Origin of the sequence: Flavobacterium panacis, from assembly GCF_024649945.1 — a bacterium.
GTDB lineage: Bacteria > Bacteroidota > Bacteroidia > Flavobacteriales > Flavobacteriaceae > Flavobacterium > Flavobacterium panacis.
The window spans coordinates 634,385-692,055 of record NZ_JANKMS010000001.1 but is presented as its reverse complement, the minus strand read 5'-3'; the positions used below and the strand labels follow the sequence as shown (position 1 = coordinate 692,055).

Genomic DNA, 57,671 nt, shown 5'->3' with positions numbered 1-57,671 from the left:
AGTACACATCAACACTTCCGCGTAAGCGATTATTAAAAAATCCGTAGTCTAAACCAAAGTTAAGCGTTGCTGTAGTTTCCCATTTGATATCTGGATTTTCAGGTAATGAAATACTCGCAGTTGGCAATTGTGTGTTAAAATCAACAGAACCAACACTGATTACAGCGCTCTGACTTCCGAAACCTCCGCCTGGCGCACTTCCTGCTTTACCATACGTAACTCTTAAAGCTAAATCGCTTAACCAGTTTGCATCTCTTAAGAAAGATTCTTTATTGATATCCCATTTAGATCCTAAAGACCATAATGGTAATGCTCTGTTTTTTCTAGAAGCGCCTAACAAATTATAATCGTCAAAACGAATACTTCCAGAAAGATGATACCTGTTCATGAAATCGTAAGAACCTAAACCGTAGTATGATAAATAACGGTCACGATATTTACTGATACTGTTATCAGAAGTTCCAATAATATTTGTCCATCCGTAAATGGTAGTATAATAAACCGTTGGGTTCACAGATTGTGATGAATTGGTATCGGTATTATATCCAAAAAATCTCTGACTTGAACCTTCTCTTCGTTCTTCTCTAATTTCTGAACCCGCTAAAAAGTGAAGACTATTATTGTCATTGAAATTTTTGTTAATATTCATTTGAATACGCATACTTTGCGAATCATTGTCAGATAAAGTGTTGTATAAATAAGAACCAACAGGAATTCCGTACACTAATTTTCCAGCTGTACTTACAGAAGTAGCTTCATTAATTAGATTTCTAGAATAATAACTGTCTAATTCGCTTAACGATTTGGTTTTGTTTGTAATTGAAGTATACATTCCTGACGCTTCAAAATTCAACCAATTGGTTACGGTAGCTGTTAAACTTGCATTTAATCTGATGTTTTCTCCTTTTGTGATAACATTAGAATAATTTAATTCGTCTAAGTAATTGTAAGTCCACGGAAGGTATCCTTTTGATTCAAATCCTTTTGCAACTTCTGGTCTGAAAATAATGTAACGATCAATGCCGTTTCCATTTTCATCAGCAATCATATCGTAAGGTCGCAATGCAAAATTAGATACATTAGATAATGCTTCGTTTGCCGTAGTGTTTACTTGAAAAGAAGAAGAAACGTAGTTAACTCCAGTATTTAATTTTAAAAACTTTTTCAGCTGAAAAGAGTTGTTAAGCGTAATATTATAAGAGCTTGATTCATTTCCTCTCATTGCAGCTTCGTCTTTATTATAACCTAAAGACAAATAATAAGTGCTTTTATCGCTTCCGCCGCTTACAGATAAATCGTATTGCGTTGTTGCTGAGTTTCTTAATAAATATTTATTGATTTGACTAAGATTGTCATTTTGAGATAATTGGTTTAATAATTGATCTCTTTGCGTAAGCGAAATTTCACCTCTTTGTTGTCTGAACATGATTTCCTGAGCAGCACTAGGATTTTTAGCGTAGCCAGAATTAATAGTGTTATTAATATTATCTACAACAAATCCGCCTGAAACTAAATCTTTCTCGTAGTCAATATACTGAGCGGTATTCATTACACGCAGTTTGCTAAGATCCATTCTTTCACCAATGGTAGTTGTAGTGCTAAAGCTGATAGTTGGGTCTGCTTTTTTACCTTTTTTTGTTGTAACTACAATTACTCCATTAGCGGCACGAGAACCCCAGATAGAACTTGCAGCAGCATCTTTTAAAACGGTAATACTTTCAACATCATCAGGATTAATATAACTTAAAATTGAAGCGCCTGGAACACCTCTTTTACTAAAAGCAAAGTCATTTATAGGTTGTGGAAAACCATCAATAACCACAAGTGGACTTCCAACACCGCTGTAATTATTTGTTCCGCGAACTGTAATAGAACCAGTACGTGGATCAACGTTTACACCGGCAATTTTTCCTTCCAATCTTGACTGGATATCTACTGTTGGAACTTCTGCTAATTCTTTAGCTCCAATAACGCCTATAGAACCAGTAACTCTTTCTTTTGGAATTTCGGTATAACCATTAGAAGCTACAATTTCAACACTGTGAAGCTCCATAACATCTGGAACCAATGTCGCATCAATAACTTTTTTATTGTTTACGGCAACAGTTACCGTTTTATATCCTAAAGAGCTGAAAACGATTGTATCATTTGGAGCAACTCTCATTCGGTAATCACCTTCTTTACGGGTAATATCCCAAGTTTGTTTTCCTTTTAAAACAACATTTACACCAGCAAGCGGAGCACCTTTTTTATCGGTTACTTTTCCTGTTAGTTCGTATTCTATTTGTTCTGCTTTCTTTTTATTTCTTTTTACAACAACTTGTTTATCAATGATATCATAAGTTAGATTGTTACTTTTTAAAGCATTATTTAAAATTTCTTCTAGGGTTGCGTCTTTGTCCAACGTAATAGTATTGGCAGATTTAAGAACATCATCATTATAGAAGAAGACATAATTAGTCTGCTTTTCTAAAGTAGAAAAAACGTCGGTTAGTGGAGTGTTCTTGAAGCGAACATGTATTTTATTTTGTCCTAAAGAAGGGCTTGCATATAAACTACACATACTTATCCAGATAAATGCAGTAACAGATCTCATAAGCAGCAGATATAGGTAATAGTGGTTTCGTCCAGAAAAATACTTTTCTGAATTATGTTTTTTATTCATAATTTTGTTTTGATTTAAAGATGTAGTCGATTAGCGTCGACTGCTGTTCTACAATGCCGAAAGATGTTAGCGCATCTTTTGGCTTTTTTTTTGGTTAGTCTTTACAAATAAGGTTGATATGTTTATTTTTGGTCTTATATCATAGGCATTTGGTGGTTTTAGAATTGATTTTTTTATTTATTTAATTGTAATAGTTCTTTGGTTTGCGTTAACAGTACAGTTGCTATTGGTGATACTCGATAAAGTAGTCGCCAGCGAATTAAGATTTTCATTTAAAGAAAGAGATCCAGAATAATTAGCCTCTAGATTTAAATTGTCACCTTTGATAAATTCAATTTTATAATATTTTGAAAGCTTGTTTAAAATATCATTCAAAGACTGACTTTTGAAGGTAAAATACCCTTCTCTCCAAGATAATATCGAAGCCACATCTTTTCGTTCTACTTTAATCTGTTTTTTATCTTTATTGATGGTCGCAATCATTCCAGGAGTTAAATCTTCCTGAATTTCCTGATTGTTTAAGAATCCTTTTTTGTTGTATGTAATTCTAACTTTTCCTTGTAATAAAGCGGTTTGAACCGTTTCGTCTTCTGAATAAGAGCTCACATTAAATACAGTTCCAAGAACACGTACATTACATTCTTTCGTTTTTACAAAGAAAGGTTTGGTTTTATCATGTGCGACATCAAAAGCCGCTTCACCAGTCAAATACACTTCGCGAATCGATCCGTCAAATTGAGTTGGATAAATTAATGACGAACCAGAATTCAACCAAACGGTTGTTCCGTCAGTTAAAACAATTTGTGTTCTTTTTCCGTAAGGAACACGAACGGTATTAAAAGCTGAGTTGTTATTAGAATTCGTGTTGATTGCTTTTTGTCCAACCGTAACTTTTTCTCCATCTTTTCCGTAACTGATAACCGTACTATCCTGCACCGAAATAGTCTGTTGATCTTGTAAAACAAGAGAAATGTTTTCTAAATCAACATTTGATTCAGTCGATTTTGTGTTCGCAGCAAATTGTTCTAACGCGGTTTGAGGTTTGCTACTTTCATTAGCTGTACGATTTACAAATACAGATAATGAAACTAATAATGCGGCACTAGCAGCGGCAGAGTAGGCCAGAAATCTTTTCTTCTTTCTGCGCCTAGATTCTTCCTGCTCTAGTTCGATTAGTCCAAGACGAATTTGATTCTTTAAAGAATCTTTTTCATCGTTCGATATTTTATTAAAATTAATTTGCAAGGCGATGTTTTTATGGGGTATATATTTACTAAGAGAATCACTCTTGTAAAACATAGACAAAAAAAATAACCTTTTTTTAAAGTTTTTTTCGAAGTTCTTTCAAACATCTGTAAATCAGTGTTCTGCAAGATTCGATAGAGATGTTTAAAATAGAAGCAATTTCCTCGTAAGGTTTGTCTTCGTTAAATCTGTAGAACAATGCTTTGCGCTGTTTTTCGGTAAGTTCCTGCATCGCAAATGCTAATCTGGAGTTAAGAGCGGCATTGTTTTCTTCTTCAATCAAAGTATCTTCAAAAGAGAGTTCTTTTAAGATAACTGAATCATAATCAGAGGAAATGGAAAATATTTTTCGAGCAGCTTTGTGCTTTTTCAAAACATTTCGCTGTGTGATTTTAAACAGATATGATTTTACATTTACAGTTTCGGCAAGACCGCTTCTGTATTTGTAAATGTCTAAAAAAACATCATGAATAGCATCTTTAGCAATAGAAGTTTCGTTAGTATATTGTAAAGCAAAAGTAAGTAGAACATCAGCGTAGTTGTCATACAGCTGCTCAAAGGCGGAAATATCACCTTTTTTGATCTGCTGCCATAAAAAAATATCTGATGTTGTATTCTCCATTTAGGGAACAAAATTGCTATTGTTTTTTGAACAAATCTATAACTTTTATCAGTTGATTAAATAATATTTCGAATTTTTCGCATCATTTTGGTGATTTTGGTCAAAATAATGGCGATAATTTTGTTAAAATGAGTTTTGGTGAATTATAGAAATATCGTTATCGAAGAAAAAGAGTTCATAATAACAATTACTCTTTTTCTTAACATTCCTGCAAACTAAAATCAGTTCAAACGATGTAGCAATATCTTAAATCCTTGTATTATTAGTCTTCACTATTATTTTGAAGATAGGTAATAAAAGTCAAAGGAGAAACACCCGTAATTTTTTTGAATGTAATAGTAAAGCGGGTATGAGAAGCAAAACCTGCCTGATCGGCCAGATAACTAATTTTATATTTCAAATAAGTCGGATCATTTTTTAAACGGTCCACGATGTAATTGATCTTTAATTCATTAATATATCCCGCAAAATCTTTTGATTTGTGTTTATTAATAACATACGATAAATATCGGTGATTGACATTTAATTCTGTAGCAACCGAATTCAAAGAAAGTGTTTTATCCAGATAAGAAAGGGAGTTTTCAAATTCTGCCAGATTTTGTAGAATGCTATTTTCAGCTGCTTCAGACATGTATTCTTTAGAAACGTCTTTTTTGCTTTCTGTTTTTAGTTCATCAACTGAAACGGATTGATTATTTTCTATAAAGGATTTTATTTTTTTATAATCCTGTTTTCTTTTAAAGAGATAAATAGCCACTGTAGTTAAAATTACAAATAGACTAATGAAAATAAAAATCAGTTTGTTTTTTTGGTTTTGAGATTCCGTATCCAAATGACTTTTATGAAGTGATTTTATTAAATCATCTGCAATGACTTTATTATTATTGTTTTCGGCTTTGCTTAATTTTAAATTCTTTTCGTTGTAAACAATGTATTTTTTGGTATCGGTCAATTTGTAAAATTCCATCAACGAACTATAGACCTCTTGTTTTAAGGCCGCGTAATCTGATTTTTCTGCAATATCTTCCGCTTTTTTATAATGAAAAAGCGCTTTTTTAAAATCTTTCTTTGCCACATAAACGTCTGCCATTCCATTATAAATAAACCCTCTCATCGGACTGTCATAAGAGAAAGAATCCTTAAGTTCTTTTTCTGCTTTGTCATAATGAAACAAAGCCGAATCTGTTTTCTTTAGTTCGAGATAATTTTTAGCAATAAGCTCGTCGTTAATAGCAATCTGGTAATTTTTATCGCTCACAGAAGCCGCTTTTTCAAATAAATGAATTCCTTTTTTAAGATGCGAAATTGCTGTAGAATAGTTAGCATCATGCAATTCATAACAAGCCAATTCCTGGGATAAATTTCCCTGAAAACGATACATTTCGCTTTCATCTTTTATTTTTTTGCTAATGGCAACCGCTTTATTCAGATAGGTTTTTCCGATATGATAGATTTCATTTTCACGATAAAGCGATGCCATAAATCCGTAGATCTTGGCTTGAGTTGCATAATTTGCCTCCAGTAAAGCGATTTTTTCAGCTTCTTTTAAAGCATTGATCGCTTCATTATGAATTCCGTACTGATATAGAATTTGCGCTTTGAGTATGCGGGTGTTTATTTTATCAGAATTTTTTTTTGCAATTTTATAAAGATAGTCAGTATTGCTTAAAGCCTTTTTAGGATCTGAACTTAATAAAACCTGATAGGTTTCTGTATAAATTTTTTCAAAATTAGATTGTGAATACGAGAGATAATTCGAAAGAAAAAAAGTGAATAGGAGTAGCGTATTTTTTAATTGCATGTGGTATTTGGTTGTAATTTAAACGGAGCAGTACTTTTTTATAATTGTAGGCTCTATTTAATTGAATTTAGCTTATAATAGGAAGGGGTAATTTAACTAATATTTTTCAAAATTTGGCAGGCTCTTCATTTTCTTAACAACATTAAATCTTTATGTGTAATAACTTTTTTTAAAATTGTTAGAAAAAGAATCTTCTTAAAAATCAAATTGCGGTACAGCTACTTATAATAAGAGATTTTTATAAAGAAAATACTGTTTTTGTTAAGTTGTTGTATAATAGCTGTTTGATGTTTTTTCTATCAGAAAAGTATTTTATTTATTGCGTAATAGGTAAAGAAACGTTCTCTTTTTCCCCCTTTCAAATTAGTAGTTTCGCAGTCCAATTTTAGAAGAAATTTTTTCTTTTTTAAAAGGCTATTTTTTGTTGGACTGCCGGTTTCTCATCACAAGCTGCAAAATTTTTCCAAATAATTTTATTCTCGTTAACAATCAATCCTGTCTGGGGCAGGCTCTAGAGGGGTCCGGAGTATATTTGATTTTGAGCATGATATAATTTAAGAGGAACTGAGCACTTGAAACCGGCAGTTTTTTTACCAAATCAAATAAAAGTACTATACCATAATGAAAAGAAAATATACAAAATCGGCATTATTGTTAATAGACATACAAAATGATTACTTCTATAAAGGAAAAATGGAGTTTAAAGGAAGTTATGAAGTTGCTGCCAAAGCAAAGAAAACTTTAGATTCTTTTAGAAAGAAAAGAAAAACCGTTATTCATATACAGCATATTGCATTAAATAAAAATGCTTCTCATTTTGTTTCGGGTACATACGGCGCAGAAATATACGAAGATGTTGCTCCAATTGAAGGCGAAATGATAATCGTAAAAAATACGTCTAATGGTTTTACAGAAACTGGTTTGTTTGAATATTTGAAAAACAATCAGATCGAAAATTTGACTATTGTTGGAATGCTGAATGATATGTCCAATGATCCAACCGTCCGAACGGCTAAAGACTTAGGCTTTAACGTTCAGTTGAAAGATAAAATAGTAGTCGTTTAACTCATCTGAAATAGAGCAAAATTTAATTTTAACACATAACTATGTGCATTGAAATTAGTGAAACGCCTTTTTTAAAAGTTTACAGAGCTATGTTTCTATGTGTTAAATAGTAATTTTTCCTAACGGTTTAATTTAAAATATCTTCTTTTGGATCGCATACATTCGGTTCTTCAGAAGTAAATTCAGTTACCGGATTTTCGATTTTATCATCCCAATCTCCCCAGTCGCCCTGATACGATCTTCGGAATATCAATTCGTTATTATCTCCGTTACAAACGCTTGTTGTGCATATAAAATGCCTTTTGCTTTTATTAAATTGAGAGGTTTCCATGATTGTCGAGTGTTAAGTTAAGTTTCCTCAAAAGTAGACATGTGTACAACAAGTTGCTTATATAATAAATTGTATTTGTTGTCAAATTATCATGTAAAGTGTTTTAAATCAGTAATATGTTTTAAAATGTGTTGAAGTTTTCTGAATTTGAAACCGATTGAGAAATGATCCGAATAAAATGGCTTTCTCTTTTTGCCAAATAAAAAATCAGGATTTAGTTAAAATAAATACAAAATAGTATGTACTTTTGTTGCCAAAATAGACAACAAGCAGTTGAAAAGATTAATTATCATAGCACTTTCGATTTTAATTTTATCGCCATCATTTGGTAGCTTGTTCGTTTATGCTTCATTCAAAATCAATCAGAAAGAAATCGCGAAAACTATTTGTGTGCAACGTAAGCAGGCATTTAATAGCTGTAACGGACGATGCGAACTTCAAAAAAGCATCAAAAAATATTCTGATAACGAAAAGAAAATGCAGGACAGTTTAAAAGATAAATTAGAGTTGGTGTATGTTCAGAACACTGCTGAAATTGTTTTAAACGTAATCCCTGCTGTCGAGTTAAGAGAAAATACTGCTACTTTATTCGAAAAGAAACCTATCGGGGCTTCTAATCTTACTTTTCACCCTCCGCTGGTGTAACTTTTCTTTAAGATCAATTTTATTGTAAAAGATTTTAGATCATTGATTTTAATTTCAATGATGCAAAACTTGGTATAAGTTCATTTGATAGTCAATGAATTTATTTTAGAATTTCAGTTTATTCGATTGAATTCTATTCTCTACAACAGTAATTTTTGATCTTATTTCAAGTAATGGAAAAGACACTTGAAACGTATTTTTCAATTACAACCTCCATTTAAATTTCACGGCATTTAGTCTTTCAAAATCTGATGGCTTTGTGCTGCATTTTAAACAGTTTTCAAACATTCATTACAAATGAAATCTTTTAAATTTTTGGTGATTGCATTAGTGTGTGCAATTACGTCCTGTACAATCGATAAAACAGATTACGAAGCGGAGATTGGTTCTCAAGTGCCAGAATATTATGAATTTAAAGAAGCGGCTTCTTTAACAAGTGGTAACTACAAAATTAGTATTGAAGCCTTAAACGGAACATTTTATAAAGGTTACAACGAACTTCGTTTTAAGATTGTCAATACACAAAACAATCAAAGTCTTACAGCATCAGAAGTTACTTTTTTACCTATTATGAGTTCAACTGAAGGAAGCACAACTTCTTGTCCGCATGAGTATACTGTTAAGTACGATACCGCTAATAAATATTTTGCAGGATATTCGGTATTTACAAGTGAAAGTGCTACAACAAACAGCTGGAAATTCTATGTAAGTTTTACAGCTGACAATCAAAAGTATGAAGTGACTAAAGATATTTTGGTTGAAAAACAAAGCAATAAAAACCTCAATATGACCACTTTTACAGGAAAAGATAACGAACAATATGTTATTGCTTTAATTGCACCACAAAAGCCAAAAGTAGCTGAAAATCCAATAGTTGCGGGAATTTACAAATACAATAAACCAACAACTGCTGCGGGTACTTTCCCAGATCCGACACAGTTTTCCTATTCAGAAGTTACAGGTTATACTTTAAAAATAGATCCACGAATGCCGGAACCTTCAATGGGAAATCATTCGTCTCCAAATAACCAAGATTTAACACAGCAAAACGACGGTTTATATCACGGAGTGGTTAATTATACGATGACAGGAAACTGGACGCTGAACTTAATTATGATGAATCAAAACGGATTAATTTTAAAAGGAACGGTAGTTCCAACAGATTTTACACCTGGAGTAGAAGGTGTTAAGAGCGAATTATATATTGATACTTTATTCTAAAAACATGAAATATATTTTAATGTTACTTTTTTTGGGAGTGTCAGTAACCGCTCAAAACACACACGCACATCACGATAGTATTAAAAATTTAGAAGAAGTAAAGGTAAAAAACGCAGCCAAAAAGAAAATTGAAACCGAAATGAAAATGGCGGTTTCTGTTGATGAATTTTTATCTTCTTCAGATAATATTAGTTTCATTAAACGTGGTGCTTACGCATGGGAACCTTTATTGAACAATATGAGTACAGAACGTTCTACGGTTACCATTGATGGAATGCACGTTTTTGGGGCTTGTACCGATAAAATGGACCCAATTACTTCTTATGTCGAAAGTAATAATCTTTCGACTATTGATATAAAATCAGGACAGGAGGGAAGTCTTCACGGTTCAACCATTGCAGGAAGTATCGATTTAAAAAGAAAAAGCACGCCTTTTGGATTAGCAAAAAAATGGAACGGAGCTTACCAAAGCGGATTTGAGTTTAACAACAAACAGTTTTTCAATCTTGGAAATGTTGCGTATTCGGGTGAAAAATTTGTTGCTGAAGGAAGTATTTCCTATCGAAAAGCCGACAATTATTATGATGGAAACGATAACGAAGTAAAACATTCACAATATAAAAAGTTCAATACTTCATTAGGATTTGCTTATAAAACTACCGATTTATCATCAGTAAGATTGGATGCGATTTTTGATATGGCAAAAGATGTTGGTTATCCAGCGCTTCCAATGGATTTATCACTTTCACGCGCTTTAATTACATCTGCTTCTTATAAACAATTGTTTGAAGAAGGATTGGTTAAAGTTGTGGATTCCAAAATCTATTTCAATGCCATAGAACATTATATGGATGATACCACGCGTCCCGAAAATTTGGTTCATATGGATATGCCAGGCTGGAGTACGACCTATGGTTTGGTTTCTAAAGCCAATTTGAAAAAGAACAGTTATTCGTCTGAAATACAGTTAAATGCTTACGATAATTTATCAATTGCAGAAATGCGAATGTATCCGCAAGATCGAAGCGAAAGAACCATGTTTGCTTACAGCTGGCCTTGGGTAACAACACGTTATGCGGGACTTTCGATAAATAATTCTTGGGATATTTCAGAGAAAAGTCAGGTGAATTTGGGTGGTTCTTTGGGTGTCAATTACAATTATTCTAAATATGTAGAATTCAACTGGATTTTTCATCCAGGCGCATCTCAGGAAAAAACGAGATTTTTGCCAAGTCTTCACGCAGGTTATAATTTAGATATTGATCATTTTAATTTTTCTGTTGGAACAGGTTACGGACACAGAGCACCATCTGTTTCTGAAGGATACGGATATTACATCTACAATAGTTTTGACCGTTATGATTATATCGGAAATCCTGATTTAAAAAATGAAATTTCGTATGAAGGAAATGCCAGCGCAGGTTTTAAAAACGAAAAATTAAGCATTCAAGGGAAAATCAATTATTTCTATATTCAAAACTACATCATTGGTAGAATTTTGAGTATGGGAAGTCCGATGAATTACCAATCGGTTGGTGTAAAAGGATATACTTCATTAGATTATGCAACGCTTTTGAATATGTCAATGAACGCGAGTTATGATATTCTAGAACATTTGCATTGGAAAGGAACCTTGACTTACGCCCGCGGAATGGATAATAATGGAGGAAATCTGCCATTTATTCGTCCGTTGAGTTATCAAACTTCGCTTCATTTTATGGATAAAAACTTCGGAATTCAGACTTCTGTAAATGGCGATTTTGAGCAGATCAATTTTAGTCCAGAATACGGAGAAGATTTAACAGGAGCTTATACAATCTGGAATATTTCAGCCGATTATTCTTTTAAAATCAATAAAGTAAAAACCGTAGTTCAGGTTGGAGCAGAGAATTTATTAAATGAATATTACAGTACTTATGCCGACTGGGGAAATATTCCAAGAATGGGACGTAATATTTTCACCTCTTTAAAATTCAATTTCTAATACAAGATGAATAAAGTTTTTAGTTTCACAATGATAATCTTATTGCTGTTGGTTTCTTTCCAGCAAGCATTGATTATTGTGCACTTTAAACTGAACCAGCAAAGTATTGAAAACGAATTTTGCGTCAATAAAGCAAAGCCAGAATTACAGTGTCACGGAAAATGTCATTTAAAGAAAGAACTCGAAAAATCGGATCAGAAAAGTGATTTAGAACTTACAAGCATTAGTAAAAGTATTGATATTGTTTTGACTTCCGAAATTGAATTTAAATGTGACATTATAAGAATATTAAATTCAAGAAAAGTATTGATTTATAAAGAAATGGGACAAACAGAACCTTGTCTCGAAATTTTTGTACCGCCGCCTATTTTATTTTTTACTAAATGTTGAAAAACATTTTTAACGCATAGAAACATAGATATATTTCGATGCTTAATAAATAGAATATGAAAAGAAACAAGTTTCTAACACATAGCTATGTTTATTAATGCAAGTGAAACGCCTTTAATAAGTCAGTAAAAGCTATGTTTCTATGTGTTAAAAAAATCAAACACAAATAATAAAATAGAAATACAAAAATTTAAAAAAATGCAAAATTTAAAAAAATACCTTTTACTATCATTGGCCTCTTTGGCATTCGTATCTTGTTCAAGCGATGACGACAATCCTGCAGCAAACAATTTGACTTTAGAATTTAATAATACTTTCAAAAGTACCACGATTGTTTTAGGAAACGCAGCTTCAACAAGTGCGACAACAAATACTTCAGCTTCTGGACAAGTACATCATTTTTCTGAATTGAAATATGTAATCAGCAACATTCGTCTTATCAAAGACAATGGCGATGAAGTTCCATACAATGTAAATGATTTGGATAAAGGTGCGACAGTAATCGACCAGTCAAAAACGGCTTCGTTAAGTTATGTTTTAAGTAATGTGCCATCTGCGACTTACAAACAGATCAAATTTGGTTTAGGAATCAAACCAGAGCAAAATACTTTAGATCAGGTTAGATTTCCTAATTTTTATGCTGCTGCGGGAGCAAACGACACGGCGATGATGTGGGAATGGGGAAGTGGTTACCGTTTTACAAAAGTGGAAGGTTTTTATGATACAGATAATAAAACCATGTCAATTCATACTGGAAGTACAGTTGAAGGAACAGCAGGAGCTTACACACAAGGTGTAAATGCGTATCGCGATGTAACTTTAAATCTGACTACAAATGCAGTGGTAGGAAGTAAAGCGCCAAAAATCAAAATCAATGCTGATTTTGATAAATTATTGAGTGGTAAAACCAATACAATTACACTTTCTACCGGAACTGGAATGAACGATAATGCAACTCCAAATGTTCATACAGCGGCTCAAATGGTAAGATTTGTAGACAATTTAGGTGGAAACGGAACAAGCGATATCTCAGGAATGTTTTCTGTTTCTAGCGTAGAAAACTAAAATCATAATACAGAACCGTTTGTGATTTTAGAAGGCAGACGGTTCTGTTTTAAATTCATTTAAAATGAAAAAAATAATTGTTTTCATATCGATTGTACTGTCATTAACGTCTTGCAGCAATGAAGATTCTGATATGATTGCTATTGATAATCCAGAAATAGCCTTAAATATTCCGTCTGATTTTCCAGAATTAAATGCTTTTGTTGGTCAAAACAAACCAACTAAATACGGAATAGAATTAGGGGAAAAACTTTTTTCTGATAAAAGATTTAGCGCAGACAATACGATTTCGTGCTCAAGCTGTCACATTCAGGCAAATGCTTTTACAGATCAGCACGCACAAGCCGTTGGAATTGAAGGCAGAATCGGACTTCGAAATACGCCCTCAATTCAAAATCTGGCTTTCATGAAGTTTTACAATTGGGATGGAAGTAAATTGCAATTAGAAAATCAGCCTTTAGTTCCTATAATCACGCATGAAGAAATGGATTCTTCTATTTTAGAAGTTATAGGCAAAATTAAAGACGATGCGGTTTATAAAGATTTGTTCAAAAAAGCTTTTGGAGATGAAAGTGTTACACCTGATAAAATTTATAAAAGTATTGCACAATTTGAATACACTTTAATTTCTGCCAACAGCAAATACGATAAAGTAAAACGAAAAGAAACCTCTTTTACGGAAAGCGAATTGCAGGGTTTTCAATCCTTTCAGCAGAAATGTGCCAGTTGTCATGCAACAGAATTATTTACGGATCAGAGTTTTAGAAATATTGGTTTTCCATTAAATATAGATACAAATGAAGCGGGTAGAGGAAGAGTAACAGGAATTCCTGCCGATTTTATGAGTTTTAGAGTTCCATCTCTGCGAAATGTTGAATATACGGCACCTTATGGAAGTTTTGGACAGTTCTCGAATTTAAGAGCTGTTTTAGATTATTTTGATAATGGCGTATTAGATGCTGATAATCTTGATCCGATTTTTAAAGGAAATGGAAAGAGAATTCCGTTGACAGAACAAGAAAAAGATAATCTTATCGCTTTTATGAAAACGCTGAGTGATACACAATTTGTTGGAAAATAGTTTGGAAACACCTTATTTATATGGTATTTTTTGTTTCTTTTTTGTGAAATAAAATGTTTATAAGGTGTTGATAAATAATAGGTTGTGACCTGTGTTAAAATATTAGTTTGATTCATTAATTGTTTTACATTTATAATTAGATGACAATTAATTAATTTAAAAAATTTGCATATGGGAAGAGCTATAAAACTACAGGTTCGCAAAGAATTAGATGGCAGACAGCAATTTAACTTAATTAAATTGAAAGGTACGTTAATTACTAAAGGTTATACCGAAATTATACACATCAGCGACAAGGATGAAGAATTTCATATCAACTCTTTCGAAACCGAAGCAAAAAATGAAGTAAAAGAATTTATCTTAGATTTTATCGTCAAAGAAAATCTAAGTAATACGATTAGTGTTCTCGTGTAATAACCTTTTTAAGAAAAGAATATTACACAAAAACATTTGTAAGATATAGCTACAGAAATAGTTATATTCTTATCCAGATATTTGTTCTGATTCTTGAATAGTATCTAATTTCTTGTCCCAAATCTCCCCCAATCTTCTACTTATATTTTACGAAATCTTAATTCGTGATTATTGCTATACAAATGCTTAAATGATTTGTAGTAGGTAAAATAATTTAATAAAGTAAATGGAATCAGATATAGAAGCATTTCTAAATTCAGTGAAACAAATTTGTCCGAATGTGACAGATGATGAACTGACGCAGTATGCTTCAAAACTTACTATTGAAGAGTTGGATAAAAAAGATTTTTTTCTGCAATTCGGAAAAGTGCAAAAATGCATTGGTTTTGTGATAAATGGTTTGGTTCGTTCCTCTTTTGTAGATAAAGATGGAAATGAAATTACCGTCGGTTTTTATTCTGAAGGAGATTACGCGACGCATTATCCCGCTTTTATCACGCAACAACCCAGCAAATATTCCATTCAATGTTTAGAACCTACAACTATGGTTTGTCTTTCTTATGAAAACATGCAATGGATTTACGAACATTTACCCAATCTTGAACGATACGGCCGATTAGTCGCAGAAGAAATTTTAAAACGACAACAAACACGCATTGAAAGCTTCATATTTCAAACCGCCGAAGAACGTTATCTCGATTTTATAAAACACCATTCTGGACTGTTTAACAGAGTTTCTATTTCGCATCTCTGTAGTTTTCTAGGTATTGAAAGACAGTCGCTTACCCGAATTCGACAAAAATTAGCCCATCAATAATATTTTGACACATTTGTGTCAGGAACGCCCTCGCTTTATTTAAAATCTTTGCAGTGTCAAATTAAATGATACTGCTATGAAAACGAATATCTTACTTATACTTGGGCATCCTTCTCAAAATTCTTTTTGTAATGCATTGCTTAATGCTTATAAAAAAGGCGTTGAACGTACAGGAGCAAACTGCAAAACGATTTATATCTCTGAACTTGATTTTGATGTAAATCTTGCTGACGGTTACAAAACAGGAGAAAAATTAGAGCTAGAAGATGATTTAGCTGAAGCTCAAAAACTTATTTTGTGGGCAGACCACATTGTATTGTCTTATCCAAATTGGTGGGGATTTATGCCTGCTATTACTAAAGGATTTATAGACCGAATTCTACTTCCTGATTTTGCTTTCAAACATCATTCAGGAAAAATTTTCCCAGAAAAACTTTTAAAAGGAAAAAGCTTAAGGCTTTTAGTTACAATGGATACGCCAAAATGGTGGTTTTATCTCATCTATCGTGCTTCTCAATATCAAATTCTAAAAGACATCGTTTTTGGCTACGTCGGCTTTGATCCCATCCGATTTTCGACTTTCGGATTTATGAGAAAATCTACTGACAAGCAAAGAACAAAATGGCTTCAAAAAGTCGAACAGCTAGGAACACAATTAAAATAATCTCAATTTATAAAATCACACATCATGAAAAATTTAGCAAAAGAGCAAAATGCTCACATCAATCCAAAAAAAGGATTTAAAATTCACTTATTGGTATTTGTATTAACCACACCAGTACTTTGGTTAGTATGGTTTCTTACAGATCAAACGTATTTATGGCCGCTTTGGCAGAATGCTGCTTGGGCATTAGGAGTAGTGTTTCATTATTTAGGAGTTTTTGTTTTTAAAAACAGAAGAGTAATTCCGAAAGTTTTGGCGATAGTATTGGCTTTTACCTCATTTTCTTCATTTGCTTCTTGTACTAATAATGACGAAAACATAAATCTTAAACCGCAAACTTATGTTTTAGTACACGGTGCTTGGCAGGCTCCTTATGTTTGGGATGAAGTAAAAGCAAGCCTAATTAAAAACGGTCATCAAGTAATTGTGGTTGAACTTCCAGGACACGGAAAAGAGGCTACGCCAGCTCAAAATTTATCATTAAATTTATATCGTGATAAGGTTATTGAAGCCATTTCAAAAGCAGATAAAAAAGTTGTTTTAGTAGGGCATAGCATGGGCGGAATGGTGGTTACAGCCGTTGCCGAAAGCATTCCTTCTAAAATAAGCAGACTAATTTATATTGGTGCTTTTTTACCTTCATCAGGCCAGTCTATTGGTGATCTTGCCAAAACCGACCCAGATTCGCAGTTAGGACCTACCCTTATTGAAGCTGCAGATCATTTGACACTTGACGTCAAATCTGAAGAATTAATCCGTTTGTTTATTAATGATAGCACTGCTGTCGCTAAGCAAAAAGTAAAAGATAATTATCGTGCTGAACCTGCAATTCCTTTTTCTAATGCCGTTACACTAACTTCTCAAAATTTTGGAAGTGTAGAAAAAATATACATCAAAACACTTCAAGACATTGTGATCTCGCCAAGACTGCAAGATCAAATGATTTCAAAAGCTGGAATCAAAACGATTTATGAAATCAACAGCAGTCATTCTCCCTTTTTATCTCAGCCAAAAGCAGTTTCAGACCTATTGATTCAAATTGGAAAACAACTTTAAAATCAAAAGTCATGAGAATAAAAAACAATCCCTCGATTTCTAAAAAGGTTTTAGGAATTTTTTCCCTCTTGTTTATGAACAGTGCTTTGGCAACAGCCCAAAATGAAATTGGTGCTAGAATTACTCGCTATGAGGTCAAAAAAGAATTTCAGGAAAAATTTAAAAATACTGTTGCAGCTTATGTTCAAAAGTCAATTTTAAGTGATAAAAATATCATGTCAGAAGCTTACTTAGAACAAGAAAATCAAGCTGTTATTTGGCTGTTTGAGCGCTGGATCAATCAAAATGAACTAGAAAAGTTTGGTAAGAATTTTAAAGAAATAAATGATTTAGCCAAAACAGCTTTGCTAGTTCCACAGAAGGTAATTGAGGTAAAAGATTTAGAACCACTGACAAAAGAACAATGGCGCAAAACGAGTCGAAAAGGAGAGGAGCAGTTAACGATTATGCTTTTTGTAGATGCGAAAAAAGGTACTGAAGATAATTTTATGAAAGTGTACCACAAAGCCATGCCAGAATTTAGAAGCGAATCGGGTGTAGTGACCTATCAGTTATCACAATTAAAAGAAGATCCTACCCAGTTTGTGACTTTTGAAAAATTCAGAAATAAAGAAGCTTTTCAATATCACTTGAATTTTCCGCCCATTCAGCCGGTAATTGATTTTTTGAATTCAAGTATTAAGAAACAACCTTTTCAAGACGGAATTCATAATCTAATTGAATTTGCTCCGCTTATTCGAGAATAAAAATCTAAAAACAAATATCAATATTTAAATCTAAAAACAATGAAAACTATTAGTAAAATGATCGTTGCAAGTATCGTAAGCGTATTTGCAGGATTAAACGCAGAAGCACAAGTAACCGTAAAAACAAAAGAAATGAAAACAAGTAACGAATTTGAAATTGTAAACAAATTGTCAACTCAATCAGCTGTTGTCAATATGCCTGTAACTAAAATGTTAGATGCGCCAGGAAACGAAGATTTAAGAGCTTTCTTTTTTACACCAGTAAAAAATAAAACTGCTTTGAAAGGAAAAAAGATTGCCGTTATTGTAGCCGACGGATTTCAAGAAATTGAATTGACTGGACCCGTTTGGTATTTTAAAGAATTAGGAGCAGAGGTAGAAATTGTAGCTCCAAAATACAATCCAGCACCAGAAAGATATGGTTTGGTTTATCCTGAAATGTCGAAGACACACGTCATGGCAATTCAATATTTACAACCCGTTGGATGGATTAAATTTGACCGTACAGCAGATCAAATTAAAGTAAGTGATTATGATGCAGTATTTATTCCTGGCGGTGCATGGAATCCAGATAATCTTCGTTATGATAAAGATGTAATTAAATTTGTTCAAGATTTTAATAAAGCAGGAAAATTGATCGCCGCTATTTGTCATGCTCCTGTTGTATTGGCTTCTGCTGATATTTTGAAAGGAAGAAAACTAACAGGTTATTGGAACATTCAAGTCGATTTAAAAAACGCTGGAGGAACTGTGCTTGAACAAAGTGTAGTAACCGATGCTAATATTATTACAAGCCGTCACCCGATTGATGTAGCTGATTTTTCTAGAGCAGTTGAGAATTGGTTAGTTAAAAAGTAATTCCTTGTATTAGAAATAATAGGGTTGTAAAAGTAATTCCTGAATGTCTAAGATATTCGGGGATTACTTGTTTTTAGAATGAGCTGGAAATTTGGAATTCAGTTTTTCTTTTAGGATGAGATTTTCTTTCTTTAAAATTTTAATTTGTTCCAGAAGAGAATTGGTTATAGCAGCATTTATTCTTTTTTGATTTCCTGAAGTAATACTTTCTTTGGTATTATTTTCAAAAACTTCAAATTTGTCTACATTCAATATTAAAGCAATAGCGTCCCATTCTCGAGAAGTAATACTAGTAAGTCCACGCTCTTTTCTACTGTAAGTTGCTTGACTCATTCCGAGCATATTGGCCATAACATCTTGTGTAATTTGAAATTCTAAACGTAATGTATGAAGCTTTGTTTTTTTCAATATAAAAGTTGTTGTAAGTATAGATATAAAAACAGACATTGGAAAACCAATGTCTGTTAAAGCTTATTATACTTTATTTAATCGAACATATTTAATGTAATTTTTTCCTTCTGTTTTCGTAGAAAGCTGTTCAGTGTTTAAATTGATTTCAAGATCATTTGCGTAGTATTTTTGATCTTCAACAGCCGATTCAAATCTTAGTTTGTATCCAGAGTTTATTTTAGAATCTTCGATTTCTAAAGTTGTAGAACTTCTATCGCCTCCTGTAACCGAAGCTCCTGTTTTTGCACTGATGTCTGTTGGTTTTTTAGAATAAAAAGCATACCATTCTTTTAAGCTATTGTACCATTTTTTGTCTTCACCCAATATATAAAGAGTCTTTTCGTATTTTCCTTGCGGATTTATTAAAGAAACGACAATGTAAGCACCTTCACCCATATAATTGGACATTTGAAGCATGCATCTGTATTTGCTGGTTTGGGCCGAAAGGTTAAAAGAAGCAAGGCAGAAAGCTAAGATTAATGTTGTTCTAACAATTAGTTTCATAAGTATTATTTTAAGAAATTAATATCAACATTATTTTTGGTCAAAAAGTCATTTTCTTTTGCCAGAGAATAAGCAGTTTCATTGAACTCAGAAGCAATTTCTTTTTGCGCTCCGATAGAAACTAAATATTTTAAAACTTCATCATTTTTAGAAATCATCGCAGCCCTATGAAGTGCTGTTAAGCCATCTTTGTTTTTTTGATTTACATCTACGTTCAGATCTTTTATTTTTTTCAATAAATTCAGATCATTTTTTGCTACAGCAAGGTGATAAATTGTGTTTCCATCTTTTTGTGAAGCATTAAAGCTGACACCTTTATCCTGCAGTAATTTGATTTTATCTTCAAAATCATCTTTCTGCTGGCCTCCGCCAAAACCTTCTCTTGGAGCTTTGTAAGAATCAATAAGATAATAAGCGAGACTGTTTCCGTCTATATCTTTTATTCCAGCATCTGCTTTGTTTTTTAGTAAAAGAGCAATTACTTCAGCTGAGCTTTTTTCAACAGCCATTGTCAGAGCCGATTTACCTTTATTATTAATGGCATTGATGTTTTTTACTTTTGGAAGAAGAACATTAATCAAGGCAATGTCTTTACCCGAAGCTGCATTCATAAAAGAATTATTGCCTTCTTTGTCCGTTTTGTTTACGTCCAGTCCTTTGGCAATAAAATATTGAGCGACCTCTGCCTGATTTTGTTTTTTGGTGATAATCTGAAGAACTGTTTCTCCTTCTTTTGTGGTAACAGTCGGTTTAATTTTTAGTTCATCTACAAGATATTTGTAGATTTCGATTGTATTAGCACCACGACGTGTGCCTTGAGCCGCAAAAATCAAAGTTTCATCGTTGTATTTAACACCTTGTTTCATCAGTTTTTTAATCGCTTCAACATTTCCACCTCTGGCAGCATAGGTGATCGAAGAATTCCCTTTATCATCAGTATCTTTTACCGAAAGTCCTTTAGAAATCAAGTATTCTGTAACTGAAAAATCTTTGTCATTTGAAATTGCCAGTAGTAAAAGATTTGCTCCGTCTTTGTATTTCTTTTTTAGATCTAATCCGTTTTTGGTTAATACTTCAAACATAGCAACAGAGCAACCACCGTTTGCTGCTGCAAGATAAGCAGGTGAAAGTCCGTGTTCTTCTTCCAGATTAATATCAGAACCTTTTTTCAAGAGCACTTCTACGACTTCAGGATTTCCTTTCATTGCGGCCCAGTGAAGATAAGTTCGACCTTCATGAGTAATTTTACTTACACTATTTCCTGGTTGATCCAAAAGGAGGGTTACAACATCTGCTGAAGCTCCACTTAAAATGGCACTTGTTACCACATCCATATTTCTCTGATTAGATTCAGACGGATTATTTCCTTTTGCAATTTCTGTCTTAACAGCTGCAACATCTGGATTAGATTTCCAGAAAGAAGATTCAAGTAAGGTATTTTTTTGCTGCGCACTTAACATCATAGAAGAGAAAGCAGCGAATAATAAATATGTCTTTTTCATAGCGTATATAATTTTGAAAAGCAGACAATACTTAGGGGAGAGTACGTCCGCTTTTGCTGGGTCTAAATAATTAATAAGCTAAACGAGCTAATGCTGAAACTCCGTCTGCTTCAATAACTAATCCTGCTTTTGCTGTAGCCGCAACCGGATCGATTACATATACAGTTGGTTTTGCACTATCTGTTGTAATAGGGAAATACATTTTTCCGTTGTAAGCAAATGGCCATCCTGTACCTACAATATTTTCTTTTGCAGGGAAACCAGAGGTAATCCATTTAAAGCTTTTTGTTCCCATTTGTACCACTGCATATTGAGTTGCTGCAGAACTAACGCTAATTGTTTCATATTTCTCATTATAGAATTCTAATAAGAAATAATCTCCTGTAATATGCCATACTTTACGGAAACGGTAACCTCCAGAAGCAGCCTCTAGATCCCAATAGTAAGAATCAAAATCTGAAGCTCCGGCAGGAATACGAACTACACCAGCATTTTTAGTTGTAGTGTTTTCGTAAGCTCCTGAAAATACATATACATTATTACTATCGTCTTTATCAATTTGTGAATAATAAGCAGAACGGTAACGACCTGCAGAGTAACTAATCCTGTCATCTTGGAAAGAACGAACCACATTTAAATTCTGATCTAGTTCGAAAACCCAGCATTCATCAGGATTACCAATTACAGCTGTTGTGCTTCCGCCAGTTCCAGATGTAACTCCGTGAGAAAAAATTCCAGCAGTTAAGAAAGTGCCATTTCCTCGATCTACAATACCACTTATTGTAGCACTTTCTTTTACGCCATCATAAGAAGCACCATTCCAACCAGTTGTAGAAAGATATTTTGTAGCAACAGCATTTCCATTTGTCTGATCAATCAAGTAAGCAATAACACCTGTAGTTCCGTCAGTTAGAGTCTGACCGCTTCGCGCTGCTACAATATTGGTTCCGAAAGATCCCCAAGTTCCGTATCCTTTTTCTAATTGAAATTCGTTCCCAGTTTTTTGTAAAACTCCGTCAGAACTTAAACTATAAGACATTCCAATAGAAGGATCTCCCTGACGGTATTGCATAGCTGTTACAGAGCGTTCACCATTGCTTACAAATGCGGTAAAAGCATACGGTTCTTCAATAATTCCTGCTTTTCCAATAATTGATGTTGTTCCCGATTCTAAATCATCTACAGCAAGCAAATAAGTAAAATCTCCCTGTGTAGCTGCAACAAAGTAATTTCCTTTTGTTTCTTCTTTGCTGCCGTTATTGTTATCATTACTACAGCCAATTGCTGTAAATAGAGCTAAAGCTAAAGCCAAGACACCTGTGTACGTCCTTTTTTTCATTTTAAATTATATTAATGGTTATTTATTGATTCTTATTTTCTTCTCTCCATAAAGAAATAGCGAAGTTTTACAGAGAAGTTTCTTCCTGCTTTTTGTAATGCATAATTGTCGTAAAGCAGTTCGTTGGTAATATTTCGGGCTTCAAAAGCAATGTTGTATTTACCTTTTGCAGCAGAAAATGTTACATTTAAATCATGCGAAAGCTGTTGCGGTAAAACCAGTTTATTATTGGATGAACCTAGATTTTCCCAGTTCAGGAAAAACTCTCCAACAAAATTTAAAGAATAGCCCGCAGTAAGGACATTTCCTTTTTTCCACAAATCATGGATGTAATAAGCAGCATCGGCATTTCCGAAAAAATAGGGAACATTTGGTATTCTTATATCATAAGTAAGGCTTTCGCGGAGCCCTGAAGTAGAAGCAACATAGCGTTCTTTATCTCTTAAATCCTGATAGGTTACATTTCCGCCTATTGTGAATTTATTTTTATAGTAGTAACGAAGTTCTGCGTCAATTCCCATATTATGAACAGTACCATGATTGATTGAACCACCAGAACCATTTCGTTGCTCTATAATACGACGAATATAATCCTGAGTGTCGCGGTAGTAAAGATTAATGTCTGCGTAAATGGAATTACTTGAATTAAGTTCTTTGTTAAGGGTAGCGCCTACATTATAATTCATCGAATTTTCGGCTTTTATAGCAGCATTTCCAGTTTCGAGAACTTCGTCTCCAAAAAGTTCATTTTCGGTTGGTAGACGATACGCTTTTTCAACAGATGCTTTCAACTGAATATCTTTTAGGAAATAAGTTGTTGCGAAACCATAACCAGAAGTTGCATAGTTTTTCTCTAACTCTAAATAGGAAGGATGAGCGATATCTCCGTCATTTATCGGACCAATTACTTTTTGCTGATAATTTTTTCCAAATAAATCGAAATTCCATTTTTCATTAAAACGGTATCTGTAGGATAGTCCCAATACGTTTTTCTGGCTAATGCGTCTCATATTATCATACGTTACGCCAAGTTCTGCAGAAGATACCGTAATATCATTTTTTCTTTCGTAGCCTGTAATTACATCATTAATAGAGATAGAATGTTTATTGTTAATTCGGTAGTTTAAATTAGCTGTAGCTGAATAATTATCATTGTAATAATCGGCTAGAGTAGAAGTGGCCGATTCGCCTGCTGAACCTGTAACCCTATAATCGCCAAACCAATTGTATTGTCTGTTTATAGTGTCATTGTTGTGGTTTTTATTTTTGTTGTAATTTGCAGTCAGGCGGAAATTTAAACCTTTGGTAAAAAGATTATTCTTTTCATAAGTAATAGAAGGCATTATAGTATTTGAAGTCCTAAACTTTTTACCATATACGATTTTCATCATATTGGCAGTTTGGATATCGGCATATTCCTGACCAAATGTAACTCCAATTAAAAAGCGGTCTGCCCACCATTTTTTTACAAAACCCGTTTTTAAAATCGCCGTTTCATTATGATATGTGTCATGAAAACGTTTTGCCCATTTATTATGAATACTGTAAGTGCCATTGTTGACATCTAAAATATCTTCAACAAAAACTTTATAACTGTTATCAGAATAATTTTGAAAAGCATTTACCTGAACTGTAAAACCAGATTTATCAGTAAATCCAAAGTTGATATTCGTTTTGTGTGTATTAAAAGAACCATAAGAATAAGATAAATCCATATATGTATTGGCACTTTGGTTGGTAACAATATTGATTGCTCCACCCAGTGCGTCAGCGCCGAATTCTACGGGAACCACTCCTTTGTATACTTCAATTCGGTCTGCAATACCAACAGGAATATTATTAAGCTGAAAAGCCGAACCAAAACCTTGCATCGGAATTCCGTCCATAAATAATTTAATATGTCTTCCTGTAAATCCATTTAAAGAAATAGACATGTCAGAACCAACGCCACCCGTTTCGCGAATTTTTACTCCTGAAGCTTTATCGAGAAGATGTGCTAAATCAAGCGTAGTATTGTACTGTGATTTTGCATCTAAAGCAACAATGTTAAAAGGAGATTCTTTTACTTGTTTAATGGCTGATTTTCCTTTGATGGAAACTTCATTAAGACCAATTGGATGATCTGGGTTTAATGAGATATTTAATTCCTTTGAACTATTTGGCAGAAGTGTGATTTCGATTTTTTTGGTTTGAAATCCAAATGCACTACAGATGACAGTATATTTTCCAGGAAGAGCTTTTAAAACAAACGATCCTTTATGGTTGGTTTCTGAAGTTACAGAAGTTTTATCTAAATAAATTGTGGCTTCAGTGAGTGGTTTTCCATGTGAATGTACTTTGCCATAAAGAGTTGCATTTTTTTCCTGAGAAATAACAGTAACAGAAAATAAAAAGAAGAAAACAGATAAGAGATAATTTTGATTCATGCGCGAGTAGGAAAAATTTAATTAAAACACATTGTTTTTAATTAGAATAATTATAAATAACTTGCGCAAAAATATCTCAGGAACCCTAAAAAGGAATAATGAAATTTGGATTAAAAATAATGGAATTGGTATTATGTTTATAAGCGCAAAACTTAAAGAGGCAAATAAAACGGTTGTAAATATTGATCTTTTGGATCATTTTACAAAAACTCCAGTTGTAACAGATAAAAAACATGAAGTAGTTGATTATAAGTTGCTTGATGGAAAATATTTTGTTTATTATACAGATGGATTCTGCATATTGAGATGTAATTATGATGTAGCACATAAATGCACAGATCAGATTATTATCAAAGAAGATTATATTCATATTTCATTATTGGCTAGTGGAAGTTTTAAAGTTTCACAAAAAGGAGAGGAGGTCTTTAGAAGTATTATGCCAGGTTCTCTTCAGTTTGCTTATTTGCCCGATCATGATATCGAAATGGAGATGTCTGCAATAAATGAAAAACTGAATTATACGAGAATATTTTTGTCGAAAAAGTTCTTTCTAGGACTTTTGGAAAATGAATTTTGGGTCGAAAAAGATTTGTTCTATAATGAAGTAAAAAATAACCGATATGTTAATTTCGGAAAGGTCAAAATTCCAATGAATTTGGGAATTATTGAAATACTAAATGAGATTGCAGAAAATGCTCACGAAGGTTCTTTAGGACACTATTATTTGCTTTCAAAACTCAAAGAATTGTTTCTAATGTCACATATTTTTCAGTCGGAAAAAGTACTTCCTGATCACAAAAAAGCAGATGAATTAAAGAAACTGGAACAAGCTAAGATTTATTTAGAAAAATACTATTCTGAAAACCCAACCATAAAACAGGTTTCAAGAGTGGTGCTTTTAAATGAATTTAAACTCAAAAACGGTTTTAAAGAGATTTACAACTGCACAATTCATGCTTATATGACGCAACTGAGAATGGAGCAGGCACGCAAAATGCTTTTGGAAGAGAATACGGTAAATGATGTTTCATTGACTTTAGGATATAAAAGTGTTTCGCATTTTATAGTATCATTTAGAAAATATTTTGGCGTTACACCAAAGCAGATTTCTTTAAGCAATATGTTTAATGATGGAAAATCGAAAGTGATTTGTTTTTTAGTAAGTTTTTTAGTCAATGATTTAAGTTTAGTTTTATTACCTTAATGTGGATTTTACAGCACTTAGAAAGATAAATATTCAAGTTTAACTGTTTCATTTTTAGTAGCTAGAAGCTTAATCAGATCTTGGATGTCTATTAAAAACGGAAATAAGAAAGAACCTTTAAAAGTAAAAAGTAAATAAGTAAAAAAATTTTGACTTGATTTTTATAGATTTGTAAAGTTGAATTCTCAAAAAAATACTTGAGAAAGAATTAAAACCCAAATCAATGAAATCTGTTACTTCGCTATTTTTGCTTTTAATATTTGTTTGTTCTAGCTCTTATTCTCAATTAAGCTCAGATAAAATATTTGAAAGTTTCAAGCAGGGAGAACGTACCAATTGTTCATCAATTGCTTTTATAAAAGCTTCTTTAAATGTTTACGGATTAGATAATCTTTTTGTTACTGATACGGTAAACGAAAAGGGATTCAAAATAACATTAAAAAATAACGCTTCATTTGATCTTAATAATGAAGAATTGGACAGAGCCCGAATTTCTGCAGGTTTTGTCTATATCAAAGACAATTGCGACACCGAAAAAATTACGAATTATGCTGTTCTTGCTTATGCGGTAATGGCAAAATACAAACAGATTATTGATAGAGAATCTACTTTTGATAAAGCATTAGAAGATTTGGAAGATGGTACTGTTTATACTCCTACAATTTACAAATACTTAGGTTTTTCTATTGGGAAACAGGTTCAGAAATTAAAACGTGAATCGGGAAGCGAATTTTGTGGCGTTGTGGCTTGGTCAAAGGCCCATGCCGTTTTTGTTTGCGAAGAGTTTATGGATTATTATGGCAACAAAAAAAGTATTTGGATCAAATATCCGGGGCGTTTTAGAATAATCAAATAGTAGAATTTTTGGTTTTTAAGGGGTAAGAAAATCCTGTTGAGGTTTTTGTTTTGTAATAGAAAACTCTTAATAAAAAAGAATAATAGCTGTAAATTCTGCTATTATTTTGAATTGTTAAAAAAATCAAAAAAAAAGAAATCAATAAACTTGTAAATTAAGTTAAAATACATATTTTTGTCGTCAAACAACACCCAAATCCAAATTCATAACATGAAAAAGATAATTTTACTATGTTTCCTTTTCTTATTGGCAAGTGAGGCTGTTTCAGCTCAAGCGAAAAATGCGCCAAGAAGTATTATCAGTACAACAGCGTTAATCCGTAAATACCACGATCAAAAAGAATTAGCTGGTATGCAAAAAGGAGAACTTTTAGAATTGTACATTGAACGTATTAAAGTATTAGTAAAAACTCTTCCTTATATCGCTTTGGTTACTAAACCAGGTGTTACTATGGCTGACTTAGGTATTCCAGACGATGGAGACCACAAAAAGATTTTAGATAACCAAGCAGTTGGTACTACAACTTTCTTAGATACTACAGTAGAATTTCAAAGAAAAATGATGCCTTACTCTGATAAAGGAAATCTTATCGCAGCAATCTTATTTTACGAAAACACATTAAAATCTTTACACGAGTTCAACGACTTAAACGAAATGTAAGATTGAATCAAAATAAAAAAAAAACTCCAAAATCATTATTTGATTTTGGAGTTTTTTTATTCTACATAAAAGGTGTTGATAATTGACAATTCATAATTAAAAATCCTCTTTTCTTAGTAAACATCTTCCTCTAGGTTCATTGCCTTCATAAAGTGCAATATCAGAATGTAGAAATTCAGCTGCTGCTGCTGAATCTTTTACTTTAGAAGTACTTCTTTCTATCATTTCTGATTCAAATTTAGAAAGGGCGCTTTCTCTTACGCCATTTTCTTTCCAATGAGTTGGAGATTTACATCCTTTTGCAATTTCGCGAGCCAATGAAAGTGCATCTAATAACGCCTGATTTGCGCCCTGTCCTTTAAACGGACTCATAGGGTGTGCCGCATCTCCTATAATGGTAACAGCTCCAGCATTTTCAAGTAAATCTGCTGTAAGCAGTTCACGATCATAAACAGGATATCCTGAAATTTGAGCTTCCTGAGTCGCCAATAAGATCTGAGGTATTGGGTCGTGCCATTGTGTTCTTCGGCAGGCTTCTTCTTTGAGCGCTTTTGTTCCTAGAGCACTTAATGCTTTTGCTTCTTCTTCGGGCATAGGAAAACTAAGTTGCCACATAATAGAATCTGAAGTGTAAGGCATCATATAAATTCTTTCATTCCCGTTTGCGGTCTGAAAAACTGTCGCGGAATCTAATAATGAACTGTTGCAATTTTCTAATGCAGATAAAGGGCAGATTCCCAATATTACAATACATCCTAAATAACGTAATGGTGTTTTCTCTTCGCTAATTAATAGTTTGCGAACCGAACTGCGAATACCATCTGCTCCAACTAAAATATCTGCTTTTGTTTTCCTTGTTTCGCCATTAACTTCAAAAGTTAATTCAAGAGTTTTATCCTTTTTTTGTTTGAAATTCAATAATTGATGTCCCCAATTGATCGAATCATTTCCGTTAAGTTGCTTTAGTAATGCTAAACGTAGTAGTTGTCTTGCGATATGTACATTGGTGCGCTTTGGTGATGTTGGTACCTCTTTTTCGAGCCATTTTCTAACGCCCCATTCGCCAACTATTTTTCCTTCTGGAGTATGAACAATATGTTTGGTAGAGACAACCCCTTCTTCTAAAGAGGTGATTCCGAATCCTTCAATCGCTTTACTGGCTTGTTGTAAAGTGAGTCCGTAGCCCTGGGAGCGTGCGTCAAAATTGATGTCCCGTTCGTAAAGAGAAAAAGGAATGCCGCGGTGTAAACAAGCTACAGCAAGAGCAACTCCGCCTATACCAGCGCCAATAATAGCTACATGAGGATAGTTTTCGGAATCTGCTTTTGGGAAATTCTCAGAAATTACTAAACCAGATCCGTTGCAATTGGTACAAGTATACAAAGGTGCTTTGGGACGAACCGGTGCTGTTCCTTCTTTGTTTGATTTTTCAAACTGATTCATTGCAGTCTCAAAATCAAGGCGTACTTTTTTGCTCAGTCTTCGGCTTTTTTTACCGCGTCCCTGACATTCGTTACAAATAGTCCACATATTCTATTGTTGTATTTTATAAGAACAGGAAACTATTCTTTGATGCTGCAAAATTAATTAATTATTTTAGAAATTATTGTAGTAGAATTTTTGAGTTATAAGAACTTCTTCGCAAACGATTGATTCCTTACAATCTGTTCAATTTGTCATTTAGATTTGTTTTAAACTGAATTTTGAACTGCATCATCTTTTAGCTTTTAACATAAAAAATGTTTAATATTGCCTTTTTGATTAGCAACCCTTCAATTTAATGTCTGTTTACAACGAATATACTGATGATTTCTTATTAAATCTTCTCAAAGAAGATAATCAGTTGGCGTATACGGAAATTTTTGAACGATATTCTAAACTTTTAATTAATCACGCTTATAAAATTCTTGAAAATCAAGATGAAGCAAATGATGTGGTTCAAGAAGTGTTTTTGTCGATCTGGAACAAACGTTATGAATTGAATATCACAGGATCACTTTCTTCTTATTTATACAAAGCTGTAAAAAACAGAGTGCTTAATCATATCGCCCACGAAAAAGTGGTTTCCAATTATGCTGATTCTATTTCAGGTTTTATTGAAAATGATTATGTTTTTGCCGATTCTAATTTAAGAGAAAAAGAATTAGAAGCGATAATTGCTCAGGAAATTGCTTTGCTTCCAGAAAAAATGCGAGAAGTTTTTCTTTTAAGAAAGGTCGAAGAGCTTTCGTATGATGAAATAGCAATTCAATTAAATATTACAGATAAAACAGCGAAGCAACAAGTGTATAATTCGCTTAAAATTCTTCGAGAAAAGCTAAAATCTTTAATGAATGTTTTTGTTTGGTGAATTATTTCTCTGTTTTTTGTTAATTCTTTTTAAAAATATTTTTTACTATAACTTATTCATTACTAAATAGTAAGCTAACATATTGTTAGGTTTATTAAAGATATAGTAATAATTTTTTAATTTTTTTTTGTCATTGCCTATGACAAAACCTCATTATAACTGTCTTAATTATAAACAAGACCAAATTTCGTGTCGTAATTATGAATAAAACTGAAATCTCAGTATTACTGCAAAAGTATCAGGAAGGAACTTTATCTGCCGAAGATAAAGATAAACTAGATGCTTGGTATTTACATAAAGCTTCTAACAGCAATTTGCAACTCAATGAATACGAGTTGGAGGATAGTTACGAATTTGTAAAATCGAAATTGCCATTACAACAAGAAACAAAAGTGATTAGTCTTTGGCCTCGTATTGCAGTTGCTGCCTCTATTGCAGTAGTGCTAGGTACAGGATTATTCTATTTCACACAATCAAAGCAACAGTCGGTTCAGGTTGTGACAAAACCACAAGAAATTGCACCTGGAGGAAATAGAGGAGTATTGACCCTTTCTAACGGAAAACAAATTGTTCTTTCTGATATTTCTTCAAAAGATACTATTGCAAAAGAAGGAGAAGAAAACGAAGTAACCATCAAGATGAATGCTAATGGAGAGATTACCTATGTAATAAATCCAAATGCGGAAGGTTCTAAAGGTGATAATTCGTTCAACACACTTTCGACACCAACGGGAGGACAATACAATATTATTCTGGCAGACGGAACCAAAGTGTACTTAAATGCAGTTTCGTCTATTAAATATCCAACACAATTTAACGGAGATAAAAGAGTAGTAGAACTTGAAGGGGAAGCTTATTTTGAAGTGGCTAAAAATAAAAACAAACCTTTTATCGTAAAATCCGACAATCAGTCTATAGAAGTTTTAGGAACTCATTTTAACGTGCATGCTTATAACAATGAAGCTGTTGTAAAAACAACTTTATTGGAAGGAAGTGTTGCGGTTGCCTTCAAAAATCAGAAAACAATTTTAAAACCGGGACAGCAATCTGACATATCTGATAATGCTTCCAGAATTAAAGTGAGAGAAGTAGATACAGAAGAAGCAGTTGCCTGGAAAAACGGACGTTTCAAATTTGATAATGCTGATTTGAAAACGGTAATGAAACAATTGGAACGTTGGTACGGAATTACAGTTGAATATCGTGGTGATGTTTCAGATGTGAGATTTAACGGAGGAACGTTTAGAAATAAAAATTTATCTGAAGTATTAAAAGTACTTGAGCTTAGTAATATAAAATTTAAGGTTGAAGGAAAAACAGTTATCGTATATCCCTAGAATTTTAAGTTTAACCGAATATACTGGCCTATAAACTAAAAAACCAGAAGCAGTTGCGATGCTCCTGGTTGTTATCAAAGTTTATAGCTAGTATAAGTTGTCCACCTATTGTTTAACTATAACCAATGTAAATGTATGAAATTAAATTTACAACCAAAAAAACCTTACAAAAATCTTGGAAAAAAGATTCCCAAATCTAATTTTTCTACTTGTTTAAGTCTTTTAAGCGTACTGTTTATGCTGTTTTGCAGTTTTTCGACTCAGGCACAAACGATTACGATCAACTTTAAAGATGCGTCACTTGAAACTGTTTTAAAAGAAGTGGCAAAGCAGGCTAATCATGAAGTTTTTTATAATCAAAAACTGCTTAAAGATTCTAAACCTGTTACTGTTAACGTTAAGAATGCTTCTTTAAAAGAAACGCTAAATCGAATTTTCAGTAATCAAAATTTAAAGTATACGCTTACCAACCAAACTATTGTAGTAGCGGCTTCGGCTTCAGCTTCAAAAGATAAAAAGGAAAGCTTGGGAAACGAACTAATCGATATACAAGGAAAAGTACTAAATAACAAAAATGAGTCTTTTCCAGGTGTTACTGTGACCATTTCAGGAACGAACAGAACGAGTATAACCGATTTTGACGGAAGTTTTTCGTTTACTAAAATTTCTCCAACCGCTGTTCTTGAATGTTCGGGATTAACTATTGAAACAAAATCCTTTGGTATTGCAGGACGTACAGATCTTACACTTGTGGTAGAAGATAAAGTAGCTGCGATGAAAGAAGTTGTGGTAACGGGGTTTCAAACAATCGCAAGAAGTAATTTTACTGGAGCCATTGCTAAAATTGACGAAAAAACGTTAAATGAAAATATCAATCCTAATTTGACAGCTGCCATTGAAGGACGTGTTGCAGGTTTGATGTTTCAAAAAAATCCTAGTGGACTTGGTTCAGATCAACCGATCTTAAGAGGTATTGGTACTTTTTCTTCTGATCAAGTTGGATATAGCCCACTTGTAGTAATTGATGGTTTGCCAACGGAGTTGACTTTGGATGAAATAAATCCGTATGATATTGAAAGTGTAGACGTTTTGAAAGATGCAGCAGCAGCCTCTATCTATGGTTCTAGAGCGGCAAATGGTATTATCGTCCTAACTACCAAAAAAGGAAATGGTAAATTAAAAGTGACGATCAACTCAGATTTCTTTATCTCAGAAAAACCAAATTTGAGAGACATGAACTATGCTTCAACAAGCGAGTTAATCGATTTTGAACAAGCGGTTTACAATAGAGAAAGAGCCAGATTTGCAGATACTGCGACTATGTTTAGCAGTTATGGAGATATTGGAAATAGCAATCCAAAATATTACAGTCCACTTTATCAGTTAAATAGAAATCTGGAAGAGGGAAAAATTGATAATGCTACTTACAACACGACTCTTGCTCAGTGGAGAAAGAACGATTATAATAAAGATTACCGCGATAATGTTTGGCAGAATGAATTTAGACAACGTTATAATGTTGCTTTTTCAGGTAGTACAACAAAGCAAAATACTTATGTTTCTATTAATTACGATCAAGCTAAAAATCGTATAAAATACAATCAGGGAAGTAACTTTAATCTCTATGCAAAAAGCAGTTTTCAAGTAAACAATTGGTTAAATGCTACATTTGGAGTAAACGGAACGTATAGTAATGATGATGTTACAGAATTTGAATTGGGTAATTACGATATTCAAAAACGATACGAGCGCATTACAGACGATAATGGTAATTTAGTACAATCGTCATTTGCGTCTATCAGAGATGGTTTTACTTCGGGTGGTGCTCTTAATCCAGCTATGGTTGAAAAATTGGCAGGTTTAAGTGGTTTTAAATCAACGAATTTTAATGTTTTGGATGCGCTTAGAGAAGGAATTGAAGAACAAAATTCATTGAGTTTAAGAACTTTTGCTAACATTAAAGCAAAATTATATAAAGGTTTAAGTTTTAATTCACAGTTTCAGTACGAGGTTAGAAAAAATGACAGAGAGCAATACTTTGACGTTAATTCATACAAAATGCGTTCTGCTATCAATGCATTAACGGGATACAATCCGACTACAAATGTTTACACTTATGTGGATGCTTTTTCAACTGGAGGACGATACAAACAATCAAGTTCTCAGGCGAGTAATTACTCTTTTAGAAATCAGTTAGATTTTAATCAGGAATTTGCAGAAGGAAAACACTCTGTAAATGCTTTGGTTGGTACCGAAATGCGTGAAACTTTTATTCCTAGAAGTATAGAACAATTACGTTATGGTTACGATCCTGTTACGCTTTCTTCTGCGGTATTAAACAATCTTGCTCTTAGTCAAACGGGAGTTGCCAGTTATATTTTTGGAAGCAACAGAACTTTAGCTGCTTTAGGAAGAACACAGCAGGAAATCTTACACCGTTATTTTTCTATTTTTAGTACAGCGAGTTATACTTATTTATCCAAATATAATGTCACAGGAAGTTACCGTGTAGATAAAGCCGATTTGTTTGGAGTTGATCCGAAATACAAAAACCGTCCATTATGGTCTGTAGGTTTAGGATGGAACGTGAGCAATGAAGATTTCATGAAAGAGATTAAATGGGTAAGCATGTTGAAATTAAGATCGACTTACGGGATTAACGGAAACGTAGATCAAAGTACAACGCCTTTTATCATTGCGACTAGAAGAAATGATAACTTATATCAGTCGTTGCAATATACTAATATTACAGCGCAACCAAATCCAATGTTGAGATGGGAAAAAACGTCAAGTACTAATATTGGTTTAGATTATAGTTTGTTTAGAGCTAAATTAAACGGTAGTATTGATGTGTACCGTAAATACAGCAGTGATTTATTGGCTACTACAGATCTTGATCCTACTGTTGGTGCATTGTCAAGAAGAATTAATGCTGGAGCTTTATTGAATAGAGGTGTTGAATTTACTGTTGGATCTGAATGGTATAATAACGGAAGTTTCCGCATCAATTCTAATGTGGTTTTAGCCTTCAACAAAACAACAGTTGGGAAAGTGACAAGAGCTCAAGCCAGAGCATCTGAATATGTTTCTTCTCCAAGTACTTATTTTGAAGAAGACCAAGTATTTAATAGTTTATATGCTTACAAATACGGCGGAATGGTGAATGGATATCCATATGTTTTGGATGAAAACGGAAATCCGTCTATTACTTTTGATGACAATGGAAATCCAATTTCAACAAGTATCAAGACGATTACAAATCCAGATGCTTTAGTAAATATGGGAAGTTTAATGCCTACTTACACAGGTTCATTATCACAACGTTTTTCATATAAACAATTCGATTTGAATTTCTTATTTGTTTTCTCTGGAGGAAATGTAATGCGTAAAGAAACCATTGACATGAGTTCTGATGCTGTAAATCTTTCTGGTATTACAGATCGATACACAGATACAAACAGAAATGAAAATACTCGTTTGTATGTAGATTTAGACGAAAGCGTTCGAAACTATGCTGGAACGATCAGCAGTCAATGGAGAAATTCAAGTGCAAATGTGGTAGATGGAGATTATATTAAATTAAGAAATGTTTCTTTAGGTTATAATCTGCCAAAAGCTTTTGCAAATAAAATGAAATTAACTTCTGCAAAATTTACTTTCCAAATGAGTAATATTTGGTATTGGAGTGCTGCTGGAAATCGTATTGATCCTGAAGTTTATACACTAAATTCAGGTACTCGTAATTTACCATCGCCAAAAACATATTTATTTGGCTTTAATCTTACACTTTAAAAAAATGAAACAGATATATATAACAGTTCTGTCTTTGATGATGTTAACTATTTCATCATGTGACGATTATACAGAAATCACGCCTAAAGGAGCTTTGGTTATTGAAACTCCTGAACAATTTCTTGAATTAGTATCATTGCCAAATAGAGGTTATCCAATCAATAACTTTCAATATTTGTCAGACGATCAATGGATGAGAGAAGCAAATGTAATTGGAAGAACTCCAAATATTGATATTCTTAATTTTACTTTTGATGAAAGTGTAGACAGAGTTTCATTATTGACAGGTTCAAGTTTTTACAACCAAGCTTATAGTTATATCAACAGATGGAATACTATTATTTCATTAGTGGATAATAGTAAAGGAGATGAAAGTATCAAACAATTGGCAAAAGCCGAAGCTAAAATTTTCAGAGCTTATGATCACTTTTTATTAGTAAATACGTATGCAAAAGGATATGATCCGCAGACTGCATCTACAGATGGCGGAATCTGTATCATGGATAAATTTGATTTAGAAGCACAACCTTCAAAATCTACTGTTGCTCAGGTTTACGATTTTATTCAGAAAGATATCGAAGACGCGTTACCGCATTTAAAAGAAAAACCACTAGATGTTTATCATCCGTCATTAGCATTTGCGTATGCGTTTAAAGCTAAAGTGCATTTATTTAGACGTGAAATTGCTAAAGCGCAAGCAGCAGCAGAAAAATCACTTAGTTATAACAATCAAATATTTGATTTAGTAGCATATAACAAGCAAGGCGGACCAACTTCGGTTGCTGTTCCAGCGGCAAGTAACGTAGAAGTATTGAGCTACATGTACATGACAGGTTACAATGAAATGAACTTTGCGCAGAGTTACATCATCAGTCCAGAATTAAGAACTTTATTTGGTACAAATGATGGACGTTTTAATTTGTTTTTCAATTCTACAAGTACAACCAATTTAGATCAAGGTTCAGGTACAGCTTATTGGGCAACTCAGTACACCAGATTTTTCTATCCAACTGTTGGTATGAAAACCACTGAAGTATATTTAATTCTAGCCGAATGTTATGCGAGAGATAACAAGTTTACTGAAGCAGTTTCGGTTTTAAATACTTTAAGAGCAAAACGCATTCTTTCTGGTACGGTTGATTTAACTGTTCCAGCGACAAGAAAAGAAACAATGGATTTGGTTATTAACGAAAGAAGAAAAGAATTGCTTTTAGGATTTAACCGTTTCTTCGATTTGAAGAGATTAAACACGGAAACAGAATATGCTAAAACAATTACGAGAGTATTTCCATTAGTAAACAAAACTGTTCCTCAAAAAACATATACGTTACAGCCTAATTCTAGATTGTACATTATACCATTTCCTTTATCGGTTTTACAAAAGAACCCGAAATTGACATTAAACACAGACGAAAAAGTCCCATTTTAATTTAGATGAAAAAGTTAATTATTTTACTAATCATGCTGTCTGCCGGACAGCATGGTTTTGCTCAAACTCCAGAAAAAAAAGCTGACAGTACTGCCGCAACACCAAAAGGAGGCATGCTGGCTTACAACAAAGTCATTACAGATAAGGCCAAAAACAAATCAGGTCTTTTTACGATTAGTCAGGTGGATACGAAATATTATTTTCAAATTCCAGATAGCTTGTTTAATCGCTATATGTTGGTGGTAACAAGATATCTTTCAACACCAGAAGGTTTTAAAAGTTTTGGTGGAGAAAAAGCCAACGAACAGACTATTTATTTTGAAAAAGGAGCCAATAACATGGTCTTTTTAAGATCATTACAATACAGACAAGATGTTCGTTCTGCCGATTCAATGTTAGCGAAAGCATTAGCAGGAAGTAACGAAAATCCGATTGTAGCGGCACTTCTCATAAAAACTACTAATCCTGATACTAAAGATGTCGTAGTGGACGTAACGGATCTTTTCAAAAAAGAAAATGCAATGTTTTCTATTCAAGGAAAAGAAAAGACAGAGAAAAAGTTAACTTCTATTGCAGATGATAAATCTTTTATTGAAAGTGTAGATACCTATCCAATCAATATTGAAGTAAAAACGACAAAAACGTACACGAGTTCTACAGAAAGCAGCGGAAGTATTACGTTAAGATTAAACACTTCAATTGTATTGCTTCCAAAAACGCCAATGCGTAAACGTTTCTTTGATGAAAGAGTAGGTTATTTTGCTAATAAATATGTTTTGTTTGATGATGATGAACAGCGTGCTCAAACCAAATATATTGTACAGCGTTATCGCTTAGAACCTAAAGATAAAGACGTTAAAAAGTATTTGCGAGGCGAATTGGTTGAGCCGAAAAAACAAATTGTGTATTATATCGATCCTGCAACGCCAAAAAAATGGAGACCTTATTTAATTGCAGGTATCAACGACTGGCAGAAAGCTTTTGAAGCCGCTGGATTTAAAAATGCAATTGTAGGTAAAGAATGGCCAGAAGATGATAAAACGATGAGTCTTGAAGATGCAAGATATTCTGTAGTTAGATATTATGCTTCAGAAACTCCAAACGCTTACGGACCAAGAGTGAGTGATCCAAGAAGTGGAGAAATTATCGAAAGTCACGTAGGCTGGTACCACAATGTGATGAAATTAGTACAAAGATGGTACATGATTCAAGCAGGACCACTAGACGCAAGAGCTCGAAAAATGCATTTGGATGATGAATTAATGGGACAATTGATTCGTTTTGTTTCTTCTCACGAAATTGGACATACGATTGGTTTACGTCATAATATGGGGGCGAGTAGTGCTACTCCGGTAGAAAAACTTCGTGACAAGAAATGGGTAGAAGCAAATGGTCACACCGTTTCGATTATGGATTATGCTCGTTTTAATTATGTAGCGCAACCAGAAGACAATATTAGTCCGAAAGGAATTTATCCAAGAATCGGAATGTACGATAAATGGGCAATTCAATGGGGGTATGGATATTATCCAAATGCTAAAGATGAATTTGATGAAGAAAAATTATTAGCAAAATTAACGACTGATAGTTTAGCTGCGAATCCAAAATTATGGTTTGGAGGAGAAGGAAAAGAAGAAGATCCGAGAAGTCAGACGGAAGATCTTGGAGACGATTCAGTTTTAGCAAGTGATTACGGAATCAAAAACCTGAAACGTGTTGTTCCTAATCTAATTCAATGGACATACCAGCCAAATGATAAATACGATAATTTGGAAGATATGCACAAAGCAGTGGTAAGACAATACAGTACGTATTTGTATCATGTGCTTAAAAATATTGGAAACAATTATGTGACAAAAAGAACGGTTGATGAAAAAGGTATTGTTTACAAACCAGTTCCAAAAGCAAAAGTAAAAGCAGCAATTGATTATTTAGGAAGACAATTATTTGTTGCGCCACTTTGGATGTATCCAGCTGAAATCGATCAGCTGATTCCGATGAAAAGAGAAGAACAAATTTCAGATCAGCAGAATCAGGTTTTAAACATGCTTTTAAGCCCTGGAATGCTTTACAACATCAGTTTGAAATCGATGCAATTTGAAGGAGCTTATACAGTTCCTGAATTCTTAAACGATTTACAACAGACGGTTTGGGTGAAATTCAGCGGAGACGAACAACAAGATTATTACAGAAGAAGTTTGCAACGTGGTTACATCGAAAAAATGGGAATGCTTTTATTGCCAAAAGAAGTAGAACCAGGAAAAGCGTTAAACACAGCACAAAGAAGTGATATCAGATTGTATGGAAGACAACATCTTTTAAAATTAAAATCAGACATCACAAAGCTGATGGGTACAGCAACCGGAATCAACAAAGATCATTTCGAAAGTATTTTACTTGACATTGATAAAATTATAAACAAATTAGATAAACCTACATCATGAAAAAAGTATTAGTTATAGCATTCGTTTTCTTAAGCGGTTTAGCACAAGCACAGTTAACATCAAAAGAAGAAGTTGTTCCAGAATTAGTAGCAAAACGCGAAGCTGAAAAGAAAGAAATTACAAAAAATTACCTGGCTTTGAAAAACAGCTTTTTAACTTCAGACAGTCTTGCGGTGGTTAAAAATGCAGAGGCTTTGAAAAATTCATTAAAAAACTTCAAGTTTAAAAAATTAAGTCTTGAAAATATGAATGCAGCCACAACATCAAGAAGAGAACTTATTGAATTGGCAACACAGCTTACAGCGGTTAAAAACATCAATAAACAACGTAAAATTTTTGAAACACTTTCTGTAAAATATTGGGATCAGGCTGCAAAATTTAAAGCAGCAGATGAGACATTATACCTTCAGGTTTGCCCAATGACAGGCGCTGTGTGGACAAGTGATAGTAAAGAAATTAAAAATCCTTATTATCCAAAAAATATGCTGACTTGCGGTGAAGTAAAAGCAAGTTTGTAGTTTTTTTTAATTTGAATTAGTTTGATAAATACGGTATTCTGAAAGGGGCCGTATTTGTCGTTTCTACTATATTTTTTTCTGTAACAATTAAAAACAGTCAAAAAGAGGAAAAATGCCAAGCCGAAAGGTTTGGCATTTTTTTTTGTCAATATTCGAAATTCTTCTAAAAATTTAAAGTGTACTATTTCTTTTAAAATCGTCCTTTAAATTGCTTTTTCTACCTGCAAATTACTTTGGATTAGTAAAATTCTTATTAAGGATAAAATTTATTTGAATTTATAAATATTTGATTTTTAATTATTTAAAAATAAGTTATCGTTTTCGTTAACATTTTTTTTGCAAAAAAATGGCTGTAATACTTTCATATTTAAAATTTTAATATACTTTTGTTCTATCAAATTAGTAGAGTTTAAAATTTCCAATAATGAAGACAAGTAAAAACATCCCAGTTTCAAACAAACAGAAATCATTTAGCTGTTTGCATCTCATGTGCAGCTTCTGTTAAAAGTCTTCAATTCCCAATTTACACCAAATATTTATTAGAGAGAAACCTTAGTAATAGGGCAGATCTTTTATAGGCCAATCGAAATAATACTAATCAAATAAAAAAGAAGAAAAATGAAAAAACGAATGCGTTGCAGATAGAAACTATACCATTTCTAATTTGCTTCAGAAATGGTCAAGCTTAAAGAATTTATACATCTCAAAAAGGAAAACAGCTGGAGATTATCTCCTTTTGATTTAATCCTTATTTATTAAACTAAAATGAAATAATGAAAAAAATATTAAACAGATATATTGGTTTATGCATTTTATTGGTTTCTATAGGTGCTACAGCGCAGGAAACTAAACCATTGATCCAGTCTAAACTTGAAGGAACAATTATCGATGCGGTTACAAAAGATCCTGTTATTGGTGCTTCGGTAGTAATTAAAGGGACTACGCACGGTGTTCAGACCGATTTTGATGGTAAGTTTTTCTTCCAGACTGGACAAAAATTTCCTTATACCGTAATCGTAAGTTATTTAGGTTATAAAAAAGCAGAAGTTGTAGTCGATAAAAATGCAGTGGTTATTGAACTTACAGAAGAGCAAAATCAATTGTCAGAAGTTGTAGTTACAGCGCTTGGTATTTCAAAAGAAAAGAAGTCTTTAGGATATACAACTCAAGCACTTAAAAACAAAGATATTGCCGAGACAAAAGAAACCAACTTTTTAAACAGTCTTAGCGGAAAATTAGCAGGTGTTCGTATTACAAACTCCCAAGGAGATATGGGATCTTCTCGTATCATCATTCGTGGAGAAACTTCGATTGCAGGAAACAACCAGCCATTATTTGTGGTTGATGGAGTTCCTGTAGATAACTCACAGTTAGGAAGCTTTGGTGGCGCAACTCGTGATTTTAAAAATGCAATTGCCGATTTGAATCCAAATGATATCGAGACTTTGACAGTATTGAAAGGGCCAAACGCGGCCGCTCTTTACGGTTCACGTGCAGCACATGGTGTTGTTTTGATTACGACTAAATCTGGGAAAAGCCAAAAAGGATTAGGAATTACAGTAAATTCAGGTATTACAATTTCTCAGGTGGCTACATTACCAAGTTTTCAAAACTCTTATGGACAAGGTTCAAACGGAAGATTTAGCTTTGTTGATGGAAAAGGAGGCGGTATTAATGATGGTGTAGATGAAAGCTGGGGACCAAGATTGGATGGACGTCTTATTCCGCAATTTTTCTCAAATGGCCAGGCAGTACCTTTTGTTGCGCATCCAAACAATGTGAAAGATTTCTTTAATACTGGTGTGACTTATGATAACAGTATTTCTGTTGCTAGATCAGATGAAAAATCAGATTTCCGTTTAGGAATAAACAATCAAAAGCAATTAGGAACAGTACCCAATAGTGAAGTAAATAAAACCAACTTTACAATTAATACCAACTATCAAATTTCAAAAAGCATAAGAGTAGGAGTTACAGGTAACTATATTACGACGAATGCTCCAGCTTTACCAGGTGGACCGTCTGGTAACCGTGCTGCAGGTGTAATGCTTCAGTTTCTTTGGTTCGGACGTCAGGTTGATATCAATGAATTGGAAAGAAACAGGGACGTAAACTGGAACAACAGCTACTACAGTAATCCATATTGGAATGCCTATTACAATACCACAAGTCAGCAACGTAACCGTTTTATTGGTGATGTTCATTTGGATGCTAAATTGGCTGAAGGGCTTAACTTTAAATTCCGTACAGGAGTTGATTATTACAATGATAGAAGAAAGTACACCATCAAATATGGTACAAACGGAACACCTTTCGGATCATATGCTGAAGATGCTTACACGGTAAATGAACAAAATACAGAAGGTATTTTCACTTATACTAAAAAATTAAACGATGATTTTAGTTTAGATGCTCTTGCTGGATTCAATATTCGTAATCATAGCGACGCCAACAATTACCAAAAAGCGCCTCGTTTGGCTGTACCAGATTTATATACTTTAACTAATTCAAGAGATCCATTAACATCATCGAATTATTTATCGAGATTAAGAGTATATAGTGCATATGCTTCAGCTCAATTAGGCTATAAAAATTATGCTTATTTGAACCTGACTGCACGTAATGACTGGTCATCAACATTACCAAGCAATAACCGTTCTTATTTCTATCCTTCGGTTAACGGAAGTTTGATTTTAACGGAAGCATTGAATATCAAAAGCAACACACTTGATTTCTTAAAATTACGTGGTGGTTGGTCTGAAGTAGGTAATGATGCAGATCCATATCAATTATCAACAATTTATAATTTCCAGACTGCATTTGATGGAAATCCAATTCAGACTTCTTCACAAAAGAAATTAAATGAGAATCTGAAACCAGAAACAACTCGTTCAACAGAGGTTGGTTTAGAAGCTACTTTCTGGAAAAACAGATTGCATTTTGATGTTGCGTATTACAACACAAACAGTTTCGATCAAATTTTGGAGATCAAAACAACAGCTGCAAGTGGTTATAATTCACAGTTGATAAATGCTGGTAAAATTAACAACAGTGGTATTGAGATTCAATTAGACGGAAGTCCAATTCAAACTGAAAACTTCAAATGGAACATTGGAGCAAATTATTCTAGAAACAGAAGTAAAGTAGAAATTTTGGATTATGCGAAACAAATTCAAAACTATACCATTGGTTCTTCAGGAGGTGTTGAAGTATTAGCATCTGTAGGACAAGCTTACGGAGCACTTTACGGAACAGCTTATTTACGTGATGCAAGCGGAAATATTGTAGTAGGAGCAAACGGATTACCAAAAGCAGATCCGACAAAAAGAGTTTTAGGGCATTACACTCCAGATTATCTAGCTGGTGTAACCAATACATTGACTTACAAAAATCTTGAATTATCATTTCTTGTTGATGCAAGTGTAGGTGGAGAAATTTTCTCAGGAACTAACAGAACTGGGACATACACTGGAGTTTTAGCTTCTACACTTCCGGGACGTGGTGCTGAGAATGGAGGTTTAGGTTACTATATTGATGGTACAACCAAAACGTTGGTAAACGGAACTACACCAACAGGAGCGACAGTCTATGATGATGGTATGGTGTTTAAAGGAGTATACGATGATGGAACTCCAAACAAGACCGTAATCAGTGCTCAGGAATATTACAAAGCATCATACAACATTAGCGAAGCTTATATCTATAGTTCAACTTTTGTAAAAATGAGAGAAATAAAACTGGCTTACAATTTCAATAAGTCATTTGTTAAAAAGCTGGGATTAGAAGGAGCAAGCATTACTGCAGTTGGTCGTAACCTGTTCTTTATCTACAAAGATGCACCAAATATTGATCCTGAAACGGCTTTCAATACTGGAAACGCACAAGGTTTAGAGAGTTTGTCTTTGCCAACAACCAGAAATTTCAGTCTTAATGTTAATCTTAAATTCTAAAAACACGAAATCATGCTAAAAAAGCTATCATATATACTCTTATTTGGATTGACACTGACTTCATGCAGTGATACGTTGGATGATATCAACAAGAATCCAAATGCAACCGAAACACCTTTGGCGCCTTACTTGTTGACAGGAACACTAAAACAAGGAGCTGACTTATATTGGGGAGATGCAAATAATTTTAACTCGTCTTTATTGTTTGTACAGCATTGGGCTAAAATCCAGTATACAGAGCCAGACAGATACGATGTTTCAAATACTTCATTCACTTCTTTATGGAATACAGGTTATGCAACCTTAATTACAGATTTGAATACGATTATTAATTTTCCTGAGGCTCAGGCCAATTCTAATTATAAAGGAATTGCTTTAACATTGCGTTCATGGACATTCTTATTATTGACAGATGCTTACGGAAGTATTCCGTATAAAGAAGCAGGTCAGAAAGTTACACCAGCTTACGACAGTCAGAAAGACGTGTATACAGGTTTGCTTGAAGATTTAAAACAAGCTCAGTCTTTATTAGCAACAACAAACGGTACTGTAACGGGTGATTTAGTTTACAAAGGAGATATTGTGAAATGGAAAAGATTTGTGAATTCGCTTCGTTTGCGTATTGCCTTAAGAATTTCTGATAAAGAACCAGCTTTGGCTAAACAAGCTGCAATTGACGCGACAAGTGATGCAGCAGGAGTACTTGCAAGCAATAACGATACGTTTAAATTTACGTATATCAGTTCACCACAACAAAATCCGGCTTCGGCTTGGTTTGAAACTCGTGATGATTTCCGTATTTCGAAAACTATGGTAGATAAATTAAAAGAATTCTCAGATCCTCGTTTACCAGTTTACGCACAACTGCCATCAGATGCAAGTGTTGGTACATACGTTGGTGGAGGTAACGGTTTATCAAACAGTGATGCCAATAGCCAAGGTTTTGCTAAAACATCAAAACCAGGAACTTATTTCTTGACATCGACATCACCAGCGGTAATTTATTCATATTCAGAAGTCTTATTCAATTTGGCAGAAGCTGCTGCAAGAGGTTTTATTTCTGGAGATGCAGAACAGCTTTACAAAAATGCGATTACAGCATCATTCAATCAGTTTGGAATTACCGATGCCACAACAATTACCAATTACCTTAATCAGGCAAGTGTAAAATATGATGCATCGAATTACGCTAAATCAATCGGAACTCAAAAATGGATTGCCTTCTTCGGACAAGGTTTAGATGCTTTTACAGAATGGCGAAGATTAGATTATCCAGTATTAACTGCTGGACCAAATACAGTTTTGGATGGTAAGATTCCTTCACGTTTTTTCTACCCAGGAACAGAGCAATCATTAAATGGAGTTAATTACCAAAATGCCATATCTGTACAAGGAAAAGATGTGTTGACAACCAAACTATGGTTTGATGTAAAATAAAATATTTTTTTACTTCTATCTTCAAGAAAATAACCTGATTTTAGAAAGTAATAAAAATCTTAAGGAAAAACCCCGTATCGCCCTGATGATGCGGGGTTTTTTATTTCTAATTTGTATATTTGTAAAACAGTTATTATATTGAAAATACATAAATGTTCAAATTATTACCCCTCGATCCTAAAACGATTTTTCTTCTTTATTTTTGGGGAAACTTATTTGTCTGCATTCTGATCTTTAGTTATTCCTTATCGTATGCTTCTACTGAAAACAGAAAAAAATTAAATACGTTTGGATTTGGAAAAGTATTATTAACTATAGGTTGGGTACTGATTTTTTTAAGAGGTATAGCATCGGATTTTATTTCCATTAATCTTGCCAATACAGTAATTCTTTCCGGTTGTTGTTATGAGACAATAGCAATCATTTCGATGACTAAACCTAAATTTAACAGACGTTATCGTCTGCAAATTGGTTTGACCATTGCTGCCATCCTGGCTTTTAATATTTCAGCTTTTTTAGGTGGCTCTATAAATGACCGTATTGTCATTATTTCTCTGGGAATATTTGCTATTTACCTTCCTCCAACAATAGGATATTTTAAAGAAAAAACGACTAATTTATTTCGTATTTTTTATCTACTTTGTTATGTTGCTTTTGAAGTTTTGATCTTGATGAGAGCAGTTTATACCTATACAATGCCACAGCAGGATTTCTTTAGACAAAGTTCTTTTGAAACCTTGTATAGTATCGGATTGTTTTTACTAACTCTTATCGGAACCATTGGTTTTTTATTATTGGCGAAGGAAAAACAAGATCTTAAAATACAGAAACTGCTAAAGGATAAAAATATATTCTTTTCTATAATTGCCCACGATTTAAAAGGACCATTGGGCTCATCGCTCGCTTTATCTGAAATTTTAGCTCAGGAAATTGATAATTATAGTCGGGAGGAAATCAAGGAGATTACCGAAATGCAATACGAATCCAATAAAAATATTTATAAATTGCTCGAAAACCTTTTGAACTGGTCTAGAATGCAGAGCGGAATGATAGAATACAATCCTAAAAAGGTATCTTTAAATGCTTTGATTGAAGAGAACATTCAACTGAATAACAATACAGCCTTAAATAAAAATATTGAAATTACATTTGAAGCAGATGAAATCGTCAATGTCTGGATGGACAAAGACATGATTGATACTGTTTTACGAAATCTGCTGACTAACGCAATTAAATTTACAGAACAACAAGGCGAAATTGTAGTTCAATTAAAAAAATGCAATAAAAAAGCCGAAGTTTCAATTCGGGACAATGGTATTGGAATTCCGCTTAACATACAAGAAAAACTCTTTAAAATCAGTGAAAAAGTAATCCAGAAAGGAACAGAAAATGAAATGGGAAATGGTTTAGGATTATTGCTTTGTCATGAATTTATAAAGAAACACCAAGGCGAAATTTGGGCAGAAAGCAAGCTCGGAAAAGGAAGTACTTTTAAATTTATATTGCCTTTAGAAAAATAATAGAAAAAGACTTTTTCAACTAAAATCACACAGATGTAATCTATTTTAATCTGTGTGATTTTTTTTGTTTTATCTTATTTGAGATGACTAGGAAGAGTTTACAATAATTTAATTAAATTTAAATTGTATTTTATTGATTTTTAGTATATTAGATATTTGTTTTGGTTCTTTGGTTTTTATTGGATTGACTGAAAAAAGCATGACTTTTCATTGTGAAAAATGAGACATGATTTCCATATTTGACTTTCTGTACAGTTTTGAAAAAACCGGCTTGTAGTGATTATAAAAAGCTATTTACTAATTAAATATCAATTTTATGAAAAAATCAAAAAACATTATTCTTATACACGGAAACTTTGTTAATAATATTAGTTGGGAAAAGTGGAAAGAAAGATATGAGGAGAAAGGTTATACCGTTTACACACCTGCTAATCCTGGTCATGATGGAAATCCGTCAGATCTACGAAAAACAGTTCATCCTGATCTCATTAAAACAGGTTTTATAGATGTTGTAAATAATATTGCAAAACTGGCGGATAGTCTGCTTGAAAAACCTTTAGTAATTGGACATTCAATGGCCGGAATGGCAGCGATGAAATTACTGGAATTAGAAAAAGTAGCAGCAGCAGTAAGTATTGATGGTGCACCACCAAAAAATGTATTTCCACCTTTCACCACATTAAAGTCGGCACTTCCTGCTTTTGGTTTTTTTTCTTCTGCTAAATATTTTATGGGAAGCCGTGAATGGTACGACAGATGTTTTTTTAATACACTGCCACAGAGCGACCGAGCAAAAGCTTTTGATGCAGTTGCAGTTCCTGAAAGCTATAAAGTAAGTCGGGAATTGGTATTGAACTCTTTTTCGAATATTGATTTCAGAAGACCACATAAACCTATTTTGTTTATTGGAGGCGCAAGTGATGCCATTTTTCCTGCCTCTCTCACTACAACCCTTGCTGGAAAATACAAAGACAAAAGCAGTCAGGTTAACTTGAAAATTTTTGAAGGTAAAAGTCATTTTATCTGTGGAGAACCGGGTTGGGAAGAAGTAGCAGATTATATTTTAGAATGGTATGAAAATCTATAAATAATAACTAATAAAGAAAATTAATATGGCTAAAATTACAGTAAAAGACGGAACAGAGATTTATTACAAAGATTGGGGAACAGGAACACCTATATTTTTTCATCACGGCTGGCCGCTTTCAGGAGACGACTGGGATGCACAAATGTTATTTTTCCTTGACAAAGGATTTCGTGTTATTGCCCATGATCGCAGAGGACACGGAAGATCTACACAGACTTATACAGGTAACGAAATGGATACTTATGCAGCAGACGTTGCAGAATTGACAGCATTTTTAGATTTAAAAGATGCGATACATATTGGCCATTCAACAGGTGGTGGAGAAGCGATTCATTATGCGGCTAAATACGGTAAAGGCCGTGTATCAAAAGTTATTTTGATTAGTGCGGTGACTCCGTATATGATTAAAGATGCCAACAATCCAGATGGAGTACCAATCGAAGTTTTTGATGATATTCGTTTTAATACTGCAAACAACAGACAACAGTTTTATCAAGATATTACTTTTCCGTTTTATGGTTATAACAGGGAAGGGGCAAACATCAAAAAAGGAATTCAGGACAATTGGTGGCGTCAAGGGATGAATGGTGGTATAAAAGCACATTACGATTGTATAAAAGCATTTTCTGAAACCGATTTTACAGAAGATTTAAAAAGTGTGGATTTTCCCGTTTTGATACTTCATGGAGAAGATGATCAGATAGTTCCTTATCAAGTAACGGCTTTAAGAGCAGCGAAATTAGTTAAAAACGGTAAGTTGATTACTTATCCAGGACTTTGCCACGGAATACCAACAACCGATGCGGATAGAGTTAATGCCGATATTTTGAGTTTTATTCAATAAAAAGCGATAGAAACGCAACACAAAAAAGCCTTCAACTCTGAAGGCTTTACTTTTTTGAAAATAAAGTGTTTTTAGAAATTTTTGTCTTTCAAAATTTGAGGATATTTTTGACTCGTATGTACGATCATTTCGCCAAATAAAGTATTGGCCCACGCAAACCATTTTCTGGTAAATTGAGTCACATCGTTTTTATGAAAAGATTCATGCATAAATCCGGTACCAGCATTGGTTTTAATCAAAGTGCTAATGCAGTTTTTAATTTCCTTTTCGTCAATACTCGTAATGGCTCTCAAAACAATACTCATCGGCCAAATCGTATCTACACCGGTATGGGGACCTCCAATACCTTCGCCTGCAGTTCCTTTGTAGAAAAACGGATTATTTTCAGACAATACAAGTTTTCTGGTATTAAGATACAAAGGATCGTCTGGTGCAATAGCTCCCAAATACGGAAGCGACAAAAGAGAAGGCACATTAGCGTCATCCATCATATGAAAACTGCCATATCCATTAACCTCAAAAGCAATGATTTTTCCAAATTGAGGATGATTGATAATGCCGTGTTCATTCAAACCCTTTTGAACCTGTTCTCTCAGTTCTTTGGCTTCATTTACGATATCATTATCTTTTAAAGCAGGAAGAGAGAAAATTTCCATCAGATAACCCAATATTTCGATAGCAAACATATTGCTCGGAATCAAATAACCAAATAGGGTAGAGTCGTCACTTGGTCTAAAAGTAGAAACAATCAGTCCGCATGGTTTTACAGGATAGCCATAACCCGACAATGGAACTCCGTCTGTTGCCCAAGCTGTTTGGCGCTGAAAGCTGTAAGGACCTCCTTTGCCATCCATTCGCTGTTGTTCTTTGAAAGTTTTTAGAATTAATTTCATAGCTTCTTTCCAATGACTGTCAAACATAGAAATGTCACCAGTTTCTTTCCAATAGCCATGTGCTAATCTTACAGGATAACACAAACTGTCAATTTCCCATTTTCTTTCATGAATTCCCGGTTTCATGTCGGTAATATCATTTTTCCATTCGCTTTCTTTATTAAAATCTTTATAAAATGCATTCGCATAAGGATCCAGAAGAATGCATTTCGCTTGACGATTAATAACACCTTTTACCAATTCTGCCAATTTACGATCTTCTTTTACAAACGGAATATAAGGCCAGATTTGTGCCGTGCTATCGCGTAACCACATAGCATCGATATCGCCTGTTATCACATAAGTATCGGGTTTTCCGTCTATAATTTCGAATTCAACGGTAGTATCAAGAGTATTTGGAAAACAGTTTTCAAAAATCCAAGCCAGTTCAGGATTTGCAATCTGCTTTTTAACTTTTACAATCGCGGCCTCAATCGCTTTGCTGGTAAAATTTCGTTTTTCAAGTGGTGGTCTCTGGGATATAAAATCTTTTAAAGGAAACTCAAAAAGATTCGAATTAAATCCCAGTGCATCAGTTTGAATGGCAAATAAACCAGCTGAAAAAATTCCAGCATTTTTTATGAATTTTCGGCGAGACTGCATATGTTTTTTGTTTTTAAGAATTGAATAACAATAGTTTAAAGATAATCTAAACTTGATTACACTAAGTAAACAATCTTTTTCTTTACTGCATTTAAAATTAGACAAATGACCAATGTAGTACTTTAAATGACTGAATTCTGTAAATTGTAAACATCTAGAAACCTTCAAATTCATCTTTAAAACCTTTTTCCGATTTGATTAAAGCAATTCGCGGACTTTTAACAAACTCTATAAGTCCGTATGTTGTTAAAGATTGAGTCAATTTGTCGATTTCTGTTTCGTGAGAAGTAACTTCAATAACAGTATATTCTCTTTCGATAACAGTAAAGAGGGCACTGTACTTTTTTATTATTTCCTGAGCCTTTTCATTGGTTATAGCGGCAGTAGGAAGTTTAAATAAAGCAGTCTGCGTGTATGCAATTTCCTGATTGGTATTGTAATAGCATTTATAAACATCGATAACTTTCTCCATTTGAAGTGCCAGGTTTCTTACTGTTTCTAAAGTCTCCGTAACCACGACTGTAAATCTGTACATACCATTAATTTCACAAGTAGAAATATTAAGACTTTCAAAACTGATTTTTCTTCTCGAAAAAATGACGGCAGTTTTATTGATTAATCCCATTTGATCTTCGGTGTAAAACGTTAAGGTGTATTGTGTTTTCATTGGAAATTGATTATTGAGTTGTTTAAGTTTTTATAATTATGAATCTTTTGTTTTTTTCAGATAGGATCAAAAAAAAACCTTTCTCAGTAAGACGAGAAAGGTTTCTATTATGCAATACAATCCTGACTCATCACGGGAGATGAATAATAATATTGATAATAATAATTGATGCGAAATTCTTCATGTTGGCTCTAAATAAAAAACCTCCCGTGTTGGGAGGTTTTAAAATATGGTATGTTAAATACTTTTATATAAAATCCCCGTACTACTATCGATCGATAATAATATTGATAATAATTAGGGAAATAATTTGGTTTCTCATTTGTTGTGTGTTGACCGCAAATATATTATTTTTTGACAGACTATAAATCATTTCTTGAATTTTTGACATAAAATAGTCGGGTAGAGAATAGTATTTTGAGAATTTTCTGAAAGAAGCTCTTCTTTCTAGTTTAATTATTTAATTATATTTAAAATGCAATATTCAGAATATTAGTTTGTTACGGTTGGTTAATTTATGATAGTTATAAATTTAACAAATTAAGAATATATTATATCTACCAATTCTATAGAATTTATATAAATTTGTAACCGTTATCATGATTTTGATTTAAGAATAACAAAGAATTTGAAAAGAGAGGAGATTGAAATTTTACTATTTAAAATTAATCTAAAATTATTTTCCCCGTAATTTTTCCTTTATTATTTTTTGAATATATCTTGGAATGTACGATTATTAAATGTTAAAAATGTTGTATAATCTTACTTTAGGTATTAAATGTGTAATTTTTATTTAAATTAGCCTTTTTTAAAATCAGCTAATTTTTGTTGAAATTAAATATCAAAATCGTAAAAAACACAGTATTTGATGAGATTGGATAGCTATTTATAGTAAATTTTTAATGAAAGGAAAGGAGCAGGAGCATTTTTCGGATTGCATGCACTTTGCGGGTCAATTAACAATTTATTTATATTAGCATTAAAAAAAGATGAATTAAATTATTCTTAGAAATGCAATTTCTTAATAATTAGAAATTAAAAAGAAGAATTAGAACTTAATTTTAAGTCTTCAAAAAGGAAAGTATGGGCGTTCAGATTTTAACATTAAAGGAATATAAAAGCGTTTTCAATACGCTCTATCCTTCGTTGTGCTTATTTTCCAACAAGTATATTGAGAATATAGAAGTATCAAAAGATATTGTTCAAGAAGTCTTTATTAAGGTGTGGGAAGATAGAATCGAATTTCAAAATGATACTGCAATCAAATCATATTTGTATACTGCTGTAAAAAACAGATCTCTTGATTATTTAAAAAGTAAGCATTACAAAGCCACCTTGTCTATTGGCGAAACAGATTTTGCTCAAATCGAAACTGATCCGTTTTTTTTAAGAGAGGTAATGATTTCTGAAACTTCTATGCTGATAGAAAAAGCGGTGAATACCTTACCTGCTAAATGTGCTCAAATTATAAAATTGAGTATTAAAGGATTAAGTAATACTGAAATTTCAGAAGAATTAGGTGTTTCTTTAAATACCATTAAAACGCAGAAGAAGATTGCCTACAAGCGCTTAAAACCGCTATTGAAAGATTGTTTCTTCATTATTGCATTTGTATTCGAGATCAGAAATTAATGCTTTTTAAGCATTTAATTTTAATTAGCACTGTTAAAAATTCATAGTATTTTACAATAGCTTAAAAAAAATATAATTTTTTTTTAATCTTTTTTCACCCTCCTTTTTCTTTTTGTCGTCTTAGTAATATATAACACATTATAAGATGTCTATTTTCAGTAAAATACTTGACCTTTCCAGCCGTACCGCTTCCTCTATTTTAAAACGAGAGAAACCAGAGGCTCTTACCGATTCTGATCTTTTTACCGATTCGGATAAGGAATATATACTAGAGCATCTTACCGACGAAAAATTGCTAAAAAAACGTGCTGCATTATTGCAACAGATTAATAAAAAAGAAGCTTGGGCTGCTATTCAGGATAGAATTGAAGTTCCAGTAAGAAAATTACACATCTGGAGATATGGTGCTGCAGCTGCTGTGCTGGTATTAGGATTTACTATTTATTTTTCTAAAAATCATTTAAGAGAAAAACAGTCCGAGAAAGTTGTTGCGACAAAATCGGTAATTGCTCCGGGAACAGACAAAGCAATTTTAGTTTTAGCAAATGGTGAACAAGTTGCTTTAGGTAAAGGATCGGTGTACAATTCTACAGGAGTACACAGTAACGGAACCGAGATTGTTTATAAAAATAATGAATCTGCAAAAAACACTATTGCTTACAATTATTTGACGATTCCAAGAGGCGGACAGTTTTTTATAAATCTGGCAGATGGAACAAAAGTTTGGCTAAACTCAGAATCAAAACTGAAATTTCCTGTGAATTTTACAGATGGACAACCGCGCCAAGTTGAACTGGTTTATGGAGAAGCTTATTTCGATGTTTCGCCAAGTACAGCTCACAAAGGATCACATTTTAATGTTATAACGCAAAATCAGAATGTAGAAGTTTTAGGAACTGAATTTAATATCAAGGCTTATCAGGACTCAGAAACTATTTATACGACACTTGTTGAAGGTAAAGTCAACTTATCAGGTTCTTTTAATACTACTGTTCTAAAACCAGGAAATCAGTCTGTGTTAGAAAATCACAATATTCGTGTGACTGCAGTAGATGTATTTAATGAAGTATCGTGGAAAGAAGGAATTTTTAGTTTTCAGGAAATGCCTTTAAAAGATATTATGAAAGTTTTGGAAAGATGGTATGACATCAAAACTGAATTTAAAAACAAGGCTATAGAAAATAGCACATTTAACGGAATATTGGATAAAAACCAGAAGATAGAGGAAATTTTAAATATCATTAGTAACACTAACAAAATAGCGTATGAAATAAACCAAAAGACTGTAATTTTTAAGTAAGAAAGAAAATTGTAAGTTGATAAAAAAAGGGAAAAGTGGTTCGTGGGTCGAAGAACAAACCAGCTTTTCCCGTGATAGGACTTATAATTAATTCAAGATTAACTGATAAACCAAAACCAAAATTATGAAAATTAAAATTATTAAAGCTGTTTTCTGCACAAGAAAAAGCATTTCAACTTTAATTATGCGAACCATTATTCTTTTTCTTTCTCTGGCGCTTTTCAGCTTTACTCCATTAGAACTTTTATCACAAAATGTTAAAATTGTAATTAAGAATGACCAAAAAGCAACTGTAGATCAGATTTTTGAACTTATTAAAAAACAAACGAAATACAGGTTTGTTTACCGTTCGAATATGTTTGATGATCTTCCAAAAATAGATCTTGAAAAAGGAACAATAACTGTTAATAGCCTTTTGGAAAAAAGCCTTTCGAGAGGAAATTTTAAATATGAAGTAGCATCCAATAATACCATAATTATAAAGGAAGTTGCTCCAAAAAAGATAGCTCAACCGGGCGAAGTTGTAGAAATAAAAGGAAAAGTTACTGATCCGAGCGGTCAGCCAGTTCCAGGAATTACAGTCTATGTGACCAGCTATAAACCAACTGGTGAAGACATGGGGAAAAATTTCGTATTGCGAGGAACTACAACTGATTTTGACGGAACTTTTAGTATTACAGCCGAAGTGGGTTATTATGTAGTAGCAAGCGGTATGGGATTCCAATTGTATACCGAACAAATTACTAAAAATAAAACCAATTATTCGATTGTATTAAAAGAAGAAGTAAGTGCTCTTGAAGAAGTAATGGTGGTTGGTTATGGAACAACCAAAAAGAAAGACCTTACAGGTTCGGTAGGTTCTATTACTTCAGAAGATATTCAGCAAATTAAAACACAAACTATTGATAATGCTTTAATTGGAAAAATTCCGGGTGTTAATGTATCCAGCAGAGGTGGAGCGCCAGGAGCAGGTTCTTCTGTAAACATTCGAGGTTTAACACAGATTAGAGGGGATAACCAGCCTTTATATGTGATAGACGGAACTCCAATTTCAGTTACGCCAAATTCTGAAAGTTTAGGTTTGATTAATTATGGTTCAAGAGAAAATCCTCTTTTGGCAATTAATCCAGATGATGTTGAACGTATCGACGTTTTGAAAGATGCTTCTGCGGCAGCCATTTACGGTTCGAGAGCGGCAAGCGGAGTTATCATTGTAACGACTAAAAGAGGAAAAAGAGGACAGGCGCCAAAATTTTCTTTTAATGCTGCGAGTACCTTTCAGAATCCAGTAAAAACATACAATTATTTATCTGCAGATGAGTATATCGCTTTCTCTAAAAAAACGGCACAACAAACTTTAAATGGGTATCCAGAAGCTTTTTGGTCCTATTTTCCAACGGAATATGCTATAGTAAACAGTCCAAATACTTATTTTGGAAAAGCCAATACGAATTGGCAGGATTTAATTACCAACAAAAATGCTTTATGGACACAATATAGCTTTAACGTAAATGGCGGAAGCGAAAGAGTAAATTACATGATGTCTGCCGGAATTTCGGATCAGGAAGGGGTAATGATCGAAAATGACTTTAAGCGTTATACCTTCAGTACCAATTTAGATGCAAACATTACAAACTCTTTTAAAGTTGGGGGATCGGTTAATTACAACTATTCGGTAAATAAAAACAAAGGATTTAGTTCTCTTGCTCTTGGAAGTTTCAGACCAGATCTTCCAGCGTTTAATGAAGACGGTTCTTATTCTACTTTTGTTGGAAATTATGGAGAACAATATACTGCTTTAGGAGACGGAATGCAGATGAGAAAAAAAGCAATCTCTAAAAATTTGCTTGGTTCTATTTATGCTGAAGTAGAGATTATTAAAGGTTTAAAATTTAAATCTCAATTAAATGCTTCGGTAAATTCGGATGAATCAAACGAATTCAGTACTTCAAAAAGTACAAATGCCTTATTTTACGGAATGTACTATGACAGACCAGGGGCAAGATTAGATGTGCAGAGAAATGAAGGATGGACAACTGCTTTTGAAAATACATTAAGTTACAATAAAACAATAGCCGAAAATCATAGAATTGATGCCGTTGCAGGAGTTTCTTGGAATCATACAAGATACGACGCACAAGCACAACATTATAGAGGATTTCCAGATGATGATACTTTAATTAATATTGGTTCTTCTAATTTTACGGATAGTGTTGAAAGTGAAGCTGTAGAACAAGGGCTTAACTCTATATTTGGAAGAGTTAATTACAGTTACAAATCTAAGTATCTGGCAACCTTTACAGCCAGAAGAGACGGATCAACGAAGTTTGGACCAGATAATCGTTATGGATTTTTCCCTTCAGGAGCCTTAGCCTGGAATATGCATAATGAAGATTTCTTAAAAGAAAGTTCGGTTATCAATCAATTAAAATTGAGAGCTTCTATTGGTAGAACGGGGTCTGATAACTTGCCTTCGTTTACTTATTTAGCTTATTATCAGTCATTAGAAAATGGAGATTCATTTTACGATGGAAAAAATGGTATCGCTGTAACAGGTGTTCCAAATTCTAAAATTAAATGGGAAGAAACACAACAATTAGATTTAGGGATCGATTATAGTTTGTTTAATAATAGAGTAACAGGAGAGTTGGTTTACTTTGAAAAAAACACTTCTGGAATTATCTTATTTACGCAGCTTCCTTACGAAACAGGATCTATCAGCTGGAATACCAATGTGGCAGATGTTTCAAACAAAGGTTGGGAATTTTTAATTGGAGTTGATATTATTAGAAACAAAAACTTCAGATGGAACTCTTCATTCAATATTTCAACAGTAAAAAATAATGTAGATAATTTATACTCTGGAAGTGCAGGATCTCAAACTGTTATTCAAGGGCAGCCACTTGGTGTAATTACAGGTTATGATGTAATTAAAATTGCACAAACACAAGCAGAAATCGATGCACTTAATACTGCTGCAGGAGGTGTTTACCAAAGTACCTTGACAAAACCTGGAGATTATATTTTTAAAGATATCAACGGCGACGGAAAAATTACAACAGATGATAGAGGTCCGATTGGAGACATTAATCCAGATTATTTTGGAGGATGGAACAATAGTGTAACCTATAAAAACTGGGATTTTAGTATGAACTGGAACTTCTCCCAAGGAGCGCAAAGACAGTACGAAAAAATTTCAAATCTGTATTATACTGATGCTCTTACTAATCCAACAAGAGAAGTTTTTGATACTTGGACTCCAGAGAATCCAAACGCACCTTATGCAGCTTACGGTTCAGCAACACATGGTTACATTGCTACATCAAGAGCAGTTGTAGATGCTTCTTATATTAAATTACGTTCTGCTTCTATAGGTTATAATTTACCTTCAAGTTTGTTTAAGAATACAGGACTTAGCAAAGTAAGATTAGCATTAAGCGGTAATAACTTAATCACGATTACAGATTATCCTGGGCTTGATCCAGAAGATGTTATTTCGAGCTCATTTGCTAACCGATCAACTGGTTTTGTGAGAGATGATGGAAGATCTTATCCAAACGTCAGAACTTTTACATTTTCTCTAAATGTTACTTTCTAGTTAATAGTAAATAATTGTAAAAAAGACAGAAATGAAAAAATTAAAATATATATACATAGGTTTAGTAAGTGCTGCATTGTTTACTACAGCTTCCTGCCAGTTAACAGAAGATTTAGAGGATTACAAACCGCCATACGCATTAGAAGCTGATACTGCAATTAATAGCGAATCATCTGCAGAGTTGGCTCTTACAGGTGCATATGCCGCCTTTAGACAAAAAAGTTCCGGAGGTGCATTTCCGATATTTTACTTAATGGCAGATATTATGAGTGGCTTTAGTAATAATGGTCAATATTCTACAGGACCTGAACCAGTTGGATGGGCAACTAATAATCCGCTTGCAACTGGGGCTACTGATACAAAATATATCTACGGAGGACTATACGATTTAATCAATCGCACCAATTGGCTTATTGAAAAAGTAAGTGCATTAGACGATAAAGTTTTTACTACTCCAGGCAGAAAAGCAGAGATTTTGGCTGAGGCTAAAATTCTAAGAGCGTTAGGACATTTTTACTTGCTCCGTACTTTTGGACAATTTTATGACGTGAACTCAGAATATGGTATTTTGGTAAGAACAAAACCGGTTAGAAACTCAGAAATCAGTCCAAGAAATACAG

At 33.3% G+C, this 57,671-nt stretch carries 44 protein-coding genes (2 of these 44 running past the window's edge); 31 read left to right on the top strand and 13 right to left on the bottom strand.

Annotated features, from left to right (window positions below):
* From NQQ59_RS02955 to NQQ59_RS02940, 4 genes are all read right to left on the bottom strand, one after another.
* Positions 1-2,665, bottom strand: the 5' portion of a protein-coding gene (locus NQQ59_RS02955) for a SusC/RagA family TonB-linked outer membrane protein (RefSeq protein WP_144213459.1). 908 nt of this gene lie to the left of the window's left edge; the window shows 2,665 of its 3,573 coding nt (coding positions 1-2,665); the start codon lies at positions 2,663-2,665; its stop codon lies beyond the left edge, outside the window.
* A 177-nt stretch (positions 2,666-2,842) separates the two neighbouring features.
* On the bottom strand, positions 2,843-3,910 hold the full coding sequence (locus NQQ59_RS02950; protein ID WP_186296554.1) for a FecR family protein: 1,068 nt from the start codon (positions 3,908-3,910) through the stop codon (positions 2,843-2,845).
* 76 nt (positions 3,911-3,986) lie between these two features.
* A complete protein-coding gene (locus tag NQQ59_RS02945) occupies positions 3,987-4,532 on the bottom strand; it encodes an RNA polymerase sigma factor (RefSeq protein WP_144213455.1) in 546 nt (181 codons plus the stop codon).
* Positions 4,533-4,794: 262 nt separating this feature from the next.
* On the bottom strand, positions 4,795-6,333 hold the full coding sequence (locus tag NQQ59_RS02940) for an AraC family transcriptional regulator (protein ID WP_144213453.1): 1,539 nt from the start codon (positions 6,331-6,333) through the stop codon (positions 4,795-4,797).
* A 621-nt stretch (positions 6,334-6,954) separates the two neighbouring features.
* On the opposite strand from NQQ59_RS02940, the gene NQQ59_RS02935 reads away from it, so the two are divergent.
* On the top strand, positions 6,955-7,398 hold the full coding sequence (locus NQQ59_RS02935) for an isochorismatase family protein (protein WP_144213451.1): 444 nt from the start codon (positions 6,955-6,957) through the stop codon (positions 7,396-7,398).
* Positions 7,399-7,525: 127 nt separating this feature from the next.
* Here NQQ59_RS02935 and NQQ59_RS02930 read toward each other — a convergent pair whose 3' ends face one another.
* Positions 7,526-7,729, bottom strand: coding sequence for a hypothetical protein (locus NQQ59_RS02930; RefSeq protein WP_144213449.1), 204 nt, complete (start codon positions 7,727-7,729; stop codon positions 7,526-7,528).
* Positions 7,730-8,002: 273 nt separating this feature from the next.
* Here NQQ59_RS02930 and NQQ59_RS02925 point away from each other — a divergent pair, with 273 nt between their 5' ends.
* From NQQ59_RS02925 to NQQ59_RS02870, 12 genes are all read left to right on the top strand, one after another.
* Positions 8,003-8,374 carry a hypothetical protein gene (locus NQQ59_RS02925; RefSeq protein WP_257698125.1) on the top strand — a complete coding sequence of 124 codons (372 nt, stop codon included), beginning with the start codon at positions 8,003-8,005 and terminating at the stop codon, positions 8,372-8,374.
* A gap of 297 nt (positions 8,375-8,671) precedes the next feature.
* The gene (locus NQQ59_RS02920) at positions 8,672-9,595 is read left to right on the top strand and encodes a hypothetical protein (protein ID WP_144213445.1); all 924 of its coding nucleotides are present in this window, start codon (positions 8,672-8,674) and stop codon (positions 9,593-9,595) included.
* 4 nt (positions 9,596-9,599) lie between these two features.
* Positions 9,600-11,579: a TonB-dependent receptor plug domain-containing protein gene (locus tag NQQ59_RS02915; protein ID WP_144213443.1), complete on the top strand. Its 1,980-nt coding sequence runs from the start codon at positions 9,600-9,602 to the stop codon at positions 11,577-11,579.
* Positions 11,580-11,585: 6 nt separating this feature from the next.
* Entirely contained in the window at positions 11,586-11,969 is a 384-nt protein-coding gene (locus NQQ59_RS02910) for a hypothetical protein (protein WP_144213441.1), read from the top strand.
* 198 nt (positions 11,970-12,167) lie between these two features.
* A complete protein-coding gene (locus NQQ59_RS02905; RefSeq protein WP_144213439.1) occupies positions 12,168-13,034 on the top strand; it encodes an MbnP family protein in 867 nt (288 codons plus the stop codon).
* A gap of 64 nt (positions 13,035-13,098) precedes the next feature.
* Positions 13,099-14,115 (top strand): cytochrome-c peroxidase, encoded by a 1,017-nt coding sequence (locus NQQ59_RS02900; RefSeq protein ID WP_144213437.1) that lies wholly within the window; start codon positions 13,099-13,101, stop codon positions 14,113-14,115.
* Between the two features lie 171 nt (positions 14,116-14,286).
* Positions 14,287-14,529, top strand: a complete 243-nt coding sequence (locus NQQ59_RS02895) for a hypothetical protein (RefSeq protein WP_144213435.1) — start codon at positions 14,287-14,289, stop codon at positions 14,527-14,529.
* Positions 14,530-14,755: 226 nt separating this feature from the next.
* On the top strand, positions 14,756-15,346 hold the full coding sequence (locus NQQ59_RS02890; RefSeq protein WP_144213433.1) for a Crp/Fnr family transcriptional regulator: 591 nt from the start codon (positions 14,756-14,758) through the stop codon (positions 15,344-15,346).
* A 76-nt stretch (positions 15,347-15,422) separates the two neighbouring features.
* Entirely contained in the window at positions 15,423-16,010 is a 588-nt protein-coding gene (locus tag NQQ59_RS02885) for an NAD(P)H-dependent oxidoreductase (protein WP_144213431.1), read from the top strand.
* 24 nt (positions 16,011-16,034) lie between these two features.
* Positions 16,035-17,066 (top strand): alpha/beta fold hydrolase, encoded by a 1,032-nt coding sequence (locus tag NQQ59_RS02880; protein WP_144213429.1) that lies wholly within the window; start codon positions 16,035-16,037, stop codon positions 17,064-17,066.
* An 11-nt stretch (positions 17,067-17,077) separates the two neighbouring features.
* Positions 17,078-17,812 (top strand): putative quinol monooxygenase, encoded by a 735-nt coding sequence (locus NQQ59_RS02875; protein WP_144213427.1) that lies wholly within the window; start codon positions 17,078-17,080, stop codon positions 17,810-17,812.
* 39 nt (positions 17,813-17,851) lie between these two features.
* Positions 17,852-18,670, top strand: coding sequence for a DJ-1/PfpI/YhbO family deglycase/protease (locus NQQ59_RS02870; protein WP_144213425.1), 819 nt, complete (start codon positions 17,852-17,854; stop codon positions 18,668-18,670).
* A 63-nt stretch (positions 18,671-18,733) separates the two neighbouring features.
* Here NQQ59_RS02870 and NQQ59_RS02865 read toward each other — a convergent pair whose 3' ends face one another.
* The 5 genes from NQQ59_RS02865 to NQQ59_RS02845 form a co-directional block, all read right to left on the bottom strand.
* Positions 18,734-19,078 (bottom strand): helix-turn-helix domain-containing protein, encoded by a 345-nt coding sequence (locus NQQ59_RS02865; RefSeq protein ID WP_186296553.1) that lies wholly within the window; start codon positions 19,076-19,078, stop codon positions 18,734-18,736.
* A gap of 66 nt (positions 19,079-19,144) precedes the next feature.
* Positions 19,145-19,624: a DUF2271 domain-containing protein gene (locus tag NQQ59_RS02860; RefSeq protein WP_144213422.1), complete on the bottom strand. Its 480-nt coding sequence runs from the start codon at positions 19,622-19,624 to the stop codon at positions 19,145-19,147.
* Positions 19,625-19,629: 5 nt separating this feature from the next.
* Positions 19,630-21,126: an ankyrin repeat domain-containing protein gene (locus NQQ59_RS02855; RefSeq protein WP_144213420.1), complete on the bottom strand. Its 1,497-nt coding sequence runs from the start codon at positions 21,124-21,126 to the stop codon at positions 19,630-19,632.
* Positions 21,127-21,196: 70 nt separating this feature from the next.
* Positions 21,197-22,465, bottom strand: a complete 1,269-nt coding sequence (locus NQQ59_RS02850; RefSeq protein WP_144213418.1) for a DUF4374 domain-containing protein — start codon at positions 22,463-22,465, stop codon at positions 21,197-21,199.
* Between the two features lie 32 nt (positions 22,466-22,497).
* The gene (locus NQQ59_RS02845) at positions 22,498-24,891 is read right to left on the bottom strand and encodes a TonB-dependent receptor (protein WP_144213416.1); all 2,394 of its coding nucleotides are present in this window, start codon (positions 24,889-24,891) and stop codon (positions 22,498-22,500) included.
* 61 nt (positions 24,892-24,952) lie between these two features.
* On the opposite strand from NQQ59_RS02845, the gene NQQ59_RS02840 reads away from it, so the two are divergent.
* From NQQ59_RS02840 to NQQ59_RS02830, 3 genes are all read left to right on the top strand, one after another.
* Positions 24,953-26,095, top strand: coding sequence for a helix-turn-helix transcriptional regulator (locus tag NQQ59_RS02840; protein ID WP_144213414.1), 1,143 nt, complete (start codon positions 24,953-24,955; stop codon positions 26,093-26,095).
* Between the two features lie 223 nt (positions 26,096-26,318).
* Positions 26,319-26,951, top strand: coding sequence for a hypothetical protein (locus NQQ59_RS02835; RefSeq protein ID WP_144213412.1), 633 nt, complete (start codon positions 26,319-26,321; stop codon positions 26,949-26,951).
* A 210-nt stretch (positions 26,952-27,161) separates the two neighbouring features.
* Entirely contained in the window at positions 27,162-27,611 is a 450-nt protein-coding gene (locus NQQ59_RS02830; RefSeq protein ID WP_144213410.1) for a hypothetical protein, read from the top strand.
* A gap of 96 nt (positions 27,612-27,707) precedes the next feature.
* Here NQQ59_RS02830 and NQQ59_RS02825 read toward each other — a convergent pair whose 3' ends face one another.
* A complete protein-coding gene (locus tag NQQ59_RS02825; RefSeq protein WP_144213408.1) occupies positions 27,708-29,141 on the bottom strand; it encodes an FAD-dependent oxidoreductase in 1,434 nt (477 codons plus the stop codon).
* A 250-nt stretch (positions 29,142-29,391) separates the two neighbouring features.
* Here NQQ59_RS02825 and NQQ59_RS02820 point away from each other — a divergent pair, with 250 nt between their 5' ends.
* The 11 genes from NQQ59_RS02820 to NQQ59_RS02770 all read left to right on the top strand — a co-directional run bounded on the left by NQQ59_RS02820 (position 29,392) and on the right by NQQ59_RS02770 (position 48,319).
* Positions 29,392-29,961, top strand: coding sequence for an RNA polymerase sigma factor (locus NQQ59_RS02820; RefSeq protein ID WP_144213406.1), 570 nt, complete (start codon positions 29,392-29,394; stop codon positions 29,959-29,961).
* A gap of 200 nt (positions 29,962-30,161) precedes the next feature.
* Entirely contained in the window at positions 30,162-31,298 is a 1,137-nt protein-coding gene (locus NQQ59_RS02815) for a FecR family protein (RefSeq protein ID WP_144213404.1), read from the top strand.
* A 135-nt stretch (positions 31,299-31,433) separates the two neighbouring features.
* Positions 31,434-35,090: a SusC/RagA family TonB-linked outer membrane protein gene (locus tag NQQ59_RS02810; RefSeq protein ID WP_144213402.1), complete on the top strand. Its 3,657-nt coding sequence runs from the start codon at positions 31,434-31,436 to the stop codon at positions 35,088-35,090.
* 4 nt (positions 35,091-35,094) lie between these two features.
* Positions 35,095-36,519 (top strand): RagB/SusD family nutrient uptake outer membrane protein, encoded by a 1,425-nt coding sequence (locus NQQ59_RS02805; RefSeq protein ID WP_144213400.1) that lies wholly within the window; start codon positions 35,095-35,097, stop codon positions 36,517-36,519.
* Between the two features lie 5 nt (positions 36,520-36,524).
* On the top strand, positions 36,525-38,963 hold the full coding sequence (locus NQQ59_RS02800) for a zinc-dependent metalloprotease (protein ID WP_144213398.1): 2,439 nt from the start codon (positions 36,525-36,527) through the stop codon (positions 38,961-38,963).
* Positions 38,960-39,481, top strand: coding sequence for a DUF3347 domain-containing protein (locus NQQ59_RS02795; protein WP_144213396.1), 522 nt, complete (start codon positions 38,960-38,962; stop codon positions 39,479-39,481). The genes NQQ59_RS02800 and NQQ59_RS02795 overlap by 4 nt, the downstream gene beginning before the upstream one ends.
* Before the next feature lie 773 nt (positions 39,482-40,254).
* Positions 40,255-43,431 carry a SusC/RagA family TonB-linked outer membrane protein gene (locus tag NQQ59_RS02790; protein ID WP_144213394.1) on the top strand — a complete coding sequence of 1,059 codons (3,177 nt, stop codon included), beginning with the start codon at positions 40,255-40,257 and terminating at the stop codon, positions 43,429-43,431.
* A 12-nt stretch (positions 43,432-43,443) separates the two neighbouring features.
* Entirely contained in the window at positions 43,444-44,868 is a 1,425-nt protein-coding gene (locus NQQ59_RS02785; RefSeq protein WP_144213392.1) for a SusD/RagB family nutrient-binding outer membrane lipoprotein, read from the top strand.
* Positions 44,869-45,020: 152 nt separating this feature from the next.
* Positions 45,021-46,388 (top strand): sensor histidine kinase, encoded by a 1,368-nt coding sequence (locus tag NQQ59_RS02780; RefSeq protein ID WP_144213390.1) that lies wholly within the window; start codon positions 45,021-45,023, stop codon positions 46,386-46,388.
* A 316-nt stretch (positions 46,389-46,704) separates the two neighbouring features.
* Positions 46,705-47,475 (top strand): alpha/beta hydrolase, encoded by a 771-nt coding sequence (locus NQQ59_RS02775; RefSeq protein ID WP_144213388.1) that lies wholly within the window; start codon positions 46,705-46,707, stop codon positions 47,473-47,475.
* A 25-nt stretch (positions 47,476-47,500) separates the two neighbouring features.
* Positions 47,501-48,319: an alpha/beta fold hydrolase gene (locus NQQ59_RS02770; RefSeq protein WP_144213386.1), complete on the top strand. Its 819-nt coding sequence runs from the start codon at positions 47,501-47,503 to the stop codon at positions 48,317-48,319.
* Positions 48,320-48,390: 71 nt separating this feature from the next.
* Here NQQ59_RS02770 and NQQ59_RS02765 read toward each other — a convergent pair whose 3' ends face one another.
* Complete coding sequence (locus NQQ59_RS02765; RefSeq protein WP_144213384.1) at positions 48,391-49,854, bottom strand: glycoside hydrolase family 125 protein; 1,464 nt, start codon at positions 49,852-49,854, stop codon at positions 48,391-48,393.
* A gap of 154 nt (positions 49,855-50,008) precedes the next feature.
* Positions 50,009-50,521, bottom strand: coding sequence for an acetolactate synthase small subunit (ilvN, locus tag NQQ59_RS02760; protein WP_144213382.1), 513 nt, complete (start codon positions 50,519-50,521; stop codon positions 50,009-50,011).
* A 1,083-nt stretch (positions 50,522-51,604) separates the two neighbouring features.
* Here ilvN and NQQ59_RS02755 point away from each other — a divergent pair.
* The 4 genes from NQQ59_RS02755 to NQQ59_RS02740 form a co-directional block, all read left to right on the top strand.
* Positions 51,605-52,153 carry an RNA polymerase sigma-70 factor gene (locus NQQ59_RS02755; protein ID WP_144213380.1) on the top strand — a complete coding sequence of 183 codons (549 nt, stop codon included), beginning with the start codon at positions 51,605-51,607 and terminating at the stop codon, positions 52,151-52,153.
* 145 nt (positions 52,154-52,298) lie between these two features.
* Positions 52,299-53,453: a FecR family protein gene (locus NQQ59_RS02750; RefSeq protein ID WP_144213378.1), complete on the top strand. Its 1,155-nt coding sequence runs from the start codon at positions 52,299-52,301 to the stop codon at positions 53,451-53,453.
* A 124-nt stretch (positions 53,454-53,577) separates the two neighbouring features.
* Positions 53,578-57,051, top strand: a complete 3,474-nt coding sequence (locus NQQ59_RS02745) for a SusC/RagA family TonB-linked outer membrane protein (RefSeq protein ID WP_144213376.1) — start codon at positions 53,578-53,580, stop codon at positions 57,049-57,051.
* A 31-nt stretch (positions 57,052-57,082) separates the two neighbouring features.
* Positions 57,083-57,671, top strand: the 5' end (the start) of a protein-coding gene (locus NQQ59_RS02740) for a RagB/SusD family nutrient uptake outer membrane protein (RefSeq protein WP_144213374.1). 908 nt of this gene lie beyond the right edge of the window; the window shows 589 of its 1,497 coding nt (coding positions 1-589); the start codon lies at positions 57,083-57,085; its stop codon lies beyond the right edge, outside the window.

Excerpts from the sequence above, each read along its gene's own strand:
- NQQ59_RS02945 (WP_144213455.1), bottom strand. The coding sequence starts at position 4,532 with ATGGAGAATACAACATCAGATATTTTTTTATGGCAGCAGATCAAAAAA.
- NQQ59_RS02940 (WP_144213453.1), bottom strand. The coding sequence starts at position 6,333 with ATGCAATTAAAAAATACGCTACTCCTATTCACTTTTTTTCTTTCGAAT.
- NQQ59_RS02935 (WP_144213451.1), top strand. The coding sequence starts at position 6,955 with ATGAAAAGAAAATATACAAAATCGGCATTATTGTTAATAGACATACAA.
- NQQ59_RS02930 (WP_144213449.1), bottom strand. The coding sequence starts at position 7,729 with ATGGAAACCTCTCAATTTAATAAAAGCAAAAGGCATTTTATATGCACA.
- NQQ59_RS02920 (WP_144213445.1), top strand. The coding sequence starts at position 8,672 with ATGAAATCTTTTAAATTTTTGGTGATTGCATTAGTGTGTGCAATTACG.
- NQQ59_RS02915 (WP_144213443.1), top strand. The coding sequence starts at position 9,600 with ATGAAATATATTTTAATGTTACTTTTTTTGGGAGTGTCAGTAACCGCT.
- NQQ59_RS02910 (WP_144213441.1), top strand. The coding sequence starts at position 11,586 with ATGAATAAAGTTTTTAGTTTCACAATGATAATCTTATTGCTGTTGGTT.
- NQQ59_RS02905 (WP_144213439.1), top strand. The coding sequence starts at position 12,168 with ATGCAAAATTTAAAAAAATACCTTTTACTATCATTGGCCTCTTTGGCA.
- NQQ59_RS02900 (WP_144213437.1), top strand. The coding sequence starts at position 13,099 with ATGAAAAAAATAATTGTTTTCATATCGATTGTACTGTCATTAACGTCT.
- NQQ59_RS02895 (WP_144213435.1), top strand. The coding sequence starts at position 14,287 with ATGGGAAGAGCTATAAAACTACAGGTTCGCAAAGAATTAGATGGCAGA.
- NQQ59_RS02890 (WP_144213433.1), top strand. The coding sequence starts at position 14,756 with ATGGAATCAGATATAGAAGCATTTCTAAATTCAGTGAAACAAATTTGT.
- NQQ59_RS02885 (WP_144213431.1), top strand. The coding sequence starts at position 15,423 with ATGAAAACGAATATCTTACTTATACTTGGGCATCCTTCTCAAAATTCT.
- NQQ59_RS02880 (WP_144213429.1), top strand. The coding sequence starts at position 16,035 with ATGAAAAATTTAGCAAAAGAGCAAAATGCTCACATCAATCCAAAAAAA.
- NQQ59_RS02875 (WP_144213427.1), top strand. The coding sequence starts at position 17,078 with ATGAGAATAAAAAACAATCCCTCGATTTCTAAAAAGGTTTTAGGAATT.
- NQQ59_RS02870 (WP_144213425.1), top strand. The coding sequence starts at position 17,852 with ATGAAAACTATTAGTAAAATGATCGTTGCAAGTATCGTAAGCGTATTT.
- NQQ59_RS02860 (WP_144213422.1), bottom strand. The coding sequence starts at position 19,624 with ATGAAACTAATTGTTAGAACAACATTAATCTTAGCTTTCTGCCTTGCT.
- NQQ59_RS02855 (WP_144213420.1), bottom strand. The coding sequence starts at position 21,126 with ATGAAAAAGACATATTTATTATTCGCTGCTTTCTCTTCTATGATGTTA.
- NQQ59_RS02850 (WP_144213418.1), bottom strand. The coding sequence starts at position 22,465 with ATGAAAAAAAGGACGTACACAGGTGTCTTGGCTTTAGCTTTAGCTCTA.
- NQQ59_RS02845 (WP_144213416.1), bottom strand. The coding sequence starts at position 24,891 with ATGAATCAAAATTATCTCTTATCTGTTTTCTTCTTTTTATTTTCTGTT.
- NQQ59_RS02835 (WP_144213412.1), top strand. The coding sequence starts at position 26,319 with ATGAAATCTGTTACTTCGCTATTTTTGCTTTTAATATTTGTTTGTTCT.
- NQQ59_RS02830 (WP_144213410.1), top strand. The coding sequence starts at position 27,162 with ATGAAAAAGATAATTTTACTATGTTTCCTTTTCTTATTGGCAAGTGAG.
- NQQ59_RS02825 (WP_144213408.1), bottom strand. The coding sequence starts at position 29,141 with ATGTGGACTATTTGTAACGAATGTCAGGGACGCGGTAAAAAAAGCCGA.
- NQQ59_RS02820 (WP_144213406.1), top strand. The coding sequence starts at position 29,392 with ATGTCTGTTTACAACGAATATACTGATGATTTCTTATTAAATCTTCTC.
- NQQ59_RS02815 (WP_144213404.1), top strand. The coding sequence starts at position 30,162 with ATGAATAAAACTGAAATCTCAGTATTACTGCAAAAGTATCAGGAAGGA.
- NQQ59_RS02810 (WP_144213402.1), top strand. The coding sequence starts at position 31,434 with ATGAAATTAAATTTACAACCAAAAAAACCTTACAAAAATCTTGGAAAA.
- NQQ59_RS02805 (WP_144213400.1), top strand. The coding sequence starts at position 35,095 with ATGAAACAGATATATATAACAGTTCTGTCTTTGATGATGTTAACTATT.
- NQQ59_RS02800 (WP_144213398.1), top strand. The coding sequence starts at position 36,525 with ATGAAAAAGTTAATTATTTTACTAATCATGCTGTCTGCCGGACAGCAT.
- NQQ59_RS02795 (WP_144213396.1), top strand. The coding sequence starts at position 38,960 with ATGAAAAAAGTATTAGTTATAGCATTCGTTTTCTTAAGCGGTTTAGCA.
- NQQ59_RS02790 (WP_144213394.1), top strand. The coding sequence starts at position 40,255 with ATGAAAAAAATATTAAACAGATATATTGGTTTATGCATTTTATTGGTT.
- NQQ59_RS02785 (WP_144213392.1), top strand. The coding sequence starts at position 43,444 with ATGCTAAAAAAGCTATCATATATACTCTTATTTGGATTGACACTGACT.
- NQQ59_RS02780 (WP_144213390.1), top strand. The coding sequence starts at position 45,021 with ATGTTCAAATTATTACCCCTCGATCCTAAAACGATTTTTCTTCTTTAT.
- NQQ59_RS02775 (WP_144213388.1), top strand. The coding sequence starts at position 46,705 with ATGAAAAAATCAAAAAACATTATTCTTATACACGGAAACTTTGTTAAT.
- NQQ59_RS02770 (WP_144213386.1), top strand. The coding sequence starts at position 47,501 with ATGGCTAAAATTACAGTAAAAGACGGAACAGAGATTTATTACAAAGAT.
- NQQ59_RS02765 (WP_144213384.1), bottom strand. The coding sequence starts at position 49,854 with ATGCAGTCTCGCCGAAAATTCATAAAAAATGCTGGAATTTTTTCAGCT.
- ilvN (WP_144213382.1), bottom strand. The coding sequence starts at position 50,521 with ATGAAAACACAATACACCTTAACGTTTTACACCGAAGATCAAATGGGA.
- NQQ59_RS02755 (WP_144213380.1), top strand. The coding sequence starts at position 51,605 with ATGGGCGTTCAGATTTTAACATTAAAGGAATATAAAAGCGTTTTCAAT.
- NQQ59_RS02750 (WP_144213378.1), top strand. The coding sequence starts at position 52,299 with ATGTCTATTTTCAGTAAAATACTTGACCTTTCCAGCCGTACCGCTTCC.
- NQQ59_RS02745 (WP_144213376.1), top strand. The coding sequence starts at position 53,578 with ATGAAAATTAAAATTATTAAAGCTGTTTTCTGCACAAGAAAAAGCATT.